56 protein-coding genes (1 of these 56 cut by a window edge) are annotated in these 57671 nt (G+C 59.5%); 25 read left to right on the top strand and 31 right to left on the bottom strand.

The features are described from left to right. Positions 1–64: 64 nt before the first annotated feature. The 6 genes from NIT7645_RS12135 (at position 65) to NIT7645_RS12110 (ending at position 6823) form a co-directional block, all read left to right on the top strand. Complete coding sequence (locus tag NIT7645_RS12135; protein WP_008559698.1) at positions 65–1060, top strand: BMP family lipoprotein; 996 nt, start codon at positions 65–67, stop codon at positions 1058–1060. A gap of 199 nt (positions 1061–1259) precedes the next feature. Continuing rightward, on the top strand, positions 1260–2789 hold the full coding sequence (locus NIT7645_RS12130) for an ABC transporter ATP-binding protein (RefSeq protein ID WP_008558928.1): 1530 nt from the start codon (positions 1260–1262) through the stop codon (positions 2787–2789). After that, positions 2790–3884, top strand: coding sequence for an ABC transporter permease (locus tag NIT7645_RS12125; RefSeq protein ID WP_037302566.1), 1095 nt, complete (start codon positions 2790–2792; stop codon positions 3882–3884). Continuing rightward, on the top strand, positions 3884–4849 hold the full coding sequence (locus tag NIT7645_RS12120; RefSeq protein ID WP_008562104.1) for an ABC transporter permease: 966 nt from the start codon (positions 3884–3886) through the stop codon (positions 4847–4849). Before NIT7645_RS12125 ends, NIT7645_RS12120 begins: the two co-directional genes overlap by 1 nt. A gap of 212 nt (positions 4850–5061) precedes the next feature. Next, positions 5062–5985 carry a sulfite exporter TauE/SafE family protein gene (locus tag NIT7645_RS12115; RefSeq protein WP_008559789.1) on the top strand — a complete coding sequence of 308 codons (924 nt, stop codon included), beginning with the start codon at positions 5062–5064 and terminating at the stop codon, positions 5983–5985. Between the two features lies 1 nt (position 5986). Next, entirely contained in the window at positions 5987–6823 is an 837-nt protein-coding gene (locus NIT7645_RS12110; RefSeq protein ID WP_008562760.1) for a TIGR02186 family protein, read from the top strand. A 4-nt stretch (positions 6824–6827) separates the two neighbouring features. On the opposite strand, the gene NIT7645_RS12105 is transcribed toward NIT7645_RS12110, so the two are convergent. The 6 genes from NIT7645_RS12105 to NIT7645_RS12080 all read right to left on the bottom strand — a co-directional run bounded on the left by NIT7645_RS12105 (position 6828) and on the right by NIT7645_RS12080 (position 13825). Continuing rightward, positions 6828–7583: an SDR family oxidoreductase gene (locus NIT7645_RS12105; protein ID WP_008561860.1), complete on the bottom strand. Its 756-nt coding sequence runs from the start codon at positions 7581–7583 to the stop codon at positions 6828–6830. Continuing rightward, positions 7580–9118, bottom strand: a complete 1539-nt coding sequence (locus NIT7645_RS12100; RefSeq protein ID WP_008561392.1) for an ATP-dependent DNA helicase — start codon at positions 9116–9118, stop codon at positions 7580–7582. The genes NIT7645_RS12105 and NIT7645_RS12100 overlap by 4 nt, the downstream gene beginning before the upstream one ends. Before the next feature lie 68 nt (positions 9119–9186). Then, positions 9187–9828 (bottom strand): acyl-homoserine-lactone synthase, encoded by a 642-nt coding sequence (locus NIT7645_RS12095; protein WP_008561817.1) that lies wholly within the window; start codon positions 9826–9828, stop codon positions 9187–9189. Positions 9829–9921: 93 nt separating this feature from the next. After that, complete coding sequence (locus NIT7645_RS12090) at positions 9922–10641, bottom strand: helix-turn-helix transcriptional regulator (RefSeq protein WP_008562241.1); 720 nt, start codon at positions 10639–10641, stop codon at positions 9922–9924. Positions 10642–10989: 348 nt separating this feature from the next. Further along, positions 10990–12270 carry a crotonyl-CoA carboxylase/reductase gene (ccrA, locus tag NIT7645_RS12085; RefSeq protein ID WP_008558906.1) on the bottom strand — a complete coding sequence of 427 codons (1281 nt, stop codon included), beginning with the start codon at positions 12268–12270 and terminating at the stop codon, positions 10990–10992. A gap of 163 nt (positions 12271–12433) precedes the next feature. Then, entirely contained in the window at positions 12434–13825 is a 1392-nt protein-coding gene (locus tag NIT7645_RS12080; protein ID WP_037302567.1) for a 1-acyl-sn-glycerol-3-phosphate acyltransferase, read from the bottom strand. Between the two features lie 219 nt (positions 13826–14044). On the opposite strand from NIT7645_RS12080, the gene NIT7645_RS12075 reads away from it, so the two are divergent. The 3 genes from NIT7645_RS12075 (at position 14045) to deoD (ending at position 17178) form a co-directional block, all read left to right on the top strand. Then, positions 14045–16012: an ethylmalonyl-CoA mutase gene (locus tag NIT7645_RS12075; RefSeq protein ID WP_008562889.1), complete on the top strand. Its 1968-nt coding sequence runs from the start codon at positions 14045–14047 to the stop codon at positions 16010–16012. A 120-nt stretch (positions 16013–16132) separates the two neighbouring features. Continuing rightward, the gene (locus tag NIT7645_RS12070) at positions 16133–16450 is read left to right on the top strand and encodes an H-NS histone family protein (RefSeq protein ID WP_008561338.1); all 318 of its coding nucleotides are present in this window, start codon (positions 16133–16135) and stop codon (positions 16448–16450) included. A gap of 23 nt (positions 16451–16473) precedes the next feature. After that, complete coding sequence (deoD, locus tag NIT7645_RS12065) at positions 16474–17178, top strand: purine-nucleoside phosphorylase (RefSeq protein WP_008561578.1); 705 nt, start codon at positions 16474–16476, stop codon at positions 17176–17178. Between the two features lie 55 nt (positions 17179–17233). Here deoD and NIT7645_RS12060 read toward each other — a convergent pair whose 3' ends face one another. The 15 genes from NIT7645_RS12060 to NIT7645_RS11995 all read right to left on the bottom strand — a co-directional run bounded on the left by NIT7645_RS12060 (position 17234) and on the right by NIT7645_RS11995 (position 29745). Beyond that, entirely contained in the window at positions 17234–18109 is an 876-nt protein-coding gene (locus tag NIT7645_RS12060; protein ID WP_008561084.1) for an urea carboxylase-associated family protein, read from the bottom strand. A 96-nt stretch (positions 18110–18205) separates the two neighbouring features. Continuing rightward, complete coding sequence (locus NIT7645_RS12055) at positions 18206–19387, bottom strand: type III PLP-dependent enzyme (protein ID WP_037302568.1); 1182 nt, start codon at positions 19385–19387, stop codon at positions 18206–18208. Between the two features lie 466 nt (positions 19388–19853). Next, complete coding sequence (locus tag NIT7645_RS19540; RefSeq protein WP_008560263.1) at positions 19854–20030, bottom strand: hypothetical protein; 177 nt, start codon at positions 20028–20030, stop codon at positions 19854–19856. Between the two features lie 115 nt (positions 20031–20145). Further along, positions 20146–20856: a ZIP family metal transporter gene (locus NIT7645_RS12050; RefSeq protein WP_008559815.1), complete on the bottom strand. Its 711-nt coding sequence runs from the start codon at positions 20854–20856 to the stop codon at positions 20146–20148. A 99-nt stretch (positions 20857–20955) separates the two neighbouring features. Then, positions 20956–21735 carry a succinate dehydrogenase iron-sulfur subunit gene (locus NIT7645_RS12045; protein WP_008559389.1) on the bottom strand — a complete coding sequence of 260 codons (780 nt, stop codon included), beginning with the start codon at positions 21733–21735 and terminating at the stop codon, positions 20956–20958. Positions 21736–21885: 150 nt separating this feature from the next. After that, a complete protein-coding gene (locus tag NIT7645_RS12040; protein WP_008559267.1) occupies positions 21886–22785 on the bottom strand; it encodes a hypothetical protein in 900 nt (299 codons plus the stop codon). Positions 22786–22869: 84 nt separating this feature from the next. Further along, complete coding sequence (gene sdhA, locus NIT7645_RS12035; protein WP_037302975.1) at positions 22870–24678, bottom strand: succinate dehydrogenase flavoprotein subunit; 1809 nt, start codon at positions 24676–24678, stop codon at positions 22870–22872. Positions 24679–24704: 26 nt separating this feature from the next. Next, complete coding sequence (gene sdhD / locus NIT7645_RS12030; protein ID WP_008560830.1) at positions 24705–25076, bottom strand: succinate dehydrogenase, hydrophobic membrane anchor protein; 372 nt, start codon at positions 25074–25076, stop codon at positions 24705–24707. A gap of 10 nt (positions 25077–25086) precedes the next feature. Further along, positions 25087–25470: a succinate dehydrogenase, cytochrome b556 subunit gene (gene sdhC, locus NIT7645_RS12025; protein WP_008563151.1), complete on the bottom strand. Its 384-nt coding sequence runs from the start codon at positions 25468–25470 to the stop codon at positions 25087–25089. 192 nt (positions 25471–25662) lie between these two features. Then, positions 25663–26355, bottom strand: coding sequence for a DUF1194 domain-containing protein (locus tag NIT7645_RS12020; protein WP_037302977.1), 693 nt, complete (start codon positions 26353–26355; stop codon positions 25663–25665). 61 nt (positions 26356–26416) lie between these two features. After that, a complete protein-coding gene (locus NIT7645_RS12015) occupies positions 26417–27040 on the bottom strand; it encodes a histidine phosphatase family protein (RefSeq protein ID WP_008559384.1) in 624 nt (207 codons plus the stop codon). Between the two features lie 28 nt (positions 27041–27068). Then, entirely contained in the window at positions 27069–28100 is a 1032-nt protein-coding gene (locus tag NIT7645_RS12010; RefSeq protein ID WP_008562915.1) for a MaoC family dehydratase, read from the bottom strand. Continuing rightward, complete coding sequence (locus NIT7645_RS12005) at positions 28100–28303, bottom strand: DUF1737 domain-containing protein (protein ID WP_037302570.1); 204 nt, start codon at positions 28301–28303, stop codon at positions 28100–28102. The genes NIT7645_RS12010 and NIT7645_RS12005 overlap by 1 nt, the downstream gene beginning before the upstream one ends. 3 nt (positions 28304–28306) lie before the next feature. Then, positions 28307–28855, bottom strand: a complete 549-nt coding sequence (locus NIT7645_RS12000; RefSeq protein ID WP_008562493.1) for an NnrU family protein — start codon at positions 28853–28855, stop codon at positions 28307–28309. Between the two features lie 35 nt (positions 28856–28890). Continuing rightward, positions 28891–29745 carry an HpcH/HpaI aldolase/citrate lyase family protein gene (locus tag NIT7645_RS11995; RefSeq protein ID WP_008560389.1) on the bottom strand — a complete coding sequence of 285 codons (855 nt, stop codon included), beginning with the start codon at positions 29743–29745 and terminating at the stop codon, positions 28891–28893. Between the two features lie 375 nt (positions 29746–30120). Between NIT7645_RS11995 and NIT7645_RS11990 the strand changes: the two genes are divergently transcribed. Then, on the top strand, positions 30121–30462 hold the full coding sequence (locus NIT7645_RS11990) for a hypothetical protein (protein WP_254360208.1): 342 nt from the start codon (positions 30121–30123) through the stop codon (positions 30460–30462). Positions 30463–30526: 64 nt separating this feature from the next. Here NIT7645_RS11990 and NIT7645_RS11985 read toward each other — a convergent pair whose 3' ends face one another. Beyond that, entirely contained in the window at positions 30527–31282 is a 756-nt protein-coding gene (locus NIT7645_RS11985; RefSeq protein ID WP_008561283.1) for a sulfite exporter TauE/SafE family protein, read from the bottom strand. A gap of 163 nt (positions 31283–31445) precedes the next feature. On the opposite strand from NIT7645_RS11985, the gene mdh reads away from it, so the two are divergent. The 8 genes from mdh (at position 31446) to NIT7645_RS11945 (ending at position 42069) form a co-directional block, all read left to right on the top strand. Beyond that, positions 31446–32408 (top strand): malate dehydrogenase, encoded by a 963-nt coding sequence (gene mdh, locus NIT7645_RS11980; RefSeq protein WP_008561518.1) that lies wholly within the window; start codon positions 31446–31448, stop codon positions 32406–32408. A gap of 322 nt (positions 32409–32730) precedes the next feature. Further along, the gene (gene sucC / locus NIT7645_RS11975; RefSeq protein ID WP_008561724.1) at positions 32731–33924 is read left to right on the top strand and encodes an ADP-forming succinate--CoA ligase subunit beta; all 1194 of its coding nucleotides are present in this window, start codon (positions 32731–32733) and stop codon (positions 33922–33924) included. A 62-nt stretch (positions 33925–33986) separates the two neighbouring features. After that, on the top strand, positions 33987–34871 hold the full coding sequence (gene sucD, locus NIT7645_RS11970; RefSeq protein ID WP_008559701.1) for a succinate--CoA ligase subunit alpha: 885 nt from the start codon (positions 33987–33989) through the stop codon (positions 34869–34871). Between the two features lie 265 nt (positions 34872–35136). Continuing rightward, the gene (locus NIT7645_RS11965) at positions 35137–38094 is read left to right on the top strand and encodes a 2-oxoglutarate dehydrogenase E1 component (RefSeq protein WP_008562243.1); all 2958 of its coding nucleotides are present in this window, start codon (positions 35137–35139) and stop codon (positions 38092–38094) included. Between the two features lie 6 nt (positions 38095–38100). Then, the gene (gene odhB / locus NIT7645_RS11960; protein ID WP_008559406.1) at positions 38101–39651 is read left to right on the top strand and encodes a 2-oxoglutarate dehydrogenase complex dihydrolipoyllysine-residue succinyltransferase; all 1551 of its coding nucleotides are present in this window, start codon (positions 38101–38103) and stop codon (positions 39649–39651) included. Between the two features lie 93 nt (positions 39652–39744). Then, complete coding sequence (locus NIT7645_RS11955; protein ID WP_008560814.1) at positions 39745–40155, top strand: MAPEG family protein; 411 nt, start codon at positions 39745–39747, stop codon at positions 40153–40155. Positions 40156–40246: 91 nt separating this feature from the next. Then, positions 40247–41644, top strand: coding sequence for a dihydrolipoyl dehydrogenase (gene lpdA / locus NIT7645_RS11950; RefSeq protein ID WP_008558888.1), 1398 nt, complete (start codon positions 40247–40249; stop codon positions 41642–41644). Between the two features lie 110 nt (positions 41645–41754). Next, the gene (locus NIT7645_RS11945; RefSeq protein ID WP_008559254.1) at positions 41755–42069 is read left to right on the top strand and encodes an EthD family reductase; all 315 of its coding nucleotides are present in this window, start codon (positions 41755–41757) and stop codon (positions 42067–42069) included. Positions 42070–42120: 51 nt separating this feature from the next. Here the strand turns inward: NIT7645_RS11945 and NIT7645_RS11940 are convergent, their stop codons facing one another. The 4 genes from NIT7645_RS11940 to NIT7645_RS11925 are packed head-to-tail and all read right to left on the bottom strand — an operon-like array spanning position 42121 to position 45023. After that, positions 42121–42726: a pyridoxamine 5'-phosphate oxidase family protein gene (locus NIT7645_RS11940; RefSeq protein ID WP_050687194.1), complete on the bottom strand. Its 606-nt coding sequence runs from the start codon at positions 42724–42726 to the stop codon at positions 42121–42123. Then, entirely contained in the window at positions 42704–43453 is a 750-nt protein-coding gene (locus tag NIT7645_RS11935; RefSeq protein WP_008562626.1) for a lysophospholipid acyltransferase family protein, read from the bottom strand. Before NIT7645_RS11935 ends, NIT7645_RS11940 begins: the two co-directional genes overlap by 23 nt. Next, positions 43450–44349 (bottom strand): cell division protein FtsX, encoded by a 900-nt coding sequence (locus NIT7645_RS11930; protein ID WP_008563150.1) that lies wholly within the window; start codon positions 44347–44349, stop codon positions 43450–43452. Before NIT7645_RS11930 ends, NIT7645_RS11935 begins: the two co-directional genes overlap by 4 nt. After that, entirely contained in the window at positions 44346–45023 is a 678-nt protein-coding gene (locus NIT7645_RS11925; RefSeq protein ID WP_037302978.1) for a cell division ATP-binding protein FtsE, read from the bottom strand. Before NIT7645_RS11925 ends, NIT7645_RS11930 begins: the two co-directional genes overlap by 4 nt. 215 nt (positions 45024–45238) lie before the next feature. Here NIT7645_RS11925 and NIT7645_RS11920 point away from each other — a divergent pair, with 215 nt between their 5' ends. Beyond that, a complete protein-coding gene (locus NIT7645_RS11920; protein WP_008562121.1) occupies positions 45239–46156 on the top strand; it encodes a zinc-ribbon domain-containing protein in 918 nt (305 codons plus the stop codon). Between the two features lie 32 nt (positions 46157–46188). Here NIT7645_RS11920 and NIT7645_RS11915 read toward each other — a convergent pair whose 3' ends face one another. The 5 genes from NIT7645_RS11915 to argH all read right to left on the bottom strand — a co-directional run bounded on the left by NIT7645_RS11915 (position 46189) and on the right by argH (position 52187). Continuing rightward, a complete protein-coding gene (locus tag NIT7645_RS11915) occupies positions 46189–48951 on the bottom strand; it encodes a TIGR02302 family protein (RefSeq protein ID WP_008558832.1) in 2763 nt (920 codons plus the stop codon). A 52-nt stretch (positions 48952–49003) separates the two neighbouring features. Then, a complete protein-coding gene (gene lysA, locus NIT7645_RS11910) occupies positions 49004–50269 on the bottom strand; it encodes a diaminopimelate decarboxylase (protein WP_008560076.1) in 1266 nt (421 codons plus the stop codon). A 67-nt stretch (positions 50270–50336) separates the two neighbouring features. Continuing rightward, positions 50337–50492 (bottom strand): hypothetical protein, encoded by a 156-nt coding sequence (locus tag NIT7645_RS19535; protein WP_008561758.1) that lies wholly within the window; start codon positions 50490–50492, stop codon positions 50337–50339. A gap of 105 nt (positions 50493–50597) precedes the next feature. Continuing rightward, positions 50598–50774: a hypothetical protein gene (locus NIT7645_RS19530; protein WP_008562380.1), complete on the bottom strand. Its 177-nt coding sequence runs from the start codon at positions 50772–50774 to the stop codon at positions 50598–50600. A 21-nt stretch (positions 50775–50795) separates the two neighbouring features. Continuing rightward, positions 50796–52187, bottom strand: a complete 1392-nt coding sequence (gene argH / locus NIT7645_RS11905; RefSeq protein WP_008561779.1) for an argininosuccinate lyase — start codon at positions 52185–52187, stop codon at positions 50796–50798. Positions 52188–52207: 20 nt separating this feature from the next. Here argH and NIT7645_RS11900 point away from each other — a divergent pair, with 20 nt between their 5' ends. The 6 genes from NIT7645_RS11900 to phbB all read left to right on the top strand — a co-directional run. After that, complete coding sequence (locus tag NIT7645_RS11900) at positions 52208–52771, top strand: TlpA disulfide reductase family protein (RefSeq protein ID WP_008562715.1); 564 nt, start codon at positions 52208–52210, stop codon at positions 52769–52771. A 135-nt stretch (positions 52772–52906) separates the two neighbouring features. Continuing rightward, positions 52907–53326 carry a hypothetical protein gene (locus NIT7645_RS11895; RefSeq protein ID WP_008559296.1) on the top strand — a complete coding sequence of 140 codons (420 nt, stop codon included), beginning with the start codon at positions 52907–52909 and terminating at the stop codon, positions 53324–53326. 4 nt (positions 53327–53330) lie between these two features. Next, a complete protein-coding gene (locus tag NIT7645_RS11890) occupies positions 53331–54266 on the top strand; it encodes a sterol desaturase family protein (protein ID WP_008561104.1) in 936 nt (311 codons plus the stop codon). Between the two features lie 187 nt (positions 54267–54453). Beyond that, a complete protein-coding gene (locus NIT7645_RS11885) occupies positions 54454–55293 on the top strand; it encodes an EAL domain-containing protein (protein ID WP_008562276.1) in 840 nt (279 codons plus the stop codon). A 303-nt stretch (positions 55294–55596) separates the two neighbouring features. Further along, positions 55597–56772 (top strand): acetyl-CoA C-acetyltransferase, encoded by a 1176-nt coding sequence (locus NIT7645_RS11880; RefSeq protein WP_037302984.1) that lies wholly within the window; start codon positions 55597–55599, stop codon positions 56770–56772. Positions 56773–56990: 218 nt separating this feature from the next. Next, positions 56991–57671, top strand: the 5' portion of a protein-coding gene (gene phbB / locus NIT7645_RS11875) for an acetoacetyl-CoA reductase (protein WP_008560328.1). It continues 42 nt past the right edge of the window; only the first 681 of its 723 coding nucleotides appear in the window; the start codon lies at positions 56991–56993; the stop codon falls past the right edge of the window.

The following is a 57671-nucleotide window of genomic DNA, read 5'->3' as shown; positions in this document are numbered from 1 at the left end:
CCAGCACACGGGTTGGAACGGTCAATTTGATCGTAACAAGAAAAACAAATTGGGAGTACCCCTGATGACCCTGATGAAATCCCTGATGAGCGCTGCAGCCGCTGTAGCGCTGAGTGCAGGTGCAGCTCTGGCAGAACCGGCGCTGATCTTTGACCTCGGCGGCAAGTTCGACAAATCCTTCAACGAGGCGGCCTTTACCGGCGCGCAGCGTTGGGCAGAAGAAACCGGCGAGAGCTTCCGTGAAATCGAACTGCAGTCCGAAGCACAGCGCGAGCAGGCCCTGCGCCGTTTCGCAGAAGCTGGCGCTAACCCGATCGTAATGGCAGGCTTTGCCTTTGCTGATGCGCTGGGTCAGGTTGCCGGTGATTATCCGGACACCAAATTCGTCATCATCGACATGGTTGTTGATGCACCGAACGTCCGCTCTGTTGTCTTCAACGAGCACGAAGGCTCTTATCTGGTTGGCATGCTGGCAGCCAAGGCATCCAAGTCCGGCACCGTTGGCTTCATCGGCGGCATGGACATCCCGCTGATCCGCAAGTTCGCCTGCGGCTACGCTGAAGGCGTAAAAGCCGTGAACCCGGACGCCACCGTGATCGCTAACATGACCGGCACCACCCCGGCAGCATGGAACGACCCGGTCAAGGGCTCCGAGCTGACCAAGGCACAGATCAGCCAGGGCGCTGACGTTGTCTATGCAGCGGCAGGCGGCACCGGTGTTGGCGTTCTGCAAACCGCAGCAGACGAAGGCATCCTGTCCATCGGCGTTGACAGCAACCAGAACCACCTGCATCCGGGCAAGGTTCTGACCTCCATGATGAAGCGCGTCGACAACGCTGTTTTCCAGGCATTCTCTGATGGCCCGGATCTGCAGACCGGCTTCTCTGTCATGGGGCTCTCCAACGGTGGTGTTGGTTTCGCAGTTGACGAAAACAACGCATCGCTGATCACCGATGAGATGCAGGCAGCCGCTGATGATGCAGCCGCCAAAATCGCAACCGGTGAAATCTCCGTGCACGACTACATGTCCGACGACAGCTGCCCGGCTCTGTCGTTCTGATATCTGAACAGCACCCCCGGCCCACCCGTGATCGTTTCGAGATCGTGGTGGTGTCCGGGGGTTTCAAATTGCCCGGAGGCGGTGCCACGACTGCCTCCGGGTTTGGTTTTTCCTAGGTTGCGAAAACTTGCACAAGTTAACCAGTCACATGTGACTGGTGGGGCCTGTCGGTTGCACCAGGATGGAAAGGGGAGCCCGAATGACGGCACCAGCAATTGAACTAAAAGGCATCTCCAAGGCCTTTGGCCCGGTACAGGCCAACAAGGACATCTCGATCCGTGTTTCCCCCGGCACGATTCACGGGATCATCGGCGAGAACGGTGCTGGCAAATCAACGTTGATGAGCATCCTTTATGGCTTTTACAAAGCCGATAAGGGAGAGATCTGGATTCACGGGAAACGGACAGAGATCCCGGACAGTCAGGCGGCGATTGCTGCCGGTATCGGCATGGTGTTCCAGCACTTCAAACTGGTCGAAAACTTTACGGTTCTTGAGAACATCATCCTCGGCGCAGAGGACGGTGGGCTGTTGAAACCCTCGCTGAGCAAAGCCCGCAAAACCCTGCAGGAGCTGGCACGCGAATATGAACTGAACGTCGATCCAGACGCCCGCATCGACGAAATCGGCGTCGGCATGCAGCAGCGTGTTGAAATCCTCAAGGCGCTGTACCGGCAGGCAGATATCCTCATTCTCGACGAACCCACCGGGGTTCTGACACCTTCTGAGGCAGACCAGCTGTTCCGGATTCTGGATCGTCTGCGGGCTGAAGGCAAAACCATCATCCTGATCACGCACAAGCTGCGTGAGATCATGGAATACACCGACACGGTGTCGGTGATGCGCCGCGGTCAGATGACTGCGACGGTCAAAACCGCCGAAACCAACCCCGAACATCTCGCCGAGCTGATGGTTGGCCGCAAGGTTCTCCTACGCGTGGACAAAGTGCCCGCAGCCCCCGGCAAGCCTATCCTTGAGATCGAGAACCTCAATGTGGTCGACGAGGCCGGAGTGGCCCGCGTCAAAAACCTGAACCTGACCGTCCGGGCAGGCGAAATCGTTGGTATTGCCGGTGTTGCCGGGAACGGCCAGTCTGAACTGCTTGAGGTTCTGGGTGGCATGCGTGAAGGCCAGGGAACCATCCGTCTGAATGGCAACCCTCTCCCGCTGTCCGGCAAAGGATCTGATGCACGGGCGCGACGGGCCTCTCATGTGGCCCACGTCCCCGAAGACCGCCAGCGTGAAGGTCTCATCATGGATTTCCACGCCTGGGAAAACGTGGCCTTCGGCTATCACCATGCTTCGGAATACCAAAGCGGGCTGTTGATGAACAACGCGGCCCTGCGCGCTGACACCGAGGCCAAGATGGAGAAATTCGACGTACGCCCGCCAGACCCGTGGTTGGCGGCCAAGAACTTCTCTGGTGGCAACCAGCAAAAGATCGTCGTTGCGCGCGAGATCGAACGCAACCCTGACCTTTTGCTGATTGGTCAGCCAACGCGTGGTGTCGACATCGGCGCGATTGAATTCATTCACAAGCAAATCGTGGAACTCCGCGACCAGGGCAAAGCTGTCCTGCTGGTGTCTGTGGAACTGGAAGAGATCCTGTCTCTGTCCGACCGGGTTGCTGTGATGTTTGACGGGATGATCATGGGCGAGCGCCCGGCCGATCAGACCGATGAGAAAGAGCTCGGCCTGTTGATGGCCGGTGTCGCGGGGGAGGCCGCGTAAATGGATAAGATGCCTAAATGGGCCGACGTGGTGCTGATCCCGCTGATCAGCCTCATCCTGGCCGCACTTCTGTCTGCCCTGGTGATCCTGGGCATTGGCGAAGACCCGATCGCCGCCGTCAAACTCATGGTGTCCGGCGCGCTGGGGTCGACCTATGGCTGGGGCTACACGCTCTATTATGCCACAAACTTCCTGTTCACGGGCCTTGCGGTCTCTGTCGCGTTCCACGCCCGCCTGTTCAACATCGGTGGCGAAGGTCAAGCGATGCTTGGCGGTCTGGGTGTGGCACTCGTCTGCCTCTACATTCCTTGGCCCCACTGGTCGCTGGCGCTGATCTTTGCCAGCCTTGGTGCAGCCCTGTTCGGTGCAGCATGGGCCGCCATTCCGGCCTATCTGCAAGCAAAGCGCGGCAGCCACATCGTTATCACTACCATCATGTTCAATTTCATCGCTGCTGCGGTGTTGAACTATGTGCTGGTGAACCTTCTGCGTCCCGTGGGCTCTATGGATCCGGCAACTGCTCGCTTCCCCGAAGCGGTGCACCTGCCGTCGCTGCATGAACTTCTGGCCCCTCTTGGGATCGCATTCTCTAAATCTGCACCAGCCAACGTCAGCTTTGTGCTGGCGATCGTTGCCTGCTTTGCAGTTTGGCTGCTGATCTGGCGCACCAAGCTCGGCTACGAAATCCGCGCCTACGGCAACTCTGAACCCGGCGCGCTTTATGCCGGCATCTCGCCGGTCAAGATCACCATGATTGCGATGCTGATCTCTGGTGGTCTCGCTGGCATGATGGCCACCAACAACGTGATGGGTGAGGCAGAGCGCCTGGTTCTGAATTCCACCGAGGGTGCGGGCTTTATCGGGATTGCGGTTGCCTTGATGGGCCGCAGCCATCCCTTTGGCGTGTTCCTGGCCGCGATCCTCTTTGGTTTCCTTTATCAGGGTGGTGCCGAACTCGCGCTGTGGACCTCCATTCCGCGCGAACTCATCGTCGTCATTCAGGCTCTCGTGATCCTGTTCACGGGTGCGCTGGACAACATGGTTCGCGTACCGCTTGAAAAGGCGTTCCTTGCACTGCGTCGGGAGAAAGCATGATGGATTTTCTGACTCTGATCCAAGTGCTGGACAGCACCGTCCGTCTGGCAACGCCGCTGCTTCTGGCCTGTTTGGCTGGTCTGTTCTCTGAACGTGCCGGCATCTTTGACATCGGCCTTGAAGGCAAAATGCTGATGGCTGCGTTTTTCTCAGCCGCTGTGGCTGCGACCACTGGCAACGTATGGCTTGGGCTTCTGGCCGGCATTGCCTCTTCGCTGGTTCTGGCTGGCCTGCACGGGCTTGCCTCCATCACCTTCCGAGGCAATCAGCTGATCTCGGGCGTTGCGATCAATTTCCTTGCTGCGGGTATGACAGTCTTGATCGCACAGGACTGGTTCCAGCAGGGCGGGCGCACACCCTCGCTGATCTCAGGGGGGCGGTTTGAACCGATCACCCTGCCCTTTGCCAACGCTGTCGAAGGGGTTCCAGTTCTTGGCCCGATCTACAGCGAGCTGCTGTCGGGGCATTCCATTCTGGTCTATCTCGCCTTCCTCGCCGTCCCTGCGACTGCTTGGATCCTGTTTGGCACCCGCTTTGGTCTGCGCCTGCGCGCCGTGGGCGAAAACCCCGCAGCGGTCGATACAGCAGGCGTTTCCGTGGTGGGCCTGCGCTATGCAGCCGTGATGATCTGCGGCCTGCTCTGCGGTATCGCTGGCGCATATCTTGCCACAGCGCTGCAGGCAGGGTTCGTGAAGGACATGACCGCTGGCCGTGGCTTTATCGCACTGGCTGCCCTGATCTTTGCCAAGTGGCGCCCTTGGCACGCGCTTGGTGCCTGTCTGCTGTTTGGCCTGTTGCAGGCGGTGGCCCTGCGGTTCCAGAACATCGAGCTGGGTTCGATCGTGATCCCGGTGCAGTTCATGGACGCCCTGCCTTACATCCTGACCGTCGTGATCCTCGCCGGTTTTGTCGGCAAGGCAATCCCACCCAAGGCAGGTGGCGAACCCTATGTGAAGGAACGCTGAGACCGGGTGCGAGCCCATGTCTCCAATCGCGTCAAAACGCCCGGCATCGTCCGGGCGTTTTCTTTTGACTACCAGCTATCCGCGCCTTCCCTGCCTGCAACGCAGGCGATGAGGCGGCACATAGGTCCAGTTTTTTCCTGTTAGTCAGTCCTGTTTTCTGCGCAGCGGCATCGGCAGTTGATTTTGGTCTGGGCCTGCGCTCTAACACAGGTATGCAGATCTATCTCCCCATCGCCGAAGTTTCGGTCAACGCGTTCTTGCTCTTGGGCCTTGGCGGCATGGTCGGAATCCTCTCCGGCATGTTTGGCGTGGGCGGCGGTTTTCTGATGACACCGCTTCTGTTCTTTATCGGCATCCCCCCTGCGGTCGCTGTCGCAACCGAGGCAAACCAGATCGTCGCGTCGTCCTTTTCCGGTGTCCTCGCACATTTCCGAAGACGAACTGTCGACATCAAGATGGGGTTGGTCCTGCAGGTGGGCGGCTTGATAGGCGCGGCGCTCGGCGTGGTGGTCTTCAACTACCTCAAGGCGCTTGGCCAAGTCGATCTGCTGGTCAAACTGTGCTATGTCGTGTTCCTCGGCGTTGTTGGCGCCTTGATGTTCATCGAAAGCCTGAACGCCATCCGCAAATCAAAAAAGGCCGGCGGCACGGCACCAGCTGCACGTCGTCAACGGGGCTGGGTTCACGCGCTGCCGTTCAAGATGCGGTTCCGCACCTCCGGGCTTTATATCTCTGTGATTCCACCGATCCTTGTTGGGGTCTGCGTCGGTATCCTTGCCGCGATCATGGGTGTCGGCGGCGGTTTCATCATGGTGCCCGCAATGATCTATATCCTCGGCATGCCGACCAAAGTTGTCGTGGGCACGTCGTTGTTCCAGATCATCCTGGTGACCGCCTTTACGACGATGCTCCACGCCACCACGAACTACACGGTTGATATCGTTCTCGCGGTCCTTCTGCTGATCGGGGGCGTGATCGGCGCGCAAATCGGGACGCGGATCGGCGTCTATCTCAAGGCAGAACAACTGCGCATTCTGCTTGCGATCATGGTTCTGGCCGTTTGCATCAAACTTGGTCTCGACCTCTTGCTGATGCCATCCGACCTGTACTCGCTCGGCAGCGAAGGGGGGCACTGAAATGGCCCGCAGCTCCCGTCTCTGTAATGTTCTGAACAACGCAAAGCATCACCTGATTGCAGCGGTGACATTGGCCTCTTTCACTCTTGCAGCGCCGCTGGCCGCTCAGAACAAATCCGGCTCGACCGGCGAAGAGGTTGTGCTTGGTCTCAGCAAGGACCGGGTGGCGATCACCGCAACCTTTGATGGCTCCGAAATCCTCGTCTTTGGCGCCGTCAAACGTGAAACGCCAATTCCGACCGGCGCGCCGCTGCAAGTGGTCGTGGCAGTGTCTGGCCCTGCCTCACCTGTCATGGTTCGGCGCAAGGAAAAAAAGCTCGGCATCTGGGTTAACACCGACAGCGTGCTGGTGGACTCGGCCCCCAGCTTTTATGCCATCGCCACAAGCGCGCCATTCTCGGATGTCCTGACAGATACCGAGGATCTGCGCTATCGCGTCTCAATCGAGCGGGCTATTCGCTCAGTCGGGGCCGGCATGCATATTCGCGGCGCCCAGGATTTTGCCGAAGCGGTCATCCGTATCCGGACCCAGGATGATCTCTACTCGCTGCGGGAAAACACCGTCGCAGTGGACGAAGAAACCCTGTTCCGCACCGCAATCGACATGCCTGCCAATCTGACAGAAGGGGCCTATCGCACGCGAATTTACCTGACGCGTGGCGGCGAGGTTGTCGCGCAATACGAGACGACCATTGACGTTGATAAGGTCGGGTTGGAGCGTTTTCTCTACTCCATGTCGCGCGAACAGCCGTTTCTTTACGGTCTGATGTCACTGGCCATTGCAATCGCCGCCGGCTGGGGGGCTTCGGCCGCGTTCAGATTGCTGCGCAACAGCTGATCCGTCAGCCCCGCCCGATATAGGGCATCTTTGTTGCCATCACCGTCATGAACTGCACGTTGGCTTCCAGCGGCAGCTTGGCCATGTGCAGGACCGACCGCGCAGCATCCGCAACATCGAAACTGTGCATCGGCTCTGCGTCCGGATTGGCCTCGGCATGGCGCCTCGCCAGATCGTCCACCATCGGTGTGCTGGCATTGCCGATGTCAATCTGTCCGCAAGCGATGTCAAACGGGCGGCCATCCAGAGACAAGCTCCTGGTCAGGCCGGTAATGGCGGCCTTGGTCGCTGCGTAAGGCGCAGAGTTGGGGCGCGGAACATAGGCCGCGATAGAACCGTTGTTGATGATCCGGCCGCCGCCAGGTGATTGCTGACGCATCTGACGAAATGCGGCCCGAGCGGCCAGAAACATTCCATTGAGGTTCACATTCACAGAGGCGAACCAATCCTCCAGCGGGATTTCATCAATCGTGCCCGGAGGTGTGAAAATCCCCGCATTGTTGAACAAGACGTCGATCCGTCCAGTTTTTTCGACGAACCGGGCGAATGCCGCATCGACAGCGGCAACATCTGTCACGTCCGCAGGCAGAACATGCGCATTGGAATGGCCTGCCGCAATCTCTTCCAGCTTGTCTGCTCTACGGGCCAGCAGCCCGACCTGCCATCCCTCGTTCAGGAACTCTTCTGCCACCGCACGGCCAATGCCTGAGCTTGCGCCGGTGATAAGAATGCTCCCCTTGGATCCCGATACGGTCGTCATTCTGCGCTTTCCTCTTGCATCTCCAACGTCAGCGCACCGGCCGGAACCGCCCGCAGGTCATCGACCTGCAACGGTCCGGTGGGCTTTGCCAAACGGTTGCGGACCACCCAGATCAGCCGCTCCTGCGCGCGTGTGATCGCCACATATGCGAGCCGCTTCCACAAGGGTTGACCTGCCTCGACCCGCCCCATCCGCGCCGCGGCGTAGATATCGGGGGCAAAGACCTGCGCAGTCGGCCACTGCGAGCCTTGTGCCTTGTGGATCGTGACCGCAGCGCCGTGCAGAAAGGCCGCGCCCATCCTCGCAGCAAATGGGATAAAGGGCTCTTCCTCGTCCGGTTTTTCAATCTTGACGATGGACGCCGCAGAGACCTGCGGATCTTCGGCCCCCATCACATGCAGTCGAGAAAATCCCGGTTTGCGACCTGGACCGAGATAGATCACCTGCGCCCCTTTGATGAGGCCACGAGCCTCAAGATCCAGACGTTTTTTGCGATGCTTCATTGGCAGCTCAATTCCGTCGCAGATCAGCGGCTCACCTGCCAACAGGCTGTCTTCTGGCGCGCCGTGCACTGCGCGAAAGGCATTGATCAGCCGGATCCGCGTATTGTTGCGCCAAACCAGAACAGGCGACCGCGCCATCAGATCCACCTCAACCCGCTGCCCCCAGACCACACGCTCATCCTGGCGCGACAGATCCTCGACCATGCGTTCGAAATCCTCAAAGCCCAGCTGCGGGTCAGCCAGCGCATGTGCGAGATCAAGAATGGGGTTGCCCGCCTCCTGCCGGTGGATGCGGTTCAAAACCAACTTTCGGTCGTCCGGCAGTGTTTCAAAAACCATAGCCCCGGATTGGTTGACCGGCGCGAGCTGCGCGGGATCTCCAAACAACAACAGTGTCGGAAAGATCTCCTTCAAATCCTGAAACTGCCGGTCATCCAGCATCGAGGCTTCGTCGATGAAGCCGATATCCAGTGGCTCGTCCCTGCGTTTCCAGCCTGTGATAAAATCTGAGCCACGCAAGCCCGCAGCAGCCAACGCGCCCGGAATGGATTTGTTCTTTTCATAGAACGCCTTGGCCCGCTCCAGTGCTTCCTCGGTCAGACCTTCTATCTCCGGCTGGTCCCCGGTTCCGGCCAGCCATTCCGCGATTTTTTCGTACTCCGGGTCATAGACCGGCGTATAGAGAATGCGGTGGATGGTGGTCGCGGGCACTCCCCTGAGCCGCAGAACACTCGCGGCCTTGTTGGTTGGTGCAAGGATGGCAAGGGTGCGCCGGTCTTCGCTTTTTTTGCGACTTTCATAGTCGCCCGAAACGACATCAACCCCGGCATTTTCCAACGCCTTGTACAGTTCGGCCAAAAGCAGGGTCTTACCGGAGCCCGCCTTGCCGATCACGGCCATGGCCCCGCCATCCCCGCGCGGTGGATGAAGCAGGTCGTCTTCAAGATCGACCCCTGCATCATGCAGGAGCGCACTGACCCGATCAAAGGCAACGGCCTGATCGTCGGAGAATTGAATGGGTGTCGCGTTCATGGCGCGACCCTACAGTTGCGGGGGCGTCTGCACCAGAGCTGACGCCCCCCAACCACTGCTCTTTACGCTTAGCCAACCATCGCGACCGGGCCCGGCATCCCGATCCCGCCAAAGGACAGATCAAACCACAGGGTCGAGAGTTCGGTGGTCAAACCCGCACGCAGAGCCACACGTTGGTAGGCCTCCAGCGAATAGTCCCAAAGCCCCAGGCAAATTCTGTCGCGGCCCTGCCCCATTGTGCCGACAACCTCGGGGCTGAACCCAAGCGACCGGTAGATGCGGACCATTCGTCGGTCAAAAACACCGGCGAAATGGGCGATGTTGAAATTGCGCATGATCTCAAGGCCACCCAACGTCAACGCACCAGCCACGTTGCCGCTGCTCTCTCGCGATAGACAAAAACGGGTACATTCCCAAATCAACGGACTGCAGATCGGCTGATTGCCAGTCAGCTGTGGGAATACATCGTTTACCATGATTGGGCCGGTTGATGGCAAAAACCGCATCGATCCACCGTGGGTTCCGTTCGAATTTTCCCAAATCACATAAAGCGGGTCGAGCGCATCATAAGAGTCGCGCTCTTCTCCCGCGTCATCGACATCGACATCCCACCCCAACCGGGTTTTGAACTGATCGGCGCGGTCCTGAAACATGGATTGAGCGAGTTTCGGATGGCGTGGCAGGTCGTGCGCATAGACGTAACGAAGCATAACTAGTCCCCTTTTAATAGAAAAGTGAGACAAGGTTACGCCCATTACGGGATTTCAACTATAAGGTTAATAAAAGTTAACCAGCACACCGGTCTAGATGATAATCAGACCCAGACTTAGCGCCCGCGCAATCGCGTGTGTGGTGTTGATTGCGCCAAGTTTGAAACGCGCGCTCTCGATATAGACACGCAATGTATGCTCGGAAATCGACAGCGTCTGCGCCACCTGCGCCCGGCTGTATCCCATTGCCAGCAGGGTCAACGCATCAATTTCGCGCGGCGACAGGGGTTGAACCTGACCAGGCCCGCGGTCTGGTTCGAATTCCAGCACCTTGCGGTTCAGATAGTGGCCCATCAGGATCAGGTCACGACTGTGGCGTTCGATAAAATTGTCCCAGGTCGCGTCATCACAATTGTTGCTGACCGTGAACAGGGCAAACTGACCCTTTGGCCCACGGATCGGGATAGAATAGCCTTGGTTCCCGACATCGTGGTCACGGGCATCCTGCATGAACTCGCGCGCGGGTTTTGAAGACCAATCAAGCCGACGCCAATCCACCGGGTGAAATCTCTGGTAGCAGCCGATGATGACTGGATCGACGCGGACATAGGATTTTTCCTGATATCGCGCGACCCACTCATCCTTGTAGGTGCCGAAGTAATAGTGATCGCCAGCACTATCGACCCAGTGGTACATAGCATGATCCACGCCAAAACTCTCGCAGACCCGCTCAACAATCTCGCGCAGACCATCCACAGTGGAGGCTGCGTCCAGCATCTCAAGAATGAAATCCAGGTTAACTTTGGGTGCCATCAGGTTTCTGCGTTCTCATTTTGGGCCACCAATCAGCGGCGTAGAATCTCACACCCTCATTCTAGAAGAGTTGCGGGACTTAAAGTAGGGCCAGGAGTCCTTCCGCGGCGGCAACAGGTCAGCTTCGGCATGAAAAACCAGAGCCTTTCAGCACACTTAGACCAAAACATACCAATCTGCGCCACCCTCCTACGACCAAAGTACCATCTCTTGTCAGAAACGCCATTCTGCCTGCAATAGAGCGGCATTTCTCGGCGCACCGAAAGGAAATGCCACAGATTGCGCATGGCAACCCGTGGCAACACTGTTTGCAAAGCGGGAGAGGCGACGGGATCGCCTCAACCGGGATTAGCTTTCCAAGACGTCTTCCAGTGTCCGCAGCCCCGTTTTCGGGGCCTGAACCAGCACCGACATGTTGCCCGGGAGATGCTCGTTGCGCAGCATCTTCATGTGCGCCTCAGGCAGGTCTTTCCACGTGAACACCTCGGACATGCAGGGATCGAGACGACGCTCGCACATAAGTTTGTTCGCTGCGGCGGCCTGCTTGAGGTGGGCAAAATGCGAACCCTGCAGGCGTTTCTGGTGCATCCACATGTAACGCACGTCAAAGGTCAGATTGTAACCGGTGGTCCCGGCGCAGATCACGACCATACCACCCTTTTTCACCACGAAGGTCGAAACGGGGAAGGTGCTTTCGCCAGGGTGTTCGAACACCATGTCGACATTGTTGCCCTTGCCGGTGATGTCCCAGATCGCCTTGCCGAACTTGCGCGCCTCTTTGAACCACTCGGCATATTCCGGCGTGTTCACTGTCGGCAGCTGACCCCAGCAGTTGAAGTCCTTGCGGTTCAGAACACCCTTGGCACCCAGCCCCATGACAAAGTCACGCTTGCTTTCGTCCGAGATCACGCCGATGGCGTTGGCGCCAGCCGTGTTGATCAGCTGAATCGCATAGGATCCAAGGCCACCCGAAGCACCCCAGACCAGAACGTTCTGGCCCGGCTTCAGGTCGTGCGGCTCATGGCCGAACAGCATCCGGTAGGCAGTGGCCAGCGTCAGCGTGTAGCAGGCGCTTTCTTCCCAGGTCAGGTGCTTAGGGCGCGGCATCAGCTGCTGGGCCTGCACATTGGTGAACTGCGCAAAGGAGCCATCGGGGGTTTCGTAGCCCCAGATGCGCTGGCTGGGGGAATACATCGGGTCGCCGCCATTGCATTCCTCGTCGTCGCCATCGTCCTGGTTGCAATGGATGACCACCTCATCGCCCACTTTCCAGCGGGTGACTTTGGACCCGACGGCCCAGACGATGCCAGAGGCATCAGACCCAGCGATATGATACGGGGCTTTGTGGCCGTCGAACGGAGAAATCGGTTTGCCCAAGGCCGCCCAAACGCCGTTGTAGTTGACCCCGGCAGCCATCACGAGAACCAGTACTTCGTGGCTGTCCAGCTCCGGCACATCGACGACTTCCTGAACCATCGCAGTGTCTGGTGTGCCGTGGCGTTCTTGACGGATTGCCCAAGCGTACATCTTCTTGGGCACATATCCCATCGGAGGGATTTCACCGATCTCGTAAAGCTCTTTCTCAGGGGCCTCGTAGGTGAGAGCGCCGTTTTGCGTGTCCAAAGCCATGCTGGCCTCCTTTTCATCCGCTGTTGCCGCGATGCAGAATCGCAGCTGCTACCTAGGGGATAAAATCCACTAAGCAACATTGCAACACAAATTATGCCCATTGGGTAATTTTATAACCGAGCGAACGCAGCGTGATATTTTGCACACGCAGCATTTCAGCCCGTCATGCTTGCTCTTCCCGGATGAGGTGGGCAATGGAATTGGCATAGAAGGCCAGCATGTCACGTTGCGTCTCTTTGACCTTGTAGGTCCCGCGCAGCTCTTCCAGAACGCCATGATCCACCAACTGACGCAGCCCAACTTCTACAGCGTAGCTGCGGTTATCTCTGGGGGTATGCACATGGGCTGAGGGCATGCGAGCCAGTAGATCGCTCACTGCGTGATCGACCGCGGACCTGCTGACGCTCTCGCCTTTCTCCGCGAAGTTCGCAATGGCCGAGGCCACCAGAGGTACGGGCAACACTGGGACCGCCTCTCCGATGCGGTTCATCAACTCAATCGCCAGATCTGTCGGGGAGTTCGCCTCCGCCCGCCCGAGGGCAAAGTCACGCATGCTCAGCGGACGGCCAAAGCTCACGGCAGCATAGCCAAAACGCTTGTAGCGGCCTGTGATCCACAACCATAACTGCCGCAGAATTCGGATCGCGACTACATGAATGCGTGCTCTGAACCGGCGGTCCCCCGCACGCGCCGCAGACGTCAGGATCTTGTCCTCCAAAACCCTGTCGTAGTTGAGCGCGACGGGAACGAAAACCACATCACGGCCCTCTTCTCCCTCTTCCAGCTGGCCGTCGACTATGTACTTAAGCAATCCCACCTTCGGTTCAGCCAGCGCGCCATCCAGGCTCAATCCGCCCTCCGGAAACATGGCCTGGGTGACCCCGTTCTGGGTTGCCAGCCGAACATAGGTCGCCAAAACCCTGCGGTAGAGATCATTACGCGAGCGCCTGCGAATGAAATACGCGCCCATCGCTCGGATCAGCCGGGACAGCGGCCAGACACGCGCCCATTCCCCCACGGCATAGGACAGCGCAGAGTGATCCGCTGCGAGGTAGGTGATCAACACGTAGTCCATGTTGGACCTGTGGTTCATCACATAGACCACTGTCGCCTCTGGATCGATGCCATCCACCGCCTGCTTGTCCAGATGGGTCAGCCTCACCCGAAACAAGGCGTTCGACAGAAATCGCGCGAGGCGAATCGCGATGCTGAAATAAGCCACGGCTGAAAACGATGGGACGATTTCACGGGCATATCGCCGGGCTTCTTCAAAGGCGACATTTTCCGGGATGCCATTTGCCTTGGCATGGTCTGCCATCGCTTGGGCCACTTGCGGATCGTAGATCAACCGCTGGATCATGTCGTATCGGCGCGCCAACTTGAATGGCTGGATCGGCCGCTGCAACCGCCGGTTCAACCGCACCACGGCCCTCTCCAGCCTACGCCGAAAAAACCACCGCACCGATGGGAACAGGAAGTGCGACGCAAATGTGACCGCTGCAAACAGCAAGATCAGCACAAAAAGCCAAAGCGGAAGTTCCACCGTCTGCGTCATGCGAGGACAGTCGCCCAGCTTAGGCTGCAACACAAGGCAATTGCGTCCGCCCCGGCACTGCGCGCCAGCTGCTTCCCGACTTGTGACCACAAGAAATGGGAACAGGAAACAAGCTGTGACGCACCATGCCGCAATGCAGCGAATTGACAAGGGTCTAAAATTACGATCTAGATCTGATCAGAGAAATATTATTACCCATATGCTTGACGGAGCCTGAACATGCCGCAGATGCAAAAAGACCGCCCCTGGCTGATCCGCACCTATGCCGGCCATTCCACGGCATCGGCATCCAACGCGCTTTACCGCGCCAACCTGGCCAAGGGGCAGACCGGCCTTTCGGTCGCCTTCGACCTGCCGACCCAGACCGGCTATGACAGCGATCACGTGCTGGCCCGCGGCGAAGTGGGCAAGGTTGGCGTGCCGGTGTGCCATCTCGGCGACATGCGGACCCTGTTCAATGAAATCCCGCTGGAGCAGATGAACACCTCAATGACAATCAACGCCACCGCCCCATGGTTGCTGGCGCTGTACATTGCGGTGGCTGAGGAACAGGGCGCGGATGTGTCGAAACTGCAGGGCACTGTGCAGAACGACCTGATCAAAGAATATCTGAGCCGCGGCACATATGTCTGCCCACCCAAACCCAGCCTCAAGATGATCGCGGATGTGGCAGAGTACTGCTACACCAACGTGCCCAAGTGGAACCCGATGAACGTCTGCTCCTACCACCTGCAGGAGGCCGGCGCGACGCCGGAGCAGGAACTGGCCTTTGCCCTGGCGACCGCGCAGGCGGTGCTGGATGAGCTGAAGCCGCGTATCGCGCCAGAGGATTTCCCGGCAATGGTCGGCCGCATTTCCTTCTTCGTGAACGCAGGCATCCGGTTCGTGACCGAAATGTGCAAGATGCGCGCCTTTGTCGATCTGTGGGATGAAATCTGCGAGAAACGCTATGGCGTTGCCGACCCCAAGTTCCGTCGCTTCCGCTATGGCGTGCAGGTGAACTCGCTTGGGCTGACCGAACAGCAACCGGAAAACAACGTCTACCGCATCCTGATCGAGATGCTGGCGGTGACGCTGTCGAAAAAGGCCCGCGCCCGCGCGGTGCAGCTGCCCGCCTGGAACGAGGCGCTTGGCCTGCCCCGCCCCTGGGACCAGCAATGGTCGATGCGGATGCAACAGATCCTGGCCTATGAGACCGACCTGCTGGAATACGGCGACCTGTTCGACGGCAACCCGGCAGTGGACGCCAAGGTGGAAGAGCTGAAGGAAGGCGCCCGCGCCGAGCTCGCCAACCTGGAATCCATGGGCGGCGCGGTGGCGTCGATTGAATATATGAAAGGCCGTCTGGTTGACTCCAATGCCGAGCGCCTGAACCGGATCGAGAAGAACGAGACAGTGGTGGTCGGCGTCAACAAATGGACAGAGGGCGAGCCCTCACCACTGCAGACCGAGGACGGTGGCATCATGGTTGTCGACCCGGCGGTGGAACAGGAACAGATCAGCCGCCTGAACGCCTGGCGCGGCGCGCGTGACAATGACGCGGTACAGTCAGCACTCGCAGCTCTGCGCACTGCGGCCCGTGATGGCACGAACATCATGGAACCTTCGATTGCCGCCGCGAAGGCCGGCGTCACCACCGGTGAATGGGCCGAAGAAATGCGAAAGGCCTATGGCACCTACCGCGGGCCAACCGGTGTGTCGACATCAGTCTCCAATCGGACGGACGGGTTGGACGATTTGCGAAACGAAGTTAACGCCGTCAGTGACCAACTGGGGCGGCGGTTGAAATTCCTTATCGGCAAGCCCGGTCTCGACGGTCATTCAAACGGCGCTGAACAGATCGCATCGCGGGCACGCGACTGCGGAATGGATATTACGTATGACGGTATACGCATGACCCCAGAGGAACTGGTCGCTTCGGCCTTGGCCGACGATGCACATGTTGTCGGCCTGTCCATCCTCTCGGGGAGCCATATTCCCCTGGTCGAAGATCTGATGATCCGGATGGAAAAGGCAGGGCTTACCCATATTCCCGTAATTGTCGGGGGAATCATTCCTGATGACGATGCAGAAAAGCTCCGCAAAATGGGGGTCGCGCGCATTTACACGCCCAAGGATTTCGAACTGAACGCAATCATGGGGGATATCGTTCAGCTGGCAAAACAACCCAAAACCGTGTCCGCTTAGCGAATTTCCGCAAATTGCAATAATCAATGCAATTTTCTGGCTGAAACAGGTCTGGAAAAAAAGCCATAATTCGATCACTTCTCGTTCTGGGCGAGGAGTGACCATTTATGGAGAAACATTATGTCCTTTGACTTGACCGCGATGTCGCGCAAAGAGCTATTGGAATTGCAAGGCGCTGTTGAAAAGGCCCTCAAGGATGCTGAACAACGTGAGCGTATCGAAGCCCTGAAAGCGGCTGAGGAAGCTGCAGCGAAATATGGTTTCTCGCTTGAAGAAATCGCTGGCAACGGTCGCGCAGCAACCAAAAAGAACAAAGCGGCGCCGAAATACCGCAATCCACAGAACCCGGAAGAAACCTGGACTGGCCGTGGCCGCAAACCCCATTGGGTGCACGCCGCACTGACCGCAGGTGTCGATATTTCCGATCTCGAAATCTGATTTCGAATACTGAGAGCTACGAAATGACCGTCCATATTGGAGCCGAAAAAGGCGAAATTGCGGAAACTGTCCTGCTTCCTGGTGACCCATATCGCGCGAAATGGGCTGCTGAAACCTTTCTGAAAGATGTCCGGCTCGTCAATGAAGTGCGCGGCATGCTGGGTTTCACCGGAACCTGGAATGGCCACCCTGTAACCATTCAGGGCAGCGGCATGGGTATGCCGTCGCTTTCCATCTATGTGAATGAGCTGATCCGCGACTATGGCGCCAAAACGCTGATCCGTATCGGATCCTGTGGTGGCATGCAGGAAAAGGTCAAAATCAGGGATGTCATCCTCGCGATGACAGCCACAACCCTCAGCACGCCGTCCCGTGGCATTTTCAAGGAGGTGAACTTCGCCCCCTGTGCAGACTGGTCACTTCTCCAGGCCGCTGCAAATGCTGCAGCCAGCCGCGATTTGGCTCCGCACGTCGGCGGGATCTACTCCTCCGATGTTTTCTATGACGAGCGCCCCGATCTGAATGAACAGATGGTACGTCATGGCATTCTGGGCGTCGAAATGGAGGCAGCCGAGCTTTACACTCTCGCAGCCCGTTACGACTGCCGCGCCCTGGCCGTGCTGACCGTCTCGGACCATCTGCAAACGGGCGAGGCCCTGCCCTCTGATCAACGCGAGCGCAGCTTTGGCGATATGGTCGAAATCGCCCTTGAGGCGGCTTTTGCCTGATTAGGCTGACCTCTCAGCGATCAAAAAGGCAGCGTCCAGCGCTGCCTTTTTTCGTTCACCCGCGCCCGTGGCTACGGTCATATCCGTTTTGGGCTGGGGGCTCCCACCCCGCCAACGCACCTTCCTTGGGGGCAAAGGTCTCAACCAACAGGGGGTGGCACGGGGCTGTATCGCTTGTGTGCTCCGACCCGCAGTCCCCACCAGGGCAGGCGCTCAGCGCGCCAAGCAGATCAATCTCTGCAAAGAACTCCAGATAATCGCCGGGTCTGACCGGGCTCGCCTTCATGAAATATTGGCCAGTGTCACGGGTAAAGCCGGTACACATGAAAACGTTCAACACATCGTGGACATGGGGCTCTGCCTCGGCCAGAGGGATTCCCAGATGATCCGCCAGCGCCCGCGTCAGATTTGAATGACAGCAATAGTGATAGTCATCCCCGGACAGCAGATTACCGGTATAGGGATCACACCGGGTGCCGATCACATCGTGGACAGATCCACCGTAACTGTCGATCCCGTACCACCCCAGCGTATCCTCAGTAATCGTGGCCATCGGGCGCAGATATGGAAGACTGCTCCACAGACGCTCCCCACGTGTCACATGGGTTCCATGCAGGGCACGGGTTTTGCCCGAGAAAAACCGCTCACTCAGGTCATTCAAGTTCCAGAGGTTCAGATCACCTACTTGGGATCCCTCGACGGATGAAATCCGGAAAAAATGTCCTGCCTGGACAGTGAAACATGCCGCATCACGCGGCTGAACCAGAACTTCCCCGGTTTTCACGGCACCGCTTCGGGCCGCCTGATACAGGTCCAGATCCGGTTTCGGGAGTGTTTCGTTGGGATAGCAGATCACGGGTTTAACCGCGCGGCGCTCTGCCGCGTCTGCTGGCGCCTCAGCCGCTGAGACGGGCTGGGTGTGTTGAGACATGGGCGCAAACCTTCCTGTTGTTTGCGCCCATCAAATCCTCAGATGCCACCAGAGACAAGTGATTGTTCCCAAAGCGACCATCGGGAACAGTCACAATCAGATGACCACAACATCCAGCGGGGGGAAGCCGTTGAAGCCAACGGTCGAATAGGTGCTGGTGTAGGCGCCGCACGCGTGGATCACCACACGATCTCCAGCTTTCAGAGCCAGCGGCAGTTGGTACAGCTGTTTTTCGTACAGCACATCGGCACTGTCGCAGGACGGTCCGGCCAAAATGCAGGGGCCAGTCTGCGCCTCACCATGGTCTGTGGTGATCCTGTAACGGATCGCTTCGTCCATGGTTTCGGCAAGGCCAGAGAACTTGCCAATATCGAGATAGACCCAACGATGCAGGTCATCCGCGTCCTTGCGCGACACCAGCAGAACTTCGGCAGCAATCGCGCCCGCCTCAGCAACCAGGCCACGACCCGGCTCTGCCATGATCTCGGCCGCATCCGGAAAACGGGCGTTGACCAGTTCCATCACTTCGCGGGCATATTGGTTGGGTGCCATCACCTCGGTGCCATAGCTGGCCGGGAAACCGCCACCAATGTTCAGCAGGCGCAGGCCATGACCAGCGTCTTTTGCGGCTTTCCAAACCGCGGCAACCTGATCAAGCGTATCAGCCCACATCTGAGGTTCGCGAGTTTGCGAGCCCACGTGGAAGGACAGGCCAGAGACCTCCAGTCCAAGATCACGAGCCTCGTCCATCAGGCTCAGCGCCATTGCGGCGGAGCAGCCAAATTTCCGGCTCAGCGGCCAGTCGGCGCCAGTTGCCTCTACCAGCAGACGAATACACACATGCGCGCCCGGGGCGTGCTGAGCCAGCTTTTCCAGCTCGGCTGTTGCATCGGCCGCAAAATGGGTGATCCCGATCTCATGGGCAAAAGCAATGTCTGCGGGTCGCTTGATGGTGTTGCCAAAGGTGATCTGTGCAGGTTTTGCACCAGCCGCGAGACACAGCTCGATCTCGGCGCGGCTGGCAGCATCGAAATTGGCACCCATGCGGGTCAACCGGCGCAGGATCTGCGGAGCCGGGTTGGCCTTGACGGCATAGTGGATGCGGGCGCGGCCGAGGCCTTGCGCGAGTGCGGCGTATTGCCGGGCAACAGCTTGGCTGTCAACAACCAGTGTCGGGCGTTCAAACGCGGTCTGTGCGATGTAGGACAGGTGGCGAGAAACGGGGACAATAGCATCTTGACGGGCAAGTTGCCCGGTTACGTTTGCGTTCATGGTCATCTCCAAAAGACCCGGCCATCTATGACCGCTCACTTCAATCAGAGACGTTACCGTCGCTACGTAACCATGGGGGATAACCCTTGGGACAGAGGCGCGTGCGTTGGCGTCTGTGCGCCATATCCATCAAACGCACGAGTCGATCAAGTGTTTTTTTACGTGGAACCCCCTTATTTTTATGGCTGAATTTGATCAGATTTCAGCCATGCGCATTTTGCAGGGCTCAGGCTTTTTTCTGCGGTTTCAAACACACGCGAGGATTGTCGTCACCAGCCTGCACCGCACCACAGGACGCGCAACGCCACTGTCCCGCCGACCTTTCCTGCCGCCAGCGGCAGTCCCGACTAAGGGAGGACGTATTGTGGCGCCAAAGGAAATACCCCATGACGCCAACAAGCAGAATGAGAATAAGGATGGGCATGTCGCCTATCTAAAGTGCGGTCAAATCAGCTGCAACCAGCCTATTTTGTTATGCGGCAGCGAAATAGTCGACCACCCCATCTGTGTCTTCATCGCGGACCGGCGCAACGGTTTCGGGGGTGTAATAAGCCCAGGCTTGCTCAAGATGAGCCAGCGCTTCGGCGGCAACGGTTGGCTTCGGGGCCTCGGTGGAATTGGCGGCTTGCGGCAGGAGGGATTGGGTCATCTGTTCGGTCCTATGCAGGGGTTATCTCTTCCCTGCCCCCAATTTAGACCCGCCTTCACCCGTCTGCAGCAGCCACCTTGGCAAAACCGTCATGCGCAGGGCGCAACCCAAGCCCCTACCCCAGCATCAACTCTCCCGCGAGGCCAAGGGCAAACCCCGCCACACCACCAAGAGCTGGCCAGCTGGCACGGTCAGCATGGGCCTTGGGCGCGACATCCTGAAACAGCAGATAGAGAATTCCACCGGCTGCAAAGATCATGATTCCACCAAGCACATCCGGCATATCCGCAAGCCAGACCAGACCTGCGATGGCACAAAAAGGCCCCAGTGCTGCAAGGCCGACAAAGACCATCAAAACCTGCAGCGCAGATCTGTCCCGCTGCCACATGTCGCGAAAGGCCGCAAAGCCCTCTGGAAGGTTCTGAAGAAAGATCATGACCGCCAGCAATATTGCCGTGCTGCTTTGACTGACCAGCATTGCCCCCAAGGCCATCGCCTCAGGGAGGAAATCCAGTACCATCGCCAAAAGCAAGGCGCCACTGCCACCGATCCGGTTCAGCGTGGTGTCGACCCAGGCAAAGACCAGCCCGCCTGCTGCCAAAAGGGATAGAGCCACCAGTGGTGAGAGGGCCTCTGCCCCGTGAGGCACCAAAACCAGTGCCACAGCAGAGAGCAGGGCACCGCCGCCAAATGCCGTAATCGCATGCAATACGCCATCGCGCAGACGTGCGTCGCTGATGTGCTCCCAACGGGCAAGCAGCCCGCCAAGTGGCATCGAAAGCCCAGCCAGACCAGCCAGCAGAATAGCAGTAAGAAGTGGCGACATTCCGGAACGTTAGCAGACAAAAGCGCGGTGGCAACCGGCACAAACAAAAACGCCGCCTGCGATCGGCAGGCGGCGTTATGTCATTCTGTGCAGATACGATCAGACCGCGCGATCAACCATCATTTGCTTGATGTGCGAAATCGCCTTCGCCGGGTTCAGACCTTTGGGGCAGGTCTTGGCGCAGTTCATGATGGTATGGCAGCGATACAGCTTGAAGGGATCTTCCAGCTCATCCAGACGTTCGCCCGTCGCCTCATCGCGGCTGTCGATGATCCAACGATAGGCGTGCAGCAGCGCGGCCGGCCCGAGATAGCGATCGCCATTCCACCAGTAGGAGGGGCAGGAGGTAGAGCAGGACGCGCACATCACGCACTCATACAGCCCGTCCAGCTTCTTGCGGTCCTCGATGGACTGCTTCCATTCTTTCGCCGGGCGGTTGGTCTTGGTTTCCAGCCACGGCATGATCGAGGCATGCTGCGCGTAGAAATGGGTGAGGTCCGGGATCAGGTCTTTCACCACCGGCATGTGCGGCAGCGGGTAGATTTTGACATCGCCCTTGATCTCATCAAGACCATAGATACAGGCCAGCGTGTTGATCCCATCGATGTTCATCGCACAGGATCCACAGATGCCTTCCCGACAGGACCGACGGAAGGTCAGGGTCGGATCAATCTCGTTCTTGATCTTGATCAGCGCGTCCAGAACCATCGGGCCGCATTTGTCCATATCGACGAAATAGGTATCCACACGCGGGTTTTTCCCATCGTCCGGGTTCCAGCGGTAGATGCTGAACTTGCGCACATTGGTTGCGCCTTCGGGCTTGGGCCAGGTTTTACCCGTGGTGATCTTGGAATTTTTCGGAAGTGCGAATTCGACCATAGATCGTTCTCCTTGCTTAGCTGCCCACCAGACGCAGGCGGCACGCGCTGCGACGGCAGGAGATCGGTGTACCCGCCCCGGCAGCCAAGCCGGAACGAAGGTCAGTCAGTGTGTCGGCCCGAAGGTCCGAAAATGCATATGTGCTGAAGGTCATTGCAACAGCCCCTCTGCCGGGATCAGCTTGTGATGCGTCAGCCCCGCGAGACGCGCAGCATCATCGGGATACCTGCGAGAAAGCCCCCGCATCAGCGCCTCGTCACGGGCGGCAAGGTGCAGGATCGCCAGATATTCGCCGTCATCCATCATGCGCTGCCAGCGCTGGTCAGTCCGAAGGCCAAAGGCACTGCCAGAGGCCTGTTCGTCAAAAGATGACCCGCCACCGTAGCTCTGGACCACCCCCAGCGAATTGTCCCTTACCAACAGCCCCAGTCGGCCAAGACACGCCGCGCGGTAAGCCTCGTCTTTCACCCATTGGTCGTAGTCGATGACCACAAGGGCGAGCGCATCGGCCTCGGCTGCGAGGTCAAGCATCTTGCGGTAGCTGTCGATGGCACGCATCACCACACCGCTGCGATGTGCCAGCGAGAAATCCGGGTTGCGCTGCAGCTTCTTCACCAGAGACGCCGACCAGTTCAGAAAGCCGCGCAGCAGGATGACATCTGCTGAAATCAGGGTTTCATCCAGCTCTCCGGACACAGGGCGCGACAGACAGTGATCCGATGGAACGACGTCTTCATAAGACATCAGCATCAAACCGCCCTGCCCCATTCGGGCGCCAAGCACAGATAAATCGCTACTGTCCTGACGCGAAACCCGCTGCCCGTTTTTTTCCACGCCATGATGGTGCGCAAACGGCATGCGCGCTGCCTTGCAGTTGTTGAAAAACAACGCCTGCCCCTTGGGGGCATTGCGCTGCAGCCAGTTCGCAACCGCGTGGTTTCCGCATCGACGCATGCCGAACATGCGCAGCACCGTATCAGGCTGCCAGCTGCCAAGCGGCCACTGTGCAGGTGAAACCATGCGGGTCGGACTATCCGCAACCGTCATCATGCGAGGCCCCGCCCGTGCGCGATCAGCCCCCGAAAACGGGAGCTGATGCAGTAAGGGTATGCCGGGGCACATCGCAGCACGGTCTTAGAAGGTCCGTGCCTTAGGTGCGATCTTCGCCTCGCTGATGCCACCTTCTGCTTCGGTGGTCAGCGGGTCGAGGATCACCGGGCGATAGGTCAGATCAACCTTGTTGCCTTCAATCCGGCTGACGGTGTGGACGCGCCAGTTTTCGTCGTCACGGGTGGTGAAGTCCTCATGCGCGTGGGCACCCCGGCTTTCCTTGCGTGCCTCAGCGCCAACGATCGTGGCCAGCGCATTGGGCATCAGGTTGGTCAGCTCCAGCGTTTCCATCAGGTCAGAGTTCCAGACCAGAGACCGGTCGGTCACGGCCAGATCGTCCATCTTGGCCGCAATCGCGGTCATCTTCTCGACGCCCTCTGCCATGGTTTCGGAGGTCCGGAAGACGGCAGCGTCGCTCTGCATGGTGCGCTGCATTTCCAGACGCAGATCTGCAGTCGGGATCGCACCCTTGGCGTGGCGCAGTGTGTCGAACCGGCCAAACGCCTTGTCGACCTGAGCCTGATTGAGCTCGGGGTTGGGGCTGTTCGGATCAACAACCTTGCCCGCACGGATCGCAGCCGCGCGGCCAAACACCACGAGATCGATCAGCGAGTTGGAGCCAAGGCGGTTGGCGCCATGCACCGAGGCACAGCCTGCTTCACCCACGGCCATCAGACCCGGAACAACTGCGTTGGGATCCTCTGCCGTCGGGTTCAGCACTTCGCCCCAATAGTTGGTCGGAATGCCGCCCATGTTGTAGTGCACGGTGGGCAGAACCGGGATCGGTTCTTTGGTCACGTCAACACCGGCAAAGATCTTGGCGCTTTCCGAAATACCCGGCAGACGCTCTGCCAGTGCTTCGGCCGGCAGGTGGCTCAGGTTCAGGTGAATATGGTCCCCGTGCTCGCCCACGCCGCGACCTTCGCGGATCTCCATTGTCATGGAGCGGCTGACGTAATCGCGCGGCGCCAGATCCTTGTACTGGGGCGCATAGCGCTCCATGAAGCGTTCGCCTTCGGAGTTGGTCAGGTAACCACCCTCGCCACGCGCACCTTCCGTGATCAGACAGCCCGAGCCGTAGATGCCAGTTGGGTGGAATTGCACGAATTCCATGTCCTGAAGCGCCAGGCCCGCACGCGCCACCATGCCGCCGCCGTCGCCGGTGCAGGTATGCGCCGATGTGGCAGAGAAATAGGCGCGGCCGTAGCCGCCGGTCGCCAGCACCACCATCTTGGCATTGAAGACATGCATGGTGCCGTCATCGAGCTTCCAGCAGACAACGCCCTGGCATTGCCCGTCTTCGGACATGATCAGGTCGATGGCGAAATACTCGATGTAGAACTCGGCGTTGTTCTTCAGCGACTGGCCATACAGCGTGTGCAGGATGGCGTGGCCGGTCCGGTCAGCAGCGGCACAGGTGCGCTGCACTGCGGGGCCTTCGCCGAACTCGGTGGTGTGGCCGCCGAACGGGCGCTGATAGATCTTGCCTTCCTCGGTACGCGAGAACGGCACGCCGTAGTGCTCCAGCTCGTAAACCGCCTTGGGCGCCTCACGTGCGAGGTATTCCATTGCGTCGGTGTCGCCCAGCCAGTCGGAGCCTTTGACGGTGTCATACATGTGCCACTGCCAGTGGTCGGGGCCCATGTTGGCCAGCGACGCGGCGATACCGCCCTGCGCTGCAACCGTGTGGGAACGGGTCGGGAAGACCTTGGTCACACAGGCCGTGCGCAGACCCTGTTCCGCCATCCCCAGCGTCGCGCGCAGACCCGCGCCACCTGCGCCTACAACAACAACGTCGTAGTCGTGGGTTTCGTATTCATATGCTGCTGTCATCATCAGTTTCCTTTTGCGCGCAGAGCTCAGAGGGCCAGCTTGATCAGGGCGAGCAGCCCCGCAGCAATCAAAGAATATGCAAACGCGGTCGCGGCGATCGTTGCCATCCGCTCGGACACGCCGTGCATGTAGTCCTCAATCGCCTCACGCACTTCGTGCAGTGTGTGCAGCACGATCACGATCATGCTCAGCGCGGTGAGAATTGCGGGAACCGGACGGGAGAAATAGGCCAGAACCTCTTCGTAGGTTCCGCCCAGCCCTGCACCAACGGTAAAGACGAACACCGGAACAGCGGGCACCAAGAGCGTCGAGGTGACAATCGCATTCCAGTGGGTTTTCGTGCCAGTGCGGCCAGATCCAAGCCCCTGAGCGCGTTTGCGGTCTGTCAGATACTGCATCCCTTGCTCCTTACAACACAATCGCGGTGAAAACGGTCAGCGCCGTCGCCGCGATGAACATGCCCTGGCCCATCTTCTCAGATGTCTCAACATCAAGGCAGTGACCGAAATCCCAGATGACGTGGCGCAGACGGCCAAGCATCAGGTACCAAATCGACCATGTCGCGCCGAGCAGGATGATATCGCCCAGCCAGCCGCGAAGCAGGCCGTCGATGAACCCGAATGCCGCTTCGGAGGTCGCGGCGGCAAGCAACCACCAGACAGCAAGCAGCATGAGGAAGAAAATCGCGATACCTGTTGCCCGCACAAAGATCGACGAAGCAGACGTCAGCTGAGGGCGGTAGATTTGCAAGTGTGGCGAAAGCGGGCGATTGCCCCGATTTACATCGGCCATGTTGGCTCCTTTCCGGTTGGCTGACGACGTTTTAGCGGTTTTTTGCGTCGTGTCACGCAAACGAGGGGTAAAAATGCGCAGTTATTCCTGCAAATGCCAGGAAAACCACATTTTGTGATCACTTAGATCAAGCGCGTGATCACAAATTATTTTTCCCTTAATTTCTTACAGAATCAGACAGGGTTCGGTTTTTCAGTTGCGACGCAGATCCTCCCCTGGCAGTCCAGCAGTCTGCTCTGCCACTTCCCGCAGGAGTTTCTGGCGAATTGCATCCGGATATTCTTCAAAGGTTGCAGCGGTTTGCACGAAGGCCCCTTCGCCTGTGATCACTTCTTCAAAGAAGTAGTCCGTCAGGGCGGGCTCGCTGTCTTCAATCGCCAGCGCATTGACCGTCACGCCAGCCGCGCGCAACGCTGGATGCACATCACCGGGGGCCACCCCTTCGTTCGAAAACCCATCGCCCGAAACATCGATTAGACGCCTGCGACAATCCGGCACGGCGGAAAACTGAGCCAAAGCCAGTTCAAGCGCCTCTCCGATACCTGTTGCAAAGTTCCGCCAAGGACGCGGCAGGCCCGAGATCTCGTTGGACAATCGATCCACATCGCTGAAGTCCGAGATGGCGACCCAAGGGAGAGACAGCTCCTGGCGACCGCTTCCTGACCACTGGATGACCGCCACGCGCGCTTCTCCCCGCACCAGTGCCTCGGCGATGATCCCATCTCGAAGCGCTGCCGCAAGCCCGTCCATCTGGATCCGGTATTCGTCGATGTCGACGCTGCCGGAAACATCGACAGCCAGCACAAGCGCAAGATCACAGGCACGCAGCATACGCGCGCCAAAAACAAGGTGCAGGCAGGTCAGAACAAGAAAAAGGCGCGTCATCTGCATAGGCCCAGCCTAGCGGCCCGTTTTGATCCGCCCTACTCTTTTTCCCGTGAGGCCGCTACCGCGCGATCTCTTCTCCTGCAAAGAGACGCTCCATGACTGCCCAACGGGCGAGCGGGCGGCGTGCCTTGCGGCTGTAGGCAAACCAGCATCCGCCACCTGCGAGCTGGTCCCATTGTCGGCAGATCGGGAGCCCCGCCAACGCACAATAAAGGAGTGTTCCAACTGCACCGTGGCCACAAATGATCAGCGCATGGCCGTCATGATCAGCTTCGGCTGCCATTACTTCTCGCAAGATGCGCGCCTGAGCATCGCTCGCCGCCTCCCATCCGCGCATTGATCTATCGGGATTAGCAAAGAACGCGTCCGCCTGCGCCTCAAACAGCGGTGGGGCCAGAAACCCGGTGCTGGAGCGATCATTCTCATGGGTACCAGGCCGGACGTCGACGCGCGTACCAAGTGCGGCGGCAAGTGGCGCAGCGGTTTCGACCGCCTTGCGTTCCGCGCTGGCGACAACAGCCACAGCGCCGCCCAGATCCGCTGCCGCAATGTGGTCAGCCAACGCATCAACCCTTTGCCGCCCTTCCACAGACAGCTGCCAGTTGGGAACCGGCACATCCGGGTCACTCAAAACCTGCGGGTGGGTCAGGTAGATCACCATGTCAGGGCTGAGCGTGGCCAAGGTGATCCTCCCGTAATCCGCCGATCAATCAGACCGGCATCAGCGCCCAATAGTCCAGATCAAGCAACACCTCCGGCAGGTATTTGCCGTCATCGCCCCGCAGCGCGAACGGTTCGCCGCCGCTGGTCGCAACCAGACGCAGGCGGATCGCACCGACACCCGGCACGCCGGTTTCGGCCTTGTCCAAAACCTCAGACCACGCCCGGATCGTCGTGCCCGACGTACAGGGGTTCGCATGGGCGCCCCCATTCAGACCAACGATCATCTGTGCATTTGCGAGACCATTGAACGACAGAGCCCTCGCCATCGAGATCACATGCCCCCCATAGATCAGCCGCGACCCGTCAGGCCGGGCTGTGGTGTCGAAATGAACCTTTGCCGTATTCTGCCACAGGCGCGTTGCCAGCATGTGCTCGGCCTCTTCGACCGTCACGCCATCCACGTGATCGATCTGTTCGCCAATTTCATAGTCCGCCAAACGGTGGGCTTCACCAGCCTGCACAAAGTCGTAGCTGTCAAACTGCAGGCCTGCAGGAACCACCAGATCTTCGGCTCGGATCACATTTTGGAGCTCCGGGATGACCGTCTGCGGGGCAGGCGCATCCAGATCACCTTTGCGCACCATGACCCAGCGCACATAGTCCAGCACCAGATCATCATGCTGGTTCAACCCACGGGTCCGGACATACACAACACCGGATTTCCCGTTGGAGTTCTGCTTGACCCCGATCACCTCACTCTCGGCGCGCAGGGTGTCCCCGGCGTAAACCGGTCGATGCCACCGTCCCTCTGCATAGCCTAGATTGGCCACTGCGTTCAGCGACACATCCGGCACGGTCTTTCCAAAGACCAGATGAAACGCCGCCAGATCGTCCAGCGGCGCCTCGGGCAGACCACATCCGCGCGCGAATTCATCCGAGGAATACAGGGCGTGTCGCGCCGGGTAGAGCGCGTGATACAAGGCTCGCTCTCCCCCCGACACCGTGCGAGGGACCGCGTGCCGCAGCACATCCCCCACAGCGTAATCCTCAAAAAACCGGCCCGCATTGGTCTTGGCCATCAGTGCTCTCCCAGCTTGGTATCAGGGGTGTAGGTGCCCGGCACATCCTTCACGACGGATTGACCGCAGCGCATGATCCCTTTCACTGGATCAAAGGTTTGGGTGGGGCTACCGTACAGCTCCCAGCCCTTGTTGAGCGCGTCAGTCACCTTATGGCAAAATGCCGATGTGTCGTCTTCCGACAAAAAACGATAGAGTTTCATGCGTTAGCCTCCGAATGGCGAGGGGCCGACAAGCCCGTGGATATAGCCGATCACACCCATCAGAATGATCGAGGCGACAAAGAACATGCCGTCCTTGGCATAGCTGCCTTTGGGGCCCGGTGCCCAGGTTGGCTCTGCCCGGTTGATCAGCATGATCTGGACCGGCACATAGGCCAGCAGACCACCAAACAGAATGATCGACGCCAGATCACCGTTCACCAGCAGGTGCGCAATCGCCCATAGCGCAAACCCCGTCAGCATCGGATGCCGCATCCCATTCAAGAGCGCACCCTTCTTGGGCGCGGGCGACATCAGGAACAAGGCGATCAGAACCAGCGTGTTGTTGATGTGCACCATGAAAGATGGCGGCGCCCAAACATAGATGAACTCCATGCTGCGATAGCCGAGCACCATCAAAACGATCGCAGCAACCAATGCCAGTGCGACCAGCCCCTTGCCCTTTTCCCCAAGGCTCGCCCGCTGCTCAGGCATGAGGCGTTTGAAGAAATGTGCCCCCCACCAGATCAGGATGCCTAAAAGCAATACTGCCATGTCAGTCTCCTACAGATATTTGACTGACTAAACGCCTAGGCGGAAACGGCCGCGATTGCATCAGCTTTCGCAAGGATCTCGCGGGCGGTTGCCACATGCAGGTTCTCGACAATCTTGCCATCCACAACAGCGACCCCCTGACCGGCGGCCTCTGCCTCCTCAAATGCCGCGATCTGGCGGCGGGACAGGTCGATTTCCGCCTCAGACGGAGCAAAGGCCGCATTCGCCACATCCACCTGCGCCGGATGGATCAGCGTCTTGCCATCAAAGCCCATGTCTCGGCCCTGTTCGCATTCTGCTGCCAAACCCTCTGCGTCTTTGAAAGCGTTGTACACACCATCGACGATGATGATGCCTTCCGCCTTGGCCGCGAGCAGACATTGCCCCAAGCCCGCCATCAGAGGGAGCCGGTCGGGACGAAACCGCACCTGCAGCTCCTTGGCGAGATCATTGGTGCCCATCACCATCCCCTGCAGCAGCGGGTGCGCCGCAATCGCCGCCGCGTTCAGGATACCCCGAGGCGTTTCCATCATCGCCCAGATCGGCAGATCACCGGTAATGGCAGCAAGCGCATTCAGATCGTCAGGCGATGACACCTTTGGCAAAAGGACCGCATCACAGGCCATCTTGGTGACAGCTTCTGCATCCGATCGGCCCCATGTGGTATCCAATCCATTGATGCGCACAATCTTCATTCGGGCGCCATATCCACCCTCTGCAAGGGCCGCCCCAAGCGTGTCGCGCGCGTTGACCTTTTCATCTGCAGAGACCGCATCCTCTAGGTCAAAGATGATCGCATCCACCGGCAGTCCGCGCGCCTTTTCCAGCGCCCGCGGTTTGGATCCGGGAATATAAAGAACCGAACGGTACGGACGGGTGCGCGGATCCATATGCGATCTCCTCTGGGTCATTTTGTTTCAAGAACAGCTAGAATATAGAAATTAAACTATCAAGAGAAATTATGCCGCAATGCAGAAATCATCTATGCGGCAGCAGAAAGATCGCCAATGGCGCAACATCTAAACCGCTGACAAACATCCGGAAAGCCAGCAAAACAAGGGGCAGAACGCTGCGTTAATGGCTTATCAGGAAAGATTTGCCACTCTTATCAGGGCAGCGATCAGGTTCAAAACGGATCCCGCTGCCGCAGGTAAATCGCCTGCCAGACGATGACGCGAAATTGGTGCGATGCAAGGCCTGCACAGGTCCGGACCACATGACCTGTCAGGGTGCCCGCGCCGGAGCTTCCGGAAAGGGTAAAACCCATGATGAAGACGACGTTCAAGTTGAAGACCATGTTGCGCGCGGCCGTAATTGCCTCACTCGCGGTACCGCTCATGTCCGCCATGCCCGCGGCCGGGCAAACCAGTTCCAGCTGCGCCCCGCGCGATCAGGTGGTCAAACGGCTTGCCGAACGCTACGGCGAAAGCAGGCAAAGCATCGGCATCGGCCAACGTGGCATGGTGATGGAAACCTTTGCATCAGCGGATACCGGCAGCTGGACGATCACGGTAACAAACCCTTCTGGTGTGACGTGCCTCGTGGCGTCCGGACAATCCTACGAAATGCTGGCCGAGGCTCTGCCGAATACCGACAGCGACGTGTGATGTGACAGACGCACTGTTCGCCTTGCGGAGGGGAGCCCGCAGGCACAGTCTTCTACACAGCCGTCTAGGTCAGCCCGTCCCAGATCAGCTTGGTCCCCGTGACCATCAGCAGCACATAGGTGAGCCCAAAAAACAGCCGCTCGGGCACACGGTGGTGCAATTTCACGCCGACCCAGGTGCCGATCAGCGCAAAAGGTGCAAGCATCAGATCCAGCGTCAAGGATGCAGGCGTCACCAACCCAAAGGCCGCATAAGGCAGAAATTTCGCGGCATTCAGCACCCCGAAGACCAGAACCGTACTGGCCTGATATTCGGTTTTGCTCATCCGCCGACCGAGCAAATAGACAGCCGCAGGCGGGCCGCCTGCATGGCTCACGAAACTGGTGAAGCCTGCAACAACGCCAGCAATCAGCCCGACGGCATTTGCCCTGTCGCGAGGCTGAGACAAACGCGCCCTTAGCCCCTCTGACAACTGCCAGACAACAAATCCAACGGATAGAACGCCGATCAGCACCCGCATTCCGTCCGCATCAACCGAGCGATAAAACACCGCGCCAAGACCCACCCCAGGCAATCCCCCGGCGATCAGCAACAGCGACTCTCTCAGCCGCCATCGCCCCCAGTAGGGCCGCAGTGATGCGACATCAATCAACATCAACAGGGGCAGCATGAACGCCAGCGCGACCCCCGGTTCCACAATCAGAGCAAGAATCGAAGACGAGGCAAAGGCTGCACCTGATCCAAAGCCACCTTTTGAGATGCCCGCAAAAGTGACAGCCAAAACAGCCACGACAAAAAACATAACCGTGATTTCAGGCATCAGCAGAAACCTTCTAAGCCCCTCAAATGTCGCCTCTTTAGCGCTTATCGTCGGATTCGAATAGCCTGCGGCACATTCCCCCTTCCCCCGCATGGATCTTGCGCGACGGGACGGAACGCCGTAGTCCTCGCGGCAATCACAACCGGACCGGAGATAAATTCCAATGGCTCGACCCAAAATCGCCCTGATTGGCGCAGGTCAGATCGGTGGCACACTTGCCCACCTCGCAGCACTGAAAGAACTCGGCGACGTCGTCCTGTTCGACATTGCCGAAGGCATCCCAGAAGGCAAGGCACTGGACATCGCAGAATCCGGTCCTTCGGAAGGCTTTGACGCAAGCCTGAAGGGCACTCAGTCCTACGAGGACATCGCAGGCGCAGACGTCTGCATCGTCACCGCCGGTGTACCGCGCAAGCCCGGCATGAGCCGCGATGACCTGCTGGGTATCAACCTCAAGGTCATGAAATCCGTTGGCGAAGGCATCCGTGACCACGCGCCGAACGCATTTGTTATCTGCATCACCAACCCGCTGGATGCGATGGTCTGGGCGCTGCGCGAATTCTCTGGTCTGCCCCATGAGAAAGTTTGCGGCATGGCAGGCGTTCTGGACTCCGCCCGCTTCCGTCACTTCCTGGCCGAAGAATTCAACGTCTCGATGAAGGACGTTACCGCCTTTGTTCTGGGCGGCCACGGCGACACCATGGTTCCGCTGACCCGCTATTCCACCGTGGCAGGCATTCCTTTGCCCGATCTGGTGAAAATGGGCTGGACCAGCCAGGAGAAGCTGGACGCCATCGTTCAGCGCACCCGTGATGGCGGTGCCGAGATCGTTGGCCTGCTGAAGACCGGTTCTGCATTCTATGCACCTGCAACCTCTGCCATCGAAATGGCCGAAGCCTACCTGAAAGACCAGAAGCGCGTTCTGCCCTGCGCCGCCTATGTTGATGGCGCCCTAGGTCTGAACGGCATGTATGTCGGCGTCCCGACCGTGATCGGCGCTGGTGGCATTGAGCGTATCATCGACATCAAGATGACCGCCGACGAACAGGCCATGTTCGACAACTCTGTCAACGCGGTGAAGGGCCTGGTTGAAGCCTGCAAAGGTATCGACGGTTCCCTGGCCTAATCGGCCTGACACGATCAAGATCTGTACAAAGGCCCGCCTCTTCCGGTGGGCCTTTGTCATTTCAGCGCCGGGCATATGATGCCGCATTTGGTGGCTTGGTTGTCGGCACTGACCTGTTTGAGGTGGTGAAATCTGTTCCTCAGCCGTTCTCGAATCAAATCCGTTCACGATTGATAAATTTGTGATCACACGCCGGAAACCCGTGATCACAAATTAGAGAAATCTTCGGGATTTCTTTACCAGCCCACAGAAAACCCTTTAAACATTGGCCTGATAACGGCGTATTAGTCACGACAATTGCAGCCAGACGGGACAGTTTCAGATGAACATCCACGAATATCAGGCCAAGGCCCTCCTCCGCAGCTACGGCGCGCCAGTTTCCGACGGGCGTGTGGTTCTCAAGGCGGAAGACGCCAAAACAGCAGCTGGTGAACTGGACGGGCCCCTCTGGGTGGTCAAGGCCCAGATCCACGCAGGTGGCCGCGGCAAAGGCTCCTTCAAGGAAGCCGACGCAGGTGAAAAGGGCGGTGTGCGCCTGACCAAATCGGTCGAAGAAGCCGCCGAAGAAGCCAAGAAAATGCTGGGCCGCACCCTTGTGACCCACCAGACCGGCCCGGCCGGCAAGCAGGTGAACCGCATCTACATCGAAGCCGGCTCCGGCATCCAGACCGAGCTGTACCTCGCTCTGTTGGTGGATCGCCAGACCTCGCGCATCTCTTTTGTGTGCTCCACCGAAGGCGGCATGGACATCGAGGAAGTGGCCGAAGCCACCCCCGAAAAGATCCTGTCGTTCTCTGTTGATCCGGCAACTGGCTACCAGGCGTTCCACGGTCGCCGCATTGCCTTCTCGCTTGGCCTTGAAGGCGCGCAGGTCAAACAATGCGTTCAGCTGATGGGCCAGCTCTACAAGGCGTTTGTCGAAAAAGACATGGAAATGCTGGAGATCAACCCGCTGATCATCGCCGATGACGGCAACCTCAAGGTGCTGGACGCCAAGGTCGGCTTTGACGGCAACGCGGTCTACCGCCACGCCGATATCTCCGAACTGCGCGACACCACCGAGGAAGATCCCAAGGAACTGGAAGCCTCCAAATACGACCTGAACTACATCGCACTCGACGGTGAGATCGGCTGCATGGTGAACGGCGCAGGTTTGGCGATGGCCACCATGGACATCATCAAGCTGTATGGCGCTGAGCCTGCGAACTTCCTCGACGTGGGTGGCGGCGCCACCAAGGAGAAAGTGACCGAGGCGTTCAAGATCATCACCTCTGACCCCAACGTCAAAGGCATCCTCGTGAACATCTTCGGCGGCATCATGCGCTGCGACGTCATCGCCGAGGGCGTGGTTGCCGCGGTGAAAGAGGTCGGCCTGAAGGTTCCGCTGGTTGTCCGTCTCGAGGGCACCAACGTGGAAGCCGGCAAAGACATCATCAACAACTCCGGTCTTGATGTCATCGCAGCCGACAACCTGTCCGACGGCGCCGAGAAGATCGTGAAAGCTGTCAAAGGCTAATCCTTGGGGTGGGTGCCAGCCCACCTTTCCCCAAAGCAAGTTATTCTAAGGAGAACGCCAAAATGGCAGTCCTCATCGACGAAAACACCAAAGTCATCTGTCAGGGCTTTACCGGCTCGCAGGGCACATTCCACTCTGAACAGGCCATTGCCTATGGCACCAAAATGGTCGGCGGCGTCACGCCCGGCAAAGGTGGCCAGACCCACCTGAACCTGCCGGTCTTCAACTCCGTGCATGAAGCCAAGCACGTGACCGAAGCCAATGCCTCTGTGATCTACGTGCCGCCGCCCTTCGCAGCGGATTCCATCCTTGAGGCCATCGACGCCGAGATGGAACTGATCGTCTGCATCACCGAAGGCATCCCGGTGCTGGACATGATGAAAGTGAAGCGCGCGCTGGAAGACAGCAAATCGCGCCTGATCGGCCCGAACTGCCCCGGTGTGATTACCCCGGATGCCTGCAAGATCGGCATTATGCCCGGCCACATCCACAAGCGTGGCTCGGTCGGTGTTGTGTCCCGCTCGGGCACCCTGACCTATGAGGCGGTAAAGCAGACTGCAGACATCGGTCTTGGCCAGTCCACTGCGGTTGGCATTGGCGGCGACCCGATCAAAGGCACCGAGCACATCGACGTGCTGGACATGTTCCTGGACGATCCGGAAACCGAATCCATCATCATGATCGGTGAAATCGGCGGCTCTGCCGAAGAGGAAGCTGCAGAATTCCTCGCCGAGCAGAAGAAAAAAGGTCGCTGGAAGCCGGTTGCCGGTTTCATCGCAGGCCGCACCGCCCCTCCGGGCCGTCGCATGGGCCATGCCGGTGCGATCGTCGCAGGCGGCAAAGGTGGCGCCGAGGACAAGATCGAAGCAATGAAATCCGCTGGTATCGTTGTCGCTGACAGCCCCGCCACCCTGGGCGAAGCTGTTCTGAAGGCCATCGGCAAATAATGCCGCAGGCTGCCCCATACGGCACCCAAAATCTTTTTCCGGACGGGCCTGAACCGTCTGTCCGGAAAATGAGCGCCTGTAACGGGCGCTCTTCTTCCCGTTTCAGGGATCCTTTTGTCGATAGGATTGTTACCTCCAGAGGCCGATCTTATCTGCTGCAGGATTCCGCAGGCGTTTTACTCTTCCGAAACGCCTTCTGATCAGGCTGCAACACATTGACCCTTGGTCGCACCAAAACCGGTCCCAACCCGCAAGAGGTACATACATGACCGACCAGAGCCCAAACGAACTCTTCCATGCTTCCTCCTTCATGCAGGGGCACAACGCTGAGTATCTGGAGCAGCTCTATGCCCAATACGCCAACGACCCCAACGCGGTCGATGCAGCCTGGGCCGAGTTTTTCCGCCAGATGGGAGACGCAGAGCTCGATGTGAAGGCAGAAGCAGCCGGCCCCTCCTGGGCCCGGGCCGACTGGCCACCTGCCCCGAACGACGATCTGACGGCCGCCCTGACAGGCGAATGGCCTGCCCCGGCAGAGGCCAAAGGTGCAGGCAAGAAGATCAAGGAACAGGCTGCGGCCAAAGGCGTCGAAGTAACCGACGATCAGGTCCAGCGCGCCGTTCTGGATTCGATCCGCGCCCTGATGCTGATCCGCGCCTACCGGATCCGCGGTCATCTGGCAGCCAATCTGGATCCGCTTGGCATGCGCGAAGATGCGCAGCACCCGGAACTGGACCCACGCACCTATGGCTTTGGCGAATCCGACATGGATCGCCCGATCTTCATCGACAACGTCCTGGGCCTGCAGGTTGCGTCCATGCGCCAGATTGTCGACATCGTGAAACGCACCTACTGCGGCACCTTTGCCCTGCAGTACATGCATATTTCCGACCCTGAACAGTCCAGCTGGCTGAAAGAGCGGATCGAAGGCTACGGCAAGGAGATCCAGTTCACCCGCGAAGGTCGCAAGGCGATCCTCAACAAGATGGTTGAGGCCGAGGGCTTCGAGAAATTCCTGCACGTCAAATACATGGGCACCAAGCGCTTTGGCCTTGATGGGGGCGAAAGCCTGATCCCCGCGATGGAGCAGATCATCAAACGCGGTGGCAATCTCGGTGTTCAGGAAATCGTCATCGGCATGCCCCACCGGGGGCGTTTGTCGGTGCTCGCCAACGTGATGCAGAAACCCTATCGGGCGATCTTCAACGAATTCCAGGGCGGCAGCTTCAAACCAGAGGACGTGGATGGTTCCGGCGACGTGAAATACCACCTCGGCGCCTCCTCCGATCGTGAATTTGATGGCAATTCCGTCCACCTGTCGCTGACAGCCAACCCCTCGCACCTTGAGGCGGTGAACCCGGTTGTCCTGGGCAAGGTACGTGCCAAACAGGATCAGTTGAACGATGCAGACCGCAGCAAGGTCCTGCCAATCCTGCTGCACGGCGATGCTGCCTTTGCGGGTCAGGGCGTTGTGGCCGAATGCTTTGCCCTGTCCGGTCTGCGCGGCCACAAGGCCGGCGGCACCATCCATATCGTCGTGAACAACCAGATCGGCTTTACCACGGCGCCGCATTTCTCGCGTTCCTCGCCCTATCCCACCGACAACGCGCTGGTGGTAGAGGCGCCGATCTTCCACGTGAACGGTGACGATCCGGAGGCCGTGGTTCATGCCGCCAAGGTGGCCACCGAATTCCGTCAGAAATTCCACAAGGACGTCGTGATCGACATCTTCTGCTACCGCCGGTTTGGTCACAACGAGGGCGATGAGCCCATGTTCACCAACCCGCTCATGTACAAGAAGATCAAGGGCCACAAGACCACCCTGTCGCTTTACACCGAGCGCCTGGTCAAGGACGGTCTGATCCCGGAAGGCGAAATCGAAGACATGAAGGCTGCATTCCAGGCGCGCCTGAACGAAGAATTCGAAGCCGGCAAGGAATACAAACCGAACAAAGCCGACTGGCTGGATGGCCGCTGGTCTCACCTCGACAAGAAGGAAGAGGACTATCAGCGCGGTCAAACCGCCATCACTCCTGAAACCTTCAAGGAAGTCGGCACCGCGCTGACGCGTGTACCAGAGGGATTCGCTGTCCATAAAACCATCGGCCGCTTCCTCGATTCCCGTGCCAAGATGATCGAGAACGGCGAAGGCATCGATTGGGCAACCGGCGAGGCACTGGCCTATGGTTCGTTGCTGACCGAAGGCTACCCCGTGCGCCTGGCCGGTCAGGACGCAACCCGCGGCACCTTCTCGCAGCGCCATTCCGGCATCGTCAATCAGGACACCGAGGAACGGTTCTATCCGCTGAACAACATCCGCAGCGGTCAGTCCCAGTATGAGGTGATCGACTCCGCGCTTTCCGAATATGCTGTGCTCGGCTTCGAATACGGCTACTCACTCGCTGAGCCGAACGCCTTGACCCTCTGGGAAGCGCAGTTTGGCGACTTCGCCAACGGTGCGCAGATCATGTTCGATCAGTTCATCTCCTCCGGTGAAAGCAAATGGTTGCGGATGTCCGGTCTGGTCTGCCTGCTGCCGCACGGCTTTGAGGGCCAAGGACCAGAGCACTCCTCTGCGCGTCTCGAGCGCTTCCTGCAGATGTGTGGTCAGGACAACTGGATCGTGGCGAACTGCACGACACCGGCGAACTACTTCCACATCCTGCGCCGCCAGCTGCACCGCACCTTCCGCAAGCCGCTGATCCTGGTCACGCCGAAATCCCTGCTGCGCCACAAACTGGCCGTCAGCAAGGCCGAGGAGTTCACCACCGGCTCGTCCTTCCACCGTGTTCTGTGGGATGATGCCCAGCATGGCAACTCCGACACCAAGCTGGTCGCGGATGACAAAATCAAGCGCGTGGTGCTCTGCTCGGGCAAGGTCTATTACGACCTGCTGGAAGAACGCGACGCACGCGGCATCGATGATGTCTATCTGATGCGGATCGAACAATATTACCCGTTCCCGGCCATCTCTCTGGTCAAGGAGCTTGAGCGCTTCAAAGGCGCCGAGATGGTCTGGTGTCAGGAAGAGCCCAAGAACCAGGGCGCCTGGAGCTTCATCGAACCAAACATCGAATGGGTGCTGACGCGCATCGGCGCCAAGCACAGCCGCCCGACCTATGTCGGTCGTGCCACTTCGGCTTCGCCCGCAACGGGCCTGGCCAGCGAACACAAAGCCCAACAAGCTGCGCTCGTGAACGAAGCGCTGAGCATCGAAGGATAACACCCCATGACCACCGAAGTTCGCGTGCCCACCCTGGGCGAATCCGTGACCGAAGCCACCGTCGCCACCTGGTTCAAGAAACCCGGCGACGCCGTTGCCGCAGACGAAATGCTCTGCGAGCTGGAAACCGATAAGGTCACCGTTGAAGTTCCGGCCCCTGCTGCCGGTACTCTGGGCGAGATCGTTGCAGGTGAAGGCGAAACCGTAGGTGTTGACGCGCTTCTGGCGACCATCACCGAAGGCGGCTCTGCCGCCGCCTCCGCACCTGCGGCGTCTGCCCCGGCAGCGACCAGCGACGCCCCCGCAGGCGATGTCGGCGCCGCCACCGATGTCATGGTTCCCACCCTCGGCGAATCCGTGAGCGAGGCCACAGTCTCCACATGGTTCAAGAAAGTCGGTGACAGCGTCGCACAGGACGAAATGCTCTGCGAACTGGAAACCGATAAGGTCTCGGTTGAAGTCCCCTCGCCAGTTGCGGGCGTTCTGACCGAAATCACCGCTGCAGAGGGCAGCACCGTAGATGCCTCCGCCAAGCTTGGCGTGATCTCCGGCGGTGCATCTGGTGCCGTGACCCCGACACCCACCAAGGATGAGACCGCAGGTGGTGCCCAGTACACCACGCCCCCCGCAGGTCAGGGTGGCCCGGCCAAGGACGTTGCAAATGCGCCCTCTGCTGAAAAGGCAATGGCAGAGGCCGGTCTGTCCGCCGATCAGGTTCAGGGCACCGGCCGTGATGGTCGCATCATGAAAGATGACGTCGCCCGCGCCGTGGCCGCAGCCGCTGCCGCCCCAGCTGCGAGCACATCTGCACCGGCCGCCGCCGCGCCAGTGCGCGCACCTGTTGCCGCAGACGACGCAGCCCGCGAAGAGCGGGTGAAAATGACCCGCCTGCGCCAGACCATCGCCAAGCGCCTGAAGGACAGCCAGAACACCGCTGCCATGCTCACCACCTACAACGAGGTCGACATGACCGAGGTGATGGCGCTGCGCAACGAGTACAAGGACCTGTTCCTGAAGAAGCACGGCGTGAAACTGGGCTTCATGTCCTTCTTCACCAAGGCCTGCTGCCACGCGCTGAAAGAGGTCCCCGAGGTCAACGCCGAGATCGACGGCACCGACATCGTCTACAAGAACTTCGTTCACATGGGCATCGCCGCGGGCACGCCCACGGGTCTGGTTGTTCCGGTCATCCGCGACGCGGATGCAATGTCGTTCGCTGACATCGAAAAAGCGATTGCCGAAAAAGGCGCGCGCGCCCGTGACGGAAAACTGTCGATGGCAGAGATGCAGGGCGGCACCTTCACCATCTCCAACGGCGGCGTCTACGGCTCGCTGATGTCCTCGCCGATCCTGAACCCACCGCAGTCCGGTATCCTTGGCATGCACAAGATCCAGGACCGCCCGATGGCGATCAACGGCAAGGTGGAAATCCGCCCGATGATGTATCTGGCGCTGTCCTATGACCACCGCATCGTCGACGGCAAAGGCGCCGTGACCTTCCTCGTGCGCGTTAAGGAAGCGCTGGAAGATCCCCGCCGCCTGCTGATGGATCTGTAAAAGCACTGGGTTCGCCTGACTTAACGGGCGAACCCCTTCCTTTTGCGACGCGCGTCGCAAGGGCACCCAATTGGCAGAATTTGTTTTGACCAAATGACCCCAGAACTCACCGCCCTCACCCTCGCCGCGCTCTTGCAGGTGTTTCAGATCGCTCTGATGGCCGTGCCTGCAAACTTGGAGCTGGGCCAAGGAAAGACGCTCGGTCCGCGCGATCGGGACAGGCTGGGCGGTGATCTGCGCGATCAGCTCTCTACCCGCACAGCGCGCCTGCACCGGGCAATGTCGAACCATTTCGAGGGGCTGATCCTCTTTGCCGTCGCCTGCGTGGTTCTCGCCATTGCAGACAAATCCTCTGCCCTGACCACGGCCTGTGCCTATGCATATCTACTCGCACGGGTCCTCTACATTCCGGCCTACGCTTTTGGCTGGGTTCCCTGGCGGTCTCTGATCTGGGCCGTCGGCTATCTGGCCACCACCCTCATGTTGATTGCGGCCCTGACATGAGCCGTCATCTTTCCCGAAATACTCCGGGGGAAGCGCATGGCGCCGGGGGCAGCGCCCCCTCTCCCGTTCAACCCAAAAGGAGCACATCCAAATGGCATCCTATGACGTGATCATCATCGGCGCGGGCCCCGGCGGCTATGTCAGCGCCATCCGCTGCGCCCAGCTGGGCCTGAAAACCGCGATCGTCGAGGGCCGCGAAACCCTCGGCGGGACCTGCCTGAACGTGGGTTGCATCCCTTCCAAGGCGCTCTTGCACGCGACCCACTCCCTGCACGAGGCAGAGCACAACTTTGCCAAGATGGGCCTGAAGGGCAAATCTCCGTCGGTCGATTGGGACCAGATGAAGGCCTACAAGGATGATGTCATCGGCCAGAACACCGGCGGCGTCGAGTTCCTGATGAAAAAGAACAAGATCGACTGGCTGAAAGGCTGGGCCTCCATCCCCGAAGCGGGCAAGGTCAAGGTCGGCGATGATGTCCATGAGACAAAGAACATCGTGATCGCATCGGGTTCTGTTCCGTCTGCCCTGCCGGGCGTTGAGGTCGACAATGACAAGGGCATCGTCGTGGACAGCACCGGCGCGCTGGAGCTGCCGAAGATTCCAAAGAAAATGGTCGTGATCGGCGCTGGCGTGATCGGGCTCGAACTGGGTTCGGTCTATGCCCGCCTCGGCTCTGAGGTGACGGTTGTTGAATACATGGATGCCGTCTGCCCGGGCATGGACAAGGACGTACAGCGCACCTTCAAGCGGATCCTTGAAAAGCAGGGGCTGAACTTCATCATGGGGGCGGCTGTTCAGGGTGTGGAAACCACCAAAACCAAGGGCAAGGTCAAATACGCGCTGAAGAAGAAGCCTGATGAAGAGCAGACACTCGACGCGGATGTGGTGCTGGTGGCAACAGGGCGCAAACCCTATGCCGAAGGTCTGGGTCTTGATGCACTCGGCATCAAAATGACTGAGCGAGGCCAGATCGCCACCGACGCACATTGGGCGACCAACGTCAAAGGCATCTATGCAATCGGCGATGTCATCGAAGGTCCGATGCTGGCGCACAAAGCCGAGGATGAAGGCATGGCCGTTGCCGAAGTCATCGCAGGCAAGCATGGCCATGTGAACTACGGCGTCATTCCCGGCGTGGTCTACACCACTCCCGAGGTTGCCAATGTCGGCGCGACCGAAGACGCGCTCAAGGCCGAAGGTCGCAAGATCAAGGTTGGCAAGTTCAACTTCATGGGCAATGGCCGCGCCAAAGCGGTGCATCAGGGTGATGGCTTTGTGAAGCTGATCGTTGATGGCGAAACCGACCGGATTCTCGGCGCGTCGATCATTGGCCCGGCAGCCGGCGATCTCATCCATGAGATCTGTGTCGCGATGGAATTCGGGGCCTCCGCCGAGGATCTGGCCCTCACCTGCCATGCCCACCCGACCTACTCCGAGGCCGTGCGCGAAGCCGCTCTTGCCTGCGGTGACGGCGCGATCCACAGCTGATGATCTGGCAGGAAATAGGGTGCCTTGCGCCTTGATCTCCTGCTAGACAGCAACAACACCAAAGCGGCCCCCATTGGTGGGCCGCTTTCTCATGAGGAGGAAGCCCCGCGATGACCGTCAGCCTGCAAGTGATCTACCCTGCATCCGAAGATGCGACATTTGACTTTGACTACTACGAGAAGACCCATCTTCCCCTTGTGGAGGAACACTGGGGCGATCTGATGGACACGGTCGAAGCGTCGCGCGGGATTGCCAGCGGACCGGACGTACCGCCAGCATTTCTGCTGATTGCAACAATCACCTTTCCGGATATGGAAACGCTCGACACTGCGATGGCCGAAAAGGGTGGACCGATCATCGATGATGTCGCGAATTTCACCAACATCCGCCCACAGATCCTTATCGGTGACGTGCTGATGAGCTGATGTGATTTGGATAAGGCACCGTTTCTGAGATGGTGCCTTGTTCCTGCCTGCTCACCACATGGTTTTGGCGGCCCGCGGCGCCCATGCCTCATCGTAGGTCTGCCCGCCTTCTTCGCCTGCGGTTTGCTCGGCGAGGATGTCGCCCATCGAGGGCAGGCCTTCGCTCTCGTCGCCCGACGTCCAGGTGCCGGCACGCATAAGGGCGCGGGCGCATTGGCTGTAGATCTCGCGGATTTTGATGACAATTACCGTTCGCGGCTGCTTGCCTGCCTTTTCAAACCGAGCCAGCAAATCCGGGTCCGCAGTCACCTGCGCCATCCCGTTGACCCGCACGACATTGTTGGATCCGGGCACCAGAAACATCAAAGATGCCCGTCCATCACGGACGATATTGCGCAAACTGTCGATACGGTTGTTGCCTCGCCAATCCGGCAGAGCCAGCGTGCCCGGATCAAGTTCGAGCACCACGGGACCATCATCGCCGCGGGGGCTGTCGTCTGTGCCTTCAGGGCCTACAGTGGCTAACATGCACAGTCGCGAGGCCATGATCCACTTACGATAGAGCGGCGTCATCCGGCCCGCCACTTTGCGCAGCGAAGGCGCCCCCGGTGTCCCGTAGAGCGCCTCCAGGTCTTCAACGGTTGTCAGAAACTCCATCGCGCACGAACCCCGCTTCCTGCATCAAGGCATCAGACCGCGTCTCTACGCGCTCTTCCAATGTCGTCATGAAGGTGCCGCGCTCAAGCCCCGGTTCAATCGGTTCCAGGAACTCCACCACCGCCACACCGGGTTTTCGCATGATACCCTTGCGCGGCCACAGAACGCCGACATTTGTGGCCACCGGCACACAGGGCTGATTCAACTGTTCATAGAGAATGGCGGTGCCAACCTTGTATTCCTTTTGCGCGCCGGGGGCGACGCGTGTGCCTTGGGGGTAGATGACCAGCTGGCCTGCATCCTGCCGCCCGGCTTCGACCTCCTGCACCATTTTCTGAATGGCCGCCCCGCGTTTGCCGCGATCAACCGCCACGCAGTCCAGAAGCTTGGCATATTGGCCAATCACCGGCGTCCGCAGGATTTCCTTTTTCATGATGAACTTTGCGGTCGGAAGCGCGGTAAAGATCATCATGATATCAAGAAAAGACTGGTGTTTTGCGGCAATCAGCACCTCTCCCTGCGGGACCGGTCCACGGACTTCGCAGCGGATGCCGACCATCAGGCGGGCGGTCCAGAATACATAGCGGGAATAGCTTTTGCAGCAGACTCGTGCGCCCCGTTTGCTGAAAATCGCCCAAGGTGCGAAGATCAGGCCAAAGATCGGCATCATCAGATAGATCTGAAAAACAAAAATGGCCGAAATCAGCCAGCGAAATGCAGTCTTCACGCCAAATCTCCAAGACGTTTGTTGGCCGCACGAGTGGTTGCGGCAAAGGCGACGATGGCGCCAAGTAGCGGAATGAGCAACGGCAGCAACCAGGTCCAGCCCTGAAAGCCCAGACCCGTCAGGAAACCGCCCTCGCGTGAGGCTTCGGGCATCAGCCAGACGCCGACCATGCCAAGCACAATCCCAACAGACGCCCCCACCAGAGCCCGAAGGGTGAAGCGGCGAATGAATGCCTGCGCAATATAGCTGTCCAGTGCGCCGACCAGACGAAGGACCTCGATCACCTGCGCATTGGCCGCAAGCGCCGCGTTGGCGGCAAGGGTAATCATCGCGGCAGTTGCCCCGCCAATCAGCAGGATGGACACCCACGCCAGACGGCGCAGCGCCTGCGCAGCGTCGACAAGCGGCGCACGCCAACGCGTGTGGTCATCCAGAATTGCGCCCGGCACCTCGGCCTGCAAGCGCAGCCGCAGACCGGTTGCGTCATACCCTGGCTCGCCCTCGATGACTTCGATCAGTTGAGGAACCGGCAGGTTGTCCAACGGCAGTTCAGCCCCGAACCAGGGCGCCAGCAAAGCCGCCTGCTCTTCCCGGCTGAGCGCACGAGCAGAGGCCACGCCCGGTGTCTGGTCCAGAATAGCCAGCGCTGCTTCGGTTTGTGCCGCGCGCTGTTCTGCCGGAGCGTTGATCCGCAGGGTTGCGGCGCGGGCCAATTCATCCGCCCAGCGGTCGGCGAGACGGCCAGAGGCAAGCGACAGGGCAAGGGCGAAAACCGCGAGGAAAGCCATCGCACCAGACACAAAGAGAGTGAGCTGCGCGGTAAATCCGCTGGGCGGCACAACCCGGTCGGCCTGGGCATCCCCGATGATCAGATTACGCAAACGGCTCAGGCTCATAGATCTGCTCCTGCCTGCTGCAACTGACGGTTTGAAATCCGCAGAACCCGTGCCTGGACCTGCTTCTTGGCAGCACGGATCAGCGATAGATCATGGGTCGCGACCAGCACTGTCTTGCCCATATGGTTCAGCTCGACCAGCAGCTGGAGAAGCCGCTGGGACATTTCCCAGTCCACATTCCCCGTCGGTTCATCCGCGATAATGACGTCCGGCGACAGGATCACCGACCGCGCCAAAGCCGCGCGCTGACGCTCGCCGCCGGACAGTTCGGGAGGCGTCGCATGGGCGCGTTCTGACAGGCCAACCCAAGTCAGAAGTTCCCGCAGATTGGCCTCTTCCTGCGTTATGTCACGGCCGGAAACCGTCAGTGGCAAGGCGATGTTCTCCAGCACAGACAGGTGATCCAGAAAGCGACAGTCCTGATGGACAACCCCGACACGGCGGCGCAGGAATGCCATCTGATCGCGATCCAAGCCATTGATATCCATATTGAATGCACGGGCACGCCCAGATGTGGGTGTCAGCGCGCCGTAGCACAGCTTAAGCAATGTGGTCTTGCCTGCGCCAGATGGCCCTGTCAGGAAATGAAACGATCCCGGTGCCAGTTTGACTGACACGTTGCTCAGCAGTTCACCGCCGCCGTAGTTATACCCCACATTGTCCAGCTCGATCACGGCGGCCCCCTCTTGGTCTTGGCTGTTTTGCCCGACTGTGCCGACAGTTTCAATGCCTGCGCTGTTGCCAGCACACAGCGGTTGCATCACGCCGATGCGACCCTGCGCGATTGGCTCTTCCTTGAAAGCCCGGAACTGCCTATGATTATTAAACAATCATCCGCCGACAGCCGCCCGGACCCCCCCGGAGCCACCCAGGTCCCAAGGAGTGACCCATGCGACTGACATGTCCGAATTGTGCCGCCCAGTATGAGGTGCCCGATGACGTGATCCCGGACGAGGGGCGGGATGTGCAATGTTCGAACTGTGGACAGACCTGGTTTCAGGCAGGCGCGAACACGCAAGGGGCTGCGATCGCGTCTCCCCCGCTGGCGGATCAGCAGGCTTGGGTTGAGGACGATGAACAGCGCGCTGATCTTCCGTCTGAAGAGATCCAGACAGAACGCGCCGCCACTGCTACAGACGCATCCGCAGATGAAGATACTGTGGAAACGGATCCCGGGCTGGATCATGAGGCGGACGTTGCTGATACAGCCACGACCGAAGAGCATGCCGATGACGTAGATGAGCCCGGTCCAGAGGAGACAGAGACCACCGCTCCCGCTCCGCGTGGGTTGGATCCTGCGATCAGCGGTATTCTGCGCGAAGAGGCCGAGCGCGAAGCCAACCTGCGCGCGGCAGAGGCCAACAGCCTGCAAAGCCAGCCTGACCTCGGTCTCGATTCCCTGCCGGAAGAAGCCTCTGCCCGCCGGGCCAGAGAGGCACGAGAGCAGATGGCCCGCATGCGCGGTGAAGATCCGCAACAGCTCGCCAATGAGGACACGGAATCGCGGCGGGGCCTCTTGCCGAATATCGACGAAATCAACTCCACCCTGCGCTCTGGCGAGACCAGCACGGCCGCCATCGCACCGCCCGTTGACGCCCCCGCACCAAGGAAAAAGCGCAGCTTTACCCGCGGTTTTGCATTGGCGATCCTCGTCGCTCTTGCATTGGCAATGGCCTATGACAACGCCCCGTTGATTGCGCAAAAGGTGCCACAAGCCGACCCGTATCTGTCCAGCTATGTGGCCAAAGTGGATGCCGCCAGATTGTGGCTGGATACGCAGGTGCGGGCCTTCACGGTCCAACAGTGATGCGCTGACAGGCCTGCAGGCCTAAACCGGCTTCAGAACCTGTCCAGCAGGCGCTCCAAATAGCTGCGTTCGGTGTCACTGCGCTCGCGCTCTCCTGCGCGCCTGCGAATTTCCTCAAGCAGATCCCAGGCCCGGCGATAGGCCTGACCTTCACTAAAGGCCCCATCCGCCGATCCGCCATCTCCGTTTTCGCCATTGCGCCGACCCAGCGGATCAAGGCCATTGCCCTGACTGGAAGTCGCTGCGCGCCCCTGCCCCTGCTGTTGGCCAGGTTGCTGTTGGTTCGCCAGCGCATCCCCCAAAGCGCGCATGCCTTCACGCAGGGCTTCCATTGCCTCGGACTGGCGGTCGATCGCCTCGGCCAGATCGCCCTCCCTCAGCGCTTCCTCAGCGCCTTCCATCGCGCGACCTGCCTGATCAAGCGCGTCCTCAGCGGCCTGCCCTGCCGCGCCACCGCCCTCTGGAAGGCCTTGCTGCTGAGAGCGCAACTGGTCGCGCAGCGCCTGCTGGCGGTCGGCAAGTGATCCGCCCCCTTGTTGGCGGTCACCCGGCTGGCCTGACTGACCCCCGCCTTCTGCGCCACCGCTTTCACCGCGTGTCCCGCCGTTCTCGCCGGGTTGGCGCGGACCTTCGGAATTGCCAGAACCGGGCCGATCTCCCTGACCGCCCTGATTGCCCTGACCACCCTCATGGGATTGCCCCCGGCCAAGCCCGCCATTCCGCCCCTCATTGCCCTGGCTCTCGCCGCGGCGGGCACCGGGGTTGAATTGCTCCTGCAGGTCGCGAAAGGCCTGATCGGACAAACCTTGCTGTTCACGCAAGGTTTCTGCCAAGTCTTCCATGCTTTGTTGGCCCGGCTCTCCGCCCTCGCCCTGCTGGCCTTGGGTGACCTGCATATTTTCCATCATCTGCTGAAATTCACGCAGAGCCTGTTCCGCCTCCGCCATTCGGCCCTGTTCCATCAGCTCCTGGATGCGATCCATCATGGATTGCAGATCCTGCTGGCTCAGGGTCATGGCGTTTTCGTTCTGGCCGGTGTCCGGCCTGTCTGTCCCGTCGCCCTCCTGCTGGGCCTGGCGCTGCAGCTGACGCAGGTAGTCCTGGGTTGCATCGCGCAGCTGTTGCATGAGGCGCGCGATTTCTTCGTCACTGGCCCCGTCACGCATCGCCTGGCTCAGCTGTTCCTGTGCACGCTGCATCCGCGCAAGCGCATCCCCAACATCGCCTTCTTCCAGATGAATGGCGAGTTCCCACAGCGCCTCGGCCAGCTCTTCCTGACGCTCTGACGTCAGGGTGTCTTCTGCCGAGGCCCGCTCCAGCCGACGCAGGATTGTGCGCAGACGCAGGTAGTCGCCATGATCACGGAAAACCTCTGCTGGATAGGTCGACAGCGTGCGAAGGATCTGCGCAACTCTCGGTGCATTGGCCCGGGCCCACAGAAGATCGCGGCGTTGCTCTGCAATGGCGGCAGCCATCGGATCAAAGAACCGTCGCGTCACCAGCGGCGCCTTCAGCACCTCAGCGCGGGCTGTTTGCCCCGCGGCATCCTCTACCGTCATGTTGTATGTGACAGGCAGGTTGGCCCACGGATGCTTGGCAAAGGCATCAATCATCTGTTCTTCAAATGCGCTGCGATCACCAGTCAGCGGCAGGGGCAGGTCGAGCAAGATGGGCTCTCGCGGGTCGGGAGCAACTGCAAGCCCGTGCTGCCTTTCCAATGCCGCCTGATCAAGCGTGATCTCAACCCGACCACCTGCTACGCCATAATCGTCGCTGGCCTCGAAGCTGAGAGAAGTGGTGTCATCACCTTCCAACTGCGGAGTTCCGGTTATCGTCACAGCGGGCGGACGATCGTCGATAACAGTCACGGCCCATGCGCGCCCGCCGGGTCCGTTGATCGCCATGTCTCCCGACTGGGTGACTTCAAAACTCTGCTCCGGCTCGGCTGCAGATGGCAGATCGCCTGTGCGACCAGATACGGTTTCATCCAGCGTCAGATCCCCGACCTCACCGTAAAACCGCAACGTGATGCGGCTTCCCTCCGGAACGGACAGCGCGGGGTCGCTCTGATCGTTCAGATACAGCACCGGCAGGCCGGTATAGCGAGGGGGTTCGACCCAACCCTCCCAGGTCGGACCTGCAGCAGCCGCAGCAGAACCTGGCGCCATCTCACCAATGCTCCCCGCCTGCCAGATGGATCCGAACAGCAGGGCGGCCGTCAGCATAAGAAGAGCAACATAGCGCAATGCAAATGGGTCGGCCCGGCGGACAGAAAGATCCGGGACCGGAGCAACCGCTGTTGCCGCACGCGCCTGCATCCTGCGCTGATGCGCCGACCAGAGGGCCTGTGACGCCGGATCATCCCCGCCGATACCCTGGGTATCAAGAATTGCAGCAATCGGATGCCCCGGAAGCGTCGCATCCAGGCGTGCAAGCGCATCGCCTGAATTTGGCCAGCGGAATTGCCACATGCCGTAGCCTGCGGCGCCCAATCCAGCCAGAACCGTCAGAACAGCACCGGTCCAGACCAGCTCAACAGGCAACTGTTCGTGCAACCCCAGCATGAGGGTCGCAAGGGCAAGCATCACGATAGAAACAAGGGGCCAGAACGCATGCACTAGCCGTTCTGCCAAAAGCCCCAGCCAAGTGAGCCGCAAAGGCCACTTTAGCGAAGCAAGACGCGGATCAGAAAGCCGGATGCGCCCAGAGCCTGACGGACCGGACACCTTTGGGTGCCCGGATGTCGATGTCATCTCCGTTTCGGCCTTGCGGCGGAACTCTGCATCATTGGCCATTGCGGCGGCGCCTCCGATAAGCCCTGTGCCGCGTCAGCTGCCGCGAAATACCTCAGAGCCACTCCGGGATGGTATCGCGGTTTATCATTTCGTCAAAGTCCGGGCGTCGGCGGATAACCGCGAATTGATCGCCGTGAACCAGAACTTCCGGGATCAGGGGGCGAGAGTTGTATTCGCTCGCCATCACCGCGCCATAGGCCCCGGCACTGCGAAACGCCACCAGATCATTGGCCGACAGGGGCGGCATCAGGCGAGCCTTTGCAAAGGTATCACCCGTTTCACAAACTGGCCCGACGATATCATAGGGGCGCGGCTCTAAACCGGGTTCCGGTTCGACAACCGGAACAATGTCGTGGTGCGCTTCGTACATCGCCGGGCGGATCAGGTCGTTCATTGCGCCATCCAGAATAAGGAAGTCACGCCCTTCCCCCTCTTTCACATAGATGACCTTTGACACCATCAGCCCGGCGTTGCCCGCAATCAGACGTCCCGGCTCGATCTCGATCTCGACGTTCAGATGCCCAAGCGTATCCTTGATGAGCTGGCCGTATTCGACAGGCAGAGGCGGTGCCTCGTTGGAGCGGGTGTAGGGGATGCCCAAACCGCCGCCCAGATCAAGACGGCGGATATCGTGGCCGTCAGCCCGCAGGGTCTCTGTCAGCTCAGCCACCTTCTGATAAGCAAGGCGGAATGGTTCCAGTTCAGTCAGCTGGGAGCCGATGTGCACGTCGATCCCGATAACATCCAGCCCCTTCAGCGTGGCGGCATGCGCATAGACCTCGCGCGCCTTGGCGATGGGGATGCCAAACTTGTTTTCGGATTTGCCCGTCGCGATCTTGGCATGGGTTTTGGCATCTACGTCCGGGTTGACCCGCACGGTGATCGGCGCAACCACCCCCAGATCAAGAGCGACCGCATTGATCACTTCCATCTCCGGTTCGCTTTCGACGTTGAACTGGCGAATACCACCGCTGAGCGCGGTGCGGATTTCCTCAGCGGTCTTGCCAACACCCGAAAATACGATCTTGTCACCGGGAACACCTGCGGCCTTGGCACGTAGATATTCCCCTTGGCTGACAACATCCATTCCCGCCCCGGCCTGCGCGAGGGTTTTGAGGATCGCCTGGTTTGACGCCGCTTTCATCGCGTAGCAAACAAGGTGGTCCATTCCCGCCAGCGCATCGTCAAACAGCTGAAAATGCCGCAACAACGTTGCAGTGGAATAGACGTAGAATGGGGTGCCAACGGCAGCCGCAATCTCGGCCACCGGAACGTCCTCGGCGAAAAGCGCGCCGTCGCGGTAGAGAAAATGATCCATGCGTTCGCACCTAAGGCAAAAGCCCCCCGAGGATCAATGAATTTGCGCAGCCTCGGGGGTCGCAACTTCAGAAGGTTGTCGAAACACCGACACGCACCTCGCCTGACACGGATATCCCGCTTTTCTGAGCGGGCGGCTGTTCTGGCGGGGTTTCTGCCTGTCGGACCGGTTCACAAGCAGCCAGCCCTACAAATGTCACCAGCAGGCAAATCACTTTCTTCATGTCGCGTTCCTAAAAAAGAAAAAGCGCCCGCGGATGCGTGCGCTTTTAGGATGGCGTTCGAGCCTCCCGGTTTCAAGAAGGCCAGCCGAGGTTTTGCCGTTCGGGTCAAAGACCGAGCGAAACGCTCAGTGGCCCTTTGCTGAGCCCGACAGACCCGCCAGCATGGACGCCGCTGCTGGAAACACCAATGCCCGCATTCAGGCTGGGACGTACCGGTTCGCCGTCCACACCGCAGGCGGCAACGACAAGGGTCAATCCAAGGGCGAACAGAATGCGGGTCATGTTGTCATCTCCTGAAAAGGCTCAGCCCAGCAGCTCGGTCCAGCGGGCCACCTGTGCACGCACCTGCGCGGGCGCGGTGCCGCCGTAAGACATCCGCGAGTTTACCGAATTTTCGACACCCAGCACAGAGAAGATATCCTCGGTGATGCCTGCGTGAACGCCCTGCATGTCTTCGAGGCTGAGATCCGGCAGGTCGCAACCGCGGCTTTCGGCCATGGCCACCAGCGTACCAGTGACGTGGTGGGCGTCACGGAACGGCACCTTCAGCACCCGCACCAGCCAGTCGGCCAGGTCGGTGGCGGTGGAGAAACCAGAGCCCGCCGCAGCGGCCAGCGCCTCGCGGTTGCCGGTCATGTCCTTGACCATGCCCTCCATTGCCGCCAACGCCAGCATCCAGTTGTCGGCAGCGTCAAAGACCTGTTCCTTGTCTTCCTGCATGTCCTTGGAATAGGCGAGCGGCAGCCCCTTCATCACCATCATCAGTGCGGTATTGGCACCATAGATCCGGCCCACTTTGGCACGGATCAGCTCTGCGGCGTCCGGGTTCTTTTTCTGCGGCATGATCGACGAGCCGGTAGAGAAGCGATCGGACAGCGTCACGAAACGGAACTGAGCAGAGGACCAGATCACCAGCTCCTCGGCAAAGCGCGACAGATGCACGGCACAGATCGAGGCGGTGCTGAGGAACTCCAGCGCGAAGTCACGGTCAGACACTGCATCCAGCGAGTTGGCGGCTGGGCGGTCAAAGCCCAGCGCCTTTGCCGTCATCTCACGGTCGATCGGGAAGGAGGTGCCCGCCAGCGCCGCAGCGCCCAAGGGCGATTCGTTCATCCGCGCGCGGGCGTCGCGCACGCGGCTAAGGTCACGGCCAAACATTTCCACATAGGCCATCATGTGGTGGCCCCAGGTCACCGGCTGCGCGGTCTGAAGGTGGGTAAAGCCCGGCATCACCCAGTCTGCCCCCGCCTCTGCCTGTGCCAGCAGGGCACGGATCAGCGCCAGAAGGCCACTTTCCGCTGCATCAAACTGATCGCGGACCCAGAGTTTGAAATCTGTCGCCACCTGGTCATTGCGCGACCGGCCGGTGTGCAGGCGGCCCGCAGGTTCACCGATGATCTCTTTCAGGCGGGCCTCGACGTTCATGTGAATGTCTTCGAGAGCTGTCGAAAATTCGAAAGTCCCGCCCTCGATCTCTGACAAAACGGTGAGCAGACCTTCACGAATGGCCTCGGCGTCACTATCCGTAATGACACCGGTCGCGGCGAGCATCGCCGCATGAGCCCGAGAGCCAGCAATATCCTGCGCTGCCATGCGCTGGTCGAACCCGATAGAGGCATTGATCGCCTCCATGATCGCGTCCGGTCCGGCGGCAAAGCGGCCGCCCCACATCTGGTTCGAGGTCTTGTCTGTCATGGCCCAACCCTGGAGATACTATGCGTCTGTTTCGTCAGCTTACCCTTTATATGGCCCTTGCCCTCGGTGCAAATGCCGCCTTTGCCGCGGACACAGCGGCCTTGTCCGAGCTCCGCGAAGGCGACATGCGCCGCCTGATCCTGCATTCCGAAGCCAAACCAACCTCTGCCAACAGCTTTGAGCTGGAAGACGGCAAGGGCAGCGCATCGCTTGCCGACTACGAGGGGAAAATCGTTCTGTTGAACTTCTGGGCGACCTGGTGTGCCCCGTGCCGCAAGGAAATGCCGATGCTTTCCGAACTGCAAAGCGAATTCGGCGGAGATGACTTTGAGGTTCTGACCCTGGCCACCGGACGGAATTCTCCCGGCGGCATCCAGAAGTTCTTTGATGACACCGGCATCACAAACCTGCCCCGCCATCAGGATCCAAAGGGCGCGCTGGCCAAGGAAATGGCCGTGTTCGGCCTACCGATGACGATGATTTTGGATCGCGATGGCAATGAAATCGGCCGTCTGCGCGGCGACGCGGAATGGAACTCGGACAGTGCCAAGGCGATCCTGCAGGCCCTGATCGACGCCAAGTAAGACATAGCTGCCCGACCATGATTGCAGGCTGCGGCGCCACGCGTCGCGGCCTTTTCTTTTGCCACTCTGTTGACCCTACGCCACCTTTGACAGCGGGTGGTCGCACTCTTCACACTCACAACAGGGAGGAGCGCCATGCCGCTGGAGATACTGGTGACGATGGTCGTATGCGGCGTCGTTGCCATCGCCATCATCTTGCACATGTCCGGACGATCCGCGGTTGTCCCGCTGACCGAGGACAGCGCGACCCGCGCGTGGCTGCGCCATTCGCCTGACAGTGCCGTGCAATCTGCACGACCTGCAGCAACCGGACACGCCGCCCTGATCACGACAGAGAAGGGTATGGGAATCGTCTGGTGCTTTGGCGCAGACACAATTGCCCGCCCCCTAGATACTGCCAAGATTGAACCCCACCCCAAGGGGCTTTGCCTGCGGTTTGCGGATTTCTCCACACCCTCCGTAACCGTTATCCTCAGCAGCCAAGAACGCGCTGTCTGGAAGGATGCCATCACCGCTGCGCCCTCCCCCACCGTCCGTTCGCAAAAGACAGGTTGAGCCAATGTCAGACACGCTGAATTATCCCGATGTCACACAATGGGCCGTGCCGTTTTTCATCGCAGCCATTCTGGCAGAGTTTCTTTGGATCGCCATCAAGGGGCGCGGTGGGCGCTATGAAACCCGAGATGCCGTCACCTCTTTGATCATGGGGGCAGGCAGCGTCGCATCGGGTTTGGCGCTTGGTGTGATCGCGTGGGGCTTTTTCATGATCCTCTGGCAGATTACACCACTGGATCTGGGCACATCGGTTTGGGTGATCCTGCTGTGCTTTGTCCTTGATGACTTGCGGTACTACTGGGTGCATCGCCTCGGTCACCGGGTGCGCTGGGTCTGGGCCAGTCACGTCAACCACCATTCAAGCCAGCACTACAATCTGACCACCGCCCTCCGACAGACCTGGACCGGCACATTCTCCTTTATCATGATCGTCCGTGCGCCGCTGATCCTGCTGGGGTTTCATCCGGCAATGGTGCTGTTCGTGGGCGGCATCAATCTGGTTTATCAATTCTGGATTCACACCGAAGCCATCGGCAAAATGCCGCGTTGGTTTGAGGCGGTGATGAACACGCCAAGCCATCATCGCGTTCATCACGGGCGCAACCCCAGATATCTGGACTGCAATTATGCCGGTGTCTTTATCATCTGGGATCGGCTGTTTGGCACCTTTGTCCCAGAGCAGGCGCACGATCGCCCGGATTATGGGCTGGTGCACAACATTGGCACGTTCAACCCCATCAGGGTCGCATTTCATGAATGGGTCAGTATTTTCAAAGACATGACCCAGCCGGGCCTCTCTCTGAAGCAGCGGTTTCTATATGCGGTTGCCCCACCCGGTTACAGCCATGATGGCAGCCGGGACGATTCGGCCACCATCCGGGCCAAGCACCTTAAACGCCACCCGGAGGATCAGGGCACGGCAGGGTTTGACCGACGCTGATCAGGGCGATCAGACCTGCCTGCAACGCCTGCTGGATTGGCCAGCTCGACAGGCATGGCCCGGACCACAAAGAGCGCCAAGTGAATTTGGCTAAAATTGTAACCTTAATCCCTGAGCAACCCTTTTGCGCGAGAGTGCTGGCCTAAGCCATAGTAACCCCATCACCCCAGCGCCAAGGGACACCGCAGTGAAGAAAAAGCACAAGGTCATGGCCGATATGCCAGAGGGGGGAGAGAACCCTCTGTCCTCTGCCGTTGTTACGCGAGATCGCTCCACGCTCGACATGGTGGGCGAGGCGATCAAACACGACCAGACCATGCTGGCCTACCAACCCGTCATGCAGGCTGTCGGATCTCAGTCCGTCGCCTTCTACGAGGGGTACATCCGGGTGCTGGATGCCACTGGTCGGGTGATCCCCGCACGGGAATTCATGCCGCATGTCGAAGAGACCGAGCTGGGGCGTGAACTGGATTGTCTGGCGTTGGAACACGGGCTGAAGGCGCTGTCTCGCAGCCCCGGTATCCGCCTCTCCATCAACATGTCCGCTCGCTCCATCGGCTATCGTCGTTGGATGCAGGTCCTGGAACGTCACCTCAAACGGGATGCAACCTTGGGGGAACGGCTGGTTCTGGAGATCACTGAAGCCTCGGCCATGGCCGCGCCCGAACTGGTGATCGACTTTATGGATCGGATGCAAAAGCACGGGATTGCCTTTGCGCTCGACAACTTTGGCGCCGCCGCAACCGCGATCAGCAAGTTCCGCAATTTCTTTTTTGATGCCGTCAAGATCGATGGGCAATTCGTCCGCAATGTACACGCCAGCTATGACAACCAAGCGGTTGTTCGCGCACTTGTCGGCATAGCCAAGCAGTTTGACATGCTGGTCGTCGCCGAATCGGTGGAAACCCCGGCAGATGCGGAATTCCTGATTTCGATCGGGGTTGATTGCCTTCAGGGGTATCTGTTTGGCGCCCCGTCGGTGAATCCGCCCTGGCTCGAAGAACTGCGCGAACGCAGCCGCGCCTGACGCGGCCAACCCCTACCCCACCAAGGACTTTCCCACCCTATCCTACCGACGATCCCGTCCAGCCCACCGCGCCGTGTGGGGGCGGATGACCTGTACGCAGCTGACGCAATTGCGATGGCAACTGCCGCGAAACAGACCAAAGGAGAGTTGACAGACGCTCTGCCTTCGGGACACGTTGCGTGTGCTGCAACTGCAGCAAAGCTTAGCGCCTTTTTCAAAAAGGCAGGGGGATCCGGACTGCTGCAGCTGCAAAGCGCTGCGCCCTCGTGCCCCCGGAGGAAGACTGACAGAGGATCCAAGAAGATGACCAATGTTGTAATTGCATCCGCCGCGCGCACCGCCGTCGGCAGTTTTGGCGGCTCATTCGCCAAAACCCCCGCCCACGATTTGGGCACCGCCGTGCTGGAAGCCGTGGTCGCACGCGCAGGCGTCGACAAAAGCGAGGTGTCTGAGACCATCATGGGTCAGGTTCTGACCGCGGCCCAGGGCCAGAACCCTGCGCGTCAGGCCCATATCAACGCGGGCTTCCCGCAAGAGGCCTCTGCCTGGGGCATCAATCAGGTGTGCGGTTCGGGTCTGCGCGCTGTGGCACTCGGTGCCCAGCACATCCAACTTGGCGACGCCTCTATCGTCTGTGCTGGCGGTCAGGAAAACATGACCCTGTCCCCCCATGCCGCCAATATGCGGGCCGGTCACAAGATGGGTGACATGAGCTACATCGACACCATGATCCGCGACGGTTTGTGGGACGCGTTCAACGGCTACCACATGGGCCAGACGGCTGAAAATGTTGCCAACAAATGGCAGATCAGCCGCGACATGCAGGACGAATTCGCCGTCGCCAGCCAGAACAAGGCCGAAGCCGCCCAAAAGGCTGGCCGCTTTACGGATGAAATCACCCCCTTTACCGTCAAAACCCGCAAAGGCGACATCATCGTCGATCAGGATGAATACATCCGTCACGGTGCAACCATCGAGGCGATGCAGAAACTGCGCCCCGCGTTCACCAAGGATGGCTCTGTCACCGCAGCCAATGCCTCTGGCTTGAACGACGGCGCGGCCGCCACCCTTTTGATGAGCGCAGACGAAGCCGAACGCCGCGGTATCGAGCCGCTGGCGCGCATTGCCTCTTATGCGACAGCTGGTCTGGACCCGTCGATCATGGGCGTCGGCCCGATCTACGCGTCGCGCAAAGCGCTCGACAAGGCCGGTTGGTCCGTTGGTGATCTGGATCTCGTGGAAGCCAACGAAGCCTTTGCCGCGCAGGCCTGTGCCGTGAACAAGGATATGGGCTGGGATCCGGCCATCGTGAACGTCAACGGTGGCGCGATCGCCATCGGCCACCCCATCGGCGCCTCTGGCTGCCGCGTTCTGAACACGCTTCTGTTCGAGATGAAGCGCCGGGGCGCCAAGAAAGGCCTCGCTACGCTTTGCATCGGTGGCGGCATGGGCGTCGCCATGTGCGTGGAGCGCCCGTAAGGCGCGGCACTGTCGGAATACCAAAGGGCGCCTTCGTGGCGCCCTTTTCTTTGATGCGCCCCAGTTTCACGATGACGTCACGCGAGGAGGCGATGCATAGTAGATGGGCATAGAGTCGCAGGTGCAATCAAATATCGAATTTCACCGCGCAATATAATTGTGCATTTGACGTCAAAATAGTAGCAAGATTACCAAGGCAATTACGGAGGAATACCCACATGGCACGTATCGCACTCGTCACCGGCGGCTCCCGCGGCATCGGCGCAGCAATTTCTCAGGCGCTGAAGGCCGAAGGTTATACCGTGGCGGCGACCTATGCAGGCAATGACGAAGCCGCAGCGAAATTCACCGAAGAAACCGGCATCAAAACCTACAAGTGGAACGTCGCCAGCTACGAGGAAAGCAAGGCCGGCATCGAACAAGTCGAGGCCGATCTCGGCCCGATCGACATTGTGGTTGCCAATGCAGGCATCACCCGCGACGCACCGTTCCACAAAATGACACCAGAGCAATGGCAGCAGGTGATCGACACCAACCTGACCGGCGTATTCAACACCGTTCACCCGGTCTGGCCCGGCATGCGCGAACGCGGTTTTGGCCGCATCGTCGTTATCAGCTCCATCAACGGCCAAAAGGGTCAGTTTGCCCAGGTGAACTATGCGGCAACCAAGGCGGGCGATCTCGGCATCGTTAAGTCTCTGGCTCAGGAAGGCGCTGCCAAGGGGATCACTGCCAATGCGATCTGCCCCGGCTATATTGCTACTGAAATGGTGATGGCTGTCCCGGAAAAGGTTCGGGACTCGATCATCGGTCAGATCCCGGCCGGCCGTCTTGGCGAACCTGAAGAAATCGCCCGCTGCGTGGCATTCCTTGTGTCGGATGACGCGCAGTTCATCAAC

The sequence above is a fragment of the Phaeobacter italicus genome (assembly GCF_001258055.1).
Taxonomy (GTDB): Bacteria; Pseudomonadota; Alphaproteobacteria; order Rhodobacterales; family Rhodobacteraceae; genus Phaeobacter; species Phaeobacter italicus.
The sequence above is the reverse complement of the archived record's forward strand: the minus strand, read 5'-3'. Positions and strand labels throughout refer to the sequence as shown.

Coding starts and splice junctions, on each gene's coding strand:
- NIT7645_RS12135 (WP_008559698.1), top strand. CDS start 65: ATGACCCTGATGAAATCCCTGATGAGCGCTGCAGCCGCTGTAGCGCTG.
- NIT7645_RS12130 (WP_008558928.1), top strand. CDS start 1,260: ATGACGGCACCAGCAATTGAACTAAAAGGCATCTCCAAGGCCTTTGGC.
- NIT7645_RS12125 (WP_037302566.1), top strand. CDS start 2,790: ATGGATAAGATGCCTAAATGGGCCGACGTGGTGCTGATCCCGCTGATC.
- NIT7645_RS12120 (WP_008562104.1), top strand. CDS start 3,884: ATGGATTTTCTGACTCTGATCCAAGTGCTGGACAGCACCGTCCGTCTG.
- NIT7645_RS12115 (WP_008559789.1), top strand. CDS start 5,062: ATGCAGATCTATCTCCCCATCGCCGAAGTTTCGGTCAACGCGTTCTTG.
- NIT7645_RS12110 (WP_008562760.1), top strand. CDS start 5,987: ATGGCCCGCAGCTCCCGTCTCTGTAATGTTCTGAACAACGCAAAGCAT.
- NIT7645_RS12105 (WP_008561860.1), bottom strand. CDS start 7,583: ATGACGACCGTATCGGGATCCAAGGGGAGCATTCTTATCACCGGCGCA.
- NIT7645_RS12100 (WP_008561392.1), bottom strand. CDS start 9,118: ATGAACGCGACACCCATTCAATTCTCCGACGATCAGGCCGTTGCCTTT.
- NIT7645_RS12095 (WP_008561817.1), bottom strand. CDS start 9,828: ATGCTTCGTTACGTCTATGCGCACGACCTGCCACGCCATCCGAAACTC.
- NIT7645_RS12090 (WP_008562241.1), bottom strand. CDS start 10,641: ATGGCACCCAAAGTTAACCTGGATTTCATTCTTGAGATGCTGGACGCA.
- ccrA (WP_008558906.1), bottom strand. CDS start 12,270: ATGGCTTTGGACACGCAAAACGGCGCTCTCACCTACGAGGCCCCTGAG.
- NIT7645_RS12080 (WP_037302567.1), bottom strand. CDS start 13,825: ATGACGCAGACGGTGGAACTTCCGCTTTGGCTTTTTGTGCTGATCTTG.
- NIT7645_RS12075 (WP_008562889.1), top strand. CDS start 14,045: ATGCCGCAGATGCAAAAAGACCGCCCCTGGCTGATCCGCACCTATGCC.
- NIT7645_RS12070 (WP_008561338.1), top strand. CDS start 16,133: ATGTCCTTTGACTTGACCGCGATGTCGCGCAAAGAGCTATTGGAATTG.
- deoD (WP_008561578.1), top strand. CDS start 16,474: ATGACCGTCCATATTGGAGCCGAAAAAGGCGAAATTGCGGAAACTGTC.
- NIT7645_RS12060 (WP_008561084.1), bottom strand. CDS start 18,109: ATGTCTCAACACACCCAGCCCGTCTCAGCGGCTGAGGCGCCAGCAGAC.
- NIT7645_RS12055 (WP_037302568.1), bottom strand. CDS start 19,387: ATGACCATGAACGCAAACGTAACCGGGCAACTTGCCCGTCAAGATGCT.
- NIT7645_RS19540 (WP_008560263.1), bottom strand. CDS start 20,030: ATGACCCAATCCCTCCTGCCGCAAGCCGCCAATTCCACCGAGGCCCCG.
- NIT7645_RS12050 (WP_008559815.1), bottom strand. CDS start 20,856: ATGTCGCCACTTCTTACTGCTATTCTGCTGGCTGGTCTGGCTGGGCTT.
- NIT7645_RS12045 (WP_008559389.1), bottom strand. CDS start 21,735: ATGGTCGAATTCGCACTTCCGAAAAATTCCAAGATCACCACGGGTAAA.
- NIT7645_RS12040 (WP_008559267.1), bottom strand. CDS start 22,785: ATGATGACGGTTGCGGATAGTCCGACCCGCATGGTTTCACCTGCACAG.
- sdhA (WP_037302975.1), bottom strand. CDS start 24,678: ATGACAGCAGCATATGAATACGAAACCCACGACTACGACGTTGTTGTT.
- sdhD (WP_008560830.1), bottom strand. CDS start 25,076: ATGCAGTATCTGACAGACCGCAAACGCGCTCAGGGGCTTGGATCTGGC.
- sdhC (WP_008563151.1), bottom strand. CDS start 25,470: ATGGCCGATGTAAATCGGGGCAATCGCCCGCTTTCGCCACACTTGCAA.
- NIT7645_RS12020 (WP_037302977.1), bottom strand. CDS start 26,355: ATGACGCGCCTTTTTCTTGTTCTGACCTGCCTGCACCTTGTTTTTGGC.
- NIT7645_RS12010 (WP_008562915.1), bottom strand. CDS start 28,100: ATGGCCAAGACCAATGCGGGCCGGTTTTTTGAGGATTACGCTGTGGGG.
- NIT7645_RS12005 (WP_037302570.1), bottom strand. CDS start 28,303: ATGAAACTCTATCGTTTTTTGTCGGAAGACGACACATCGGCATTTTGC.
- NIT7645_RS12000 (WP_008562493.1), bottom strand. CDS start 28,855: ATGGCAGTATTGCTTTTAGGCATCCTGATCTGGTGGGGGGCACATTTC.
- NIT7645_RS11995 (WP_008560389.1), bottom strand. CDS start 29,745: ATGGATCCGCGCACCCGTCCGTACCGTTCGGTTCTTTATATTCCCGGA.
- NIT7645_RS11990 (WP_254360208.1), top strand. CDS start 30,121: ATGATGAAGACGACGTTCAAGTTGAAGACCATGTTGCGCGCGGCCGTA.
- NIT7645_RS11985 (WP_008561283.1), bottom strand. CDS start 31,282: ATGCCTGAAATCACGGTTATGTTTTTTGTCGTGGCTGTTTTGGCTGTC.
- mdh (WP_008561518.1), top strand. CDS start 31,446: ATGGCTCGACCCAAAATCGCCCTGATTGGCGCAGGTCAGATCGGTGGC.
- sucC (WP_008561724.1), top strand. CDS start 32,731: ATGAACATCCACGAATATCAGGCCAAGGCCCTCCTCCGCAGCTACGGC.
- sucD (WP_008559701.1), top strand. CDS start 33,987: ATGGCAGTCCTCATCGACGAAAACACCAAAGTCATCTGTCAGGGCTTT.
- NIT7645_RS11965 (WP_008562243.1), top strand. CDS start 35,137: ATGACCGACCAGAGCCCAAACGAACTCTTCCATGCTTCCTCCTTCATG.
- odhB (WP_008559406.1), top strand. CDS start 38,101: ATGACCACCGAAGTTCGCGTGCCCACCCTGGGCGAATCCGTGACCGAA.
- NIT7645_RS11955 (WP_008560814.1), top strand. CDS start 39,745: ATGACCCCAGAACTCACCGCCCTCACCCTCGCCGCGCTCTTGCAGGTG.
- lpdA (WP_008558888.1), top strand. CDS start 40,247: ATGGCATCCTATGACGTGATCATCATCGGCGCGGGCCCCGGCGGCTAT.
- NIT7645_RS11945 (WP_008559254.1), top strand. CDS start 41,755: ATGACCGTCAGCCTGCAAGTGATCTACCCTGCATCCGAAGATGCGACA.
- NIT7645_RS11940 (WP_050687194.1), bottom strand. CDS start 42,726: ATGGAGTTTCTGACAACCGTTGAAGACCTGGAGGCGCTCTACGGGACA.
- NIT7645_RS11930 (WP_008563150.1), bottom strand. CDS start 44,349: ATGAGCCTGAGCCGTTTGCGTAATCTGATCATCGGGGATGCCCAGGCC.
- NIT7645_RS11920 (WP_008562121.1), top strand. CDS start 45,239: ATGCGACTGACATGTCCGAATTGTGCCGCCCAGTATGAGGTGCCCGAT.
- NIT7645_RS11915 (WP_008558832.1), bottom strand. CDS start 48,951: ATGGCCAATGATGCAGAGTTCCGCCGCAAGGCCGAAACGGAGATGACA.
- lysA (WP_008560076.1), bottom strand. CDS start 50,269: ATGGATCATTTTCTCTACCGCGACGGCGCGCTTTTCGCCGAGGACGTT.
- NIT7645_RS19535 (WP_008561758.1), bottom strand. CDS start 50,492: ATGAAGAAAGTGATTTGCCTGCTGGTGACATTTGTAGGGCTGGCTGCT.
- NIT7645_RS19530 (WP_008562380.1), bottom strand. CDS start 50,774: ATGACCCGCATTCTGTTCGCCCTTGGATTGACCCTTGTCGTTGCCGCC.
- argH (WP_008561779.1), bottom strand. CDS start 52,187: ATGACAGACAAGACCTCGAACCAGATGTGGGGCGGCCGCTTTGCCGCC.
- NIT7645_RS11900 (WP_008562715.1), top strand. CDS start 52,208: ATGCGTCTGTTTCGTCAGCTTACCCTTTATATGGCCCTTGCCCTCGGT.
- NIT7645_RS11895 (WP_008559296.1), top strand. CDS start 52,907: ATGCCGCTGGAGATACTGGTGACGATGGTCGTATGCGGCGTCGTTGCC.
- NIT7645_RS11890 (WP_008561104.1), top strand. CDS start 53,331: ATGTCAGACACGCTGAATTATCCCGATGTCACACAATGGGCCGTGCCG.
- NIT7645_RS11880 (WP_037302984.1), top strand. CDS start 55,597: ATGACCAATGTTGTAATTGCATCCGCCGCGCGCACCGCCGTCGGCAGT.